At 54.1% G+C, this 57,671-nt stretch carries 55 protein-coding genes and 2 tRNA genes (2 of these 57 cut by a window edge); 25 read left to right on the top strand and 32 right to left on the bottom strand.

The genetic code is table 11. The features are described 5' to 3' along the window. A protein-coding gene (locus WH298_RS16615) for an MBL fold metallo-hydrolase (protein ID WP_049851026.1) crosses the window boundary here: on the top strand, positions 1–75 show its 3' portion. 558 nt of this gene lie to the left of the window's left edge; only the last 75 of its 633 coding nucleotides appear in the window; its start codon lies off the left edge, out of view; the stop codon is at positions 73–75. Between the two features lie 144 nt (positions 76–219). On the opposite strand, the gene WH298_RS16620 is transcribed toward WH298_RS16615, so the two are convergent. The 4 genes from WH298_RS16620 to pncB all read right to left on the bottom strand — a co-directional run bounded on the left by WH298_RS16620 (position 220) and on the right by pncB (position 5,777). Next, positions 220–1,410 carry an amino acid aminotransferase gene (locus tag WH298_RS16620; protein ID WP_180823362.1) on the bottom strand — a complete coding sequence of 397 codons (1,191 nt, stop codon included), beginning with the start codon at positions 1,408–1,410 and terminating at the stop codon, positions 220–222. 199 nt (positions 1,411–1,609) lie between these two features. After that, positions 1,610–2,722 carry a porin OmpC gene (ompC, locus tag WH298_RS16625; protein ID WP_049851028.1) on the bottom strand — a complete coding sequence of 371 codons (1,113 nt, stop codon included), beginning with the start codon at positions 2,720–2,722 and terminating at the stop codon, positions 1,610–1,612. Positions 2,723–3,021: 299 nt separating this feature from the next. After that, positions 3,022–4,422: an asparagine--tRNA ligase gene (asnS, locus tag WH298_RS16630; protein ID WP_180823363.1), complete on the bottom strand. Its 1,401-nt coding sequence runs from the start codon at positions 4,420–4,422 to the stop codon at positions 3,022–3,024. Positions 4,423–4,571: 149 nt separating this feature from the next. Next, a complete protein-coding gene (gene pncB, locus WH298_RS16635; protein ID WP_180823734.1) occupies positions 4,572–5,777 on the bottom strand; it encodes a nicotinate phosphoribosyltransferase in 1,206 nt (401 codons plus the stop codon). Between the two features lie 253 nt (positions 5,778–6,030). Between pncB and pepN the strand changes: the two genes are divergently transcribed. Next, on the top strand, positions 6,031–8,646 hold the full coding sequence (gene pepN, locus WH298_RS16640; protein WP_180823364.1) for an aminopeptidase N: 2,616 nt from the start codon (positions 6,031–6,033) through the stop codon (positions 8,644–8,646). Positions 8,647–8,725: 79 nt separating this feature from the next. Here the strand turns inward: pepN and ssuB are convergent, their stop codons facing one another. Genes ssuB through ssuE form a run of 5 tightly spaced genes read right to left on the bottom strand, consistent with a single transcriptional unit; the run spans position 8,726 to position 12,992 of the window. Beyond that, the gene (gene ssuB, locus WH298_RS16645) at positions 8,726–9,517 is read right to left on the bottom strand and encodes an aliphatic sulfonates ABC transporter ATP-binding protein (RefSeq protein WP_049851031.1); all 792 of its coding nucleotides are present in this window, start codon (positions 9,515–9,517) and stop codon (positions 8,726–8,728) included. Further along, positions 9,514–10,302 (bottom strand): aliphatic sulfonate ABC transporter permease SsuC, encoded by a 789-nt coding sequence (ssuC, locus tag WH298_RS16650; RefSeq protein ID WP_180823365.1) that lies wholly within the window; start codon positions 10,300–10,302, stop codon positions 9,514–9,516. Before ssuC ends, ssuB begins: the two co-directional genes overlap by 4 nt. Positions 10,303–10,313: 11 nt before the next feature. Further along, a complete protein-coding gene (gene ssuD, locus WH298_RS16655) occupies positions 10,314–11,459 on the bottom strand; it encodes an FMNH2-dependent alkanesulfonate monooxygenase (protein WP_180823366.1) in 1,146 nt (381 codons plus the stop codon). A gap of 2 nt (positions 11,460–11,461) precedes the next feature. Beyond that, positions 11,462–12,430 carry a sulfonate ABC transporter substrate-binding protein gene (locus WH298_RS16660; RefSeq protein ID WP_007887376.1) on the bottom strand — a complete coding sequence of 323 codons (969 nt, stop codon included), beginning with the start codon at positions 12,428–12,430 and terminating at the stop codon, positions 11,462–11,464. Positions 12,431–12,440: 10 nt separating this feature from the next. Beyond that, positions 12,441–12,992, bottom strand: a complete 552-nt coding sequence (gene ssuE, locus WH298_RS16665) for an NADPH-dependent FMN reductase (RefSeq protein ID WP_007887375.1) — start codon at positions 12,990–12,992, stop codon at positions 12,441–12,443. A 754-nt stretch (positions 12,993–13,746) separates the two neighbouring features. Between ssuE and WH298_RS16670 the strand changes: the two genes are divergently transcribed. The 5 genes from WH298_RS16670 (at position 13,747) to WH298_RS16690 (ending at position 19,014) form a co-directional block, all read left to right on the top strand. Beyond that, positions 13,747–14,574 carry a hypothetical protein gene (locus WH298_RS16670; RefSeq protein ID WP_180823367.1) on the top strand — a complete coding sequence of 276 codons (828 nt, stop codon included), beginning with the start codon at positions 13,747–13,749 and terminating at the stop codon, positions 14,572–14,574. 98 nt (positions 14,575–14,672) lie between these two features. Further along, positions 14,673–16,190, top strand: a complete 1,518-nt coding sequence (locus tag WH298_RS16675; protein WP_180823368.1) for a lipopolysaccharide biosynthesis protein — start codon at positions 14,673–14,675, stop codon at positions 16,188–16,190. 5 nt (positions 16,191–16,195) lie between these two features. After that, positions 16,196–17,194, top strand: coding sequence for a glycosyltransferase family 2 protein (locus WH298_RS16680; RefSeq protein WP_238344440.1), 999 nt, complete (start codon positions 16,196–16,198; stop codon positions 17,192–17,194). A gap of 119 nt (positions 17,195–17,313) precedes the next feature. Continuing rightward, on the top strand, positions 17,314–18,324 hold the full coding sequence (gene pyrD / locus WH298_RS16685) for a quinone-dependent dihydroorotate dehydrogenase (RefSeq protein WP_180823370.1): 1,011 nt from the start codon (positions 17,314–17,316) through the stop codon (positions 18,322–18,324). 147 nt (positions 18,325–18,471) lie between these two features. Further along, positions 18,472–19,014: a cell division protein ZapC gene (locus WH298_RS16690; RefSeq protein WP_007887369.1), complete on the top strand. Its 543-nt coding sequence runs from the start codon at positions 18,472–18,474 to the stop codon at positions 19,012–19,014. Positions 19,015–19,019: 5 nt separating this feature from the next. Here the strand turns inward: WH298_RS16690 and WH298_RS16695 are convergent, their stop codons facing one another. Beyond that, the gene (locus WH298_RS16695; protein ID WP_049851036.1) at positions 19,020–20,129 is read right to left on the bottom strand and encodes a YcbX family protein; all 1,110 of its coding nucleotides are present in this window, start codon (positions 20,127–20,129) and stop codon (positions 19,020–19,022) included. Positions 20,130–20,234: 105 nt separating this feature from the next. Between WH298_RS16695 and rlmKL the strand changes: the two genes are divergently transcribed. From rlmKL to rmf, 6 genes are all read left to right on the top strand, one after another. Beyond that, on the top strand, positions 20,235–22,352 hold the full coding sequence (rlmKL, locus tag WH298_RS16700) for a bifunctional 23S rRNA (guanine(2069)-N(7))-methyltransferase RlmK/23S rRNA (guanine(2445)-N(2))-methyltransferase RlmL (RefSeq protein ID WP_180823371.1): 2,118 nt from the start codon (positions 20,235–20,237) through the stop codon (positions 22,350–22,352). Between the two features lie 5 nt (positions 22,353–22,357). Further along, positions 22,358–24,268, top strand: coding sequence for an ABC transporter ATP-binding protein (locus WH298_RS16705; RefSeq protein WP_180823372.1), 1,911 nt, complete (start codon positions 22,358–22,360; stop codon positions 24,266–24,268). A 15-nt stretch (positions 24,269–24,283) separates the two neighbouring features. Further along, positions 24,284–25,567, top strand: a complete 1,284-nt coding sequence (pqiA, locus tag WH298_RS16710) for a membrane integrity-associated transporter subunit PqiA (protein WP_180823373.1) — start codon at positions 24,284–24,286, stop codon at positions 25,565–25,567. Then, a complete protein-coding gene (gene pqiB / locus WH298_RS16715) occupies positions 25,539–27,182 on the top strand; it encodes an intermembrane transport protein PqiB (protein ID WP_049851040.1) in 1,644 nt (547 codons plus the stop codon). The genes pqiA and pqiB overlap by 29 nt, the downstream gene beginning before the upstream one ends. Next, entirely contained in the window at positions 27,179–27,745 is a 567-nt protein-coding gene (pqiC, locus tag WH298_RS16720; RefSeq protein ID WP_180823374.1) for a membrane integrity-associated transporter subunit PqiC, read from the top strand. The genes pqiB and pqiC overlap by 4 nt, the downstream gene beginning before the upstream one ends. 269 nt (positions 27,746–28,014) lie before the next feature. After that, positions 28,015–28,182, top strand: coding sequence for a ribosome modulation factor (gene rmf, locus WH298_RS16725; RefSeq protein ID WP_007887362.1), 168 nt, complete (start codon positions 28,015–28,017; stop codon positions 28,180–28,182). A gap of 66 nt (positions 28,183–28,248) precedes the next feature. Here the strand turns inward: rmf and fabA are convergent, their stop codons facing one another. Both fabA and WH298_RS16735 read right to left on the bottom strand, forming a co-directional pair. After that, complete coding sequence (gene fabA, locus WH298_RS16730; RefSeq protein WP_007887361.1) at positions 28,249–28,767, bottom strand: bifunctional 3-hydroxydecanoyl-ACP dehydratase/trans-2-decenoyl-ACP isomerase; 519 nt, start codon at positions 28,765–28,767, stop codon at positions 28,249–28,251. A 67-nt stretch (positions 28,768–28,834) separates the two neighbouring features. Continuing rightward, positions 28,835–30,697, bottom strand: coding sequence for an AAA family ATPase (locus WH298_RS16735; RefSeq protein WP_180823375.1), 1,863 nt, complete (start codon positions 30,695–30,697; stop codon positions 28,835–28,837). Between the two features lie 53 nt (positions 30,698–30,750). Here WH298_RS16735 and matP point away from each other — a divergent pair, with 53 nt between their 5' ends. Further along, the gene (gene matP, locus WH298_RS16740; RefSeq protein WP_180823376.1) at positions 30,751–31,218 is read left to right on the top strand and encodes a macrodomain Ter protein MatP; all 468 of its coding nucleotides are present in this window, start codon (positions 30,751–30,753) and stop codon (positions 31,216–31,218) included. A gap of 72 nt (positions 31,219–31,290) precedes the next feature. On the opposite strand, the gene ompA is transcribed toward matP, so the two are convergent. Together ompA and sulA are read right to left on the bottom strand one after the other, a co-directional pair. Next, positions 31,291–32,364 (bottom strand): porin OmpA, encoded by a 1,074-nt coding sequence (gene ompA / locus WH298_RS16745; protein WP_180823377.1) that lies wholly within the window; start codon positions 32,362–32,364, stop codon positions 31,291–31,293. 350 nt (positions 32,365–32,714) lie between these two features. Further along, the gene (gene sulA, locus WH298_RS16750) at positions 32,715–33,206 is read right to left on the bottom strand and encodes an SOS-induced cell division inhibitor SulA (RefSeq protein ID WP_180823378.1); all 492 of its coding nucleotides are present in this window, start codon (positions 33,204–33,206) and stop codon (positions 32,715–32,717) included. Between the two features lie 222 nt (positions 33,207–33,428). Between sulA and WH298_RS16755 the strand changes: the two genes are divergently transcribed. After that, positions 33,429–34,058 (top strand): TfoX/Sxy family DNA transformation protein, encoded by a 630-nt coding sequence (locus tag WH298_RS16755; RefSeq protein WP_049851044.1) that lies wholly within the window; start codon positions 33,429–33,431, stop codon positions 34,056–34,058. Here WH298_RS16755 and yccS read toward each other — a convergent pair. Both yccS and WH298_RS16765 read right to left on the bottom strand, forming a co-directional pair. Beyond that, positions 34,055–36,193: a YccS family putative transporter gene (yccS, locus tag WH298_RS16760; protein ID WP_180823379.1), complete on the bottom strand. Its 2,139-nt coding sequence runs from the start codon at positions 36,191–36,193 to the stop codon at positions 34,055–34,057. The genes WH298_RS16755 and yccS overlap by 4 nt on opposite strands. A 9-nt stretch (positions 36,194–36,202) precedes the next feature. Further along, a complete protein-coding gene (locus tag WH298_RS16765; RefSeq protein WP_180823380.1) occupies positions 36,203–36,646 on the bottom strand; it encodes a YccF domain-containing protein in 444 nt (147 codons plus the stop codon). Between the two features lie 123 nt (positions 36,647–36,769). On the opposite strand from WH298_RS16765, the gene helD reads away from it, so the two are divergent. Continuing rightward, positions 36,770–38,824, top strand: coding sequence for a DNA helicase IV (helD, locus tag WH298_RS16770; protein ID WP_180823381.1), 2,055 nt, complete (start codon positions 36,770–36,772; stop codon positions 38,822–38,824). 3 nt (positions 38,825–38,827) lie between these two features. On the opposite strand, the gene WH298_RS16775 is transcribed toward helD, so the two are convergent. Continuing rightward, entirely contained in the window at positions 38,828–39,289 is a 462-nt protein-coding gene (locus WH298_RS16775) for a methylglyoxal synthase (RefSeq protein WP_007887351.1), read from the bottom strand. A gap of 68 nt (positions 39,290–39,357) precedes the next feature. Then, positions 39,358–39,984: a YccT family protein gene (locus WH298_RS16780; RefSeq protein WP_007887350.1), complete on the bottom strand. Its 627-nt coding sequence runs from the start codon at positions 39,982–39,984 to the stop codon at positions 39,358–39,360. Between the two features lie 177 nt (positions 39,985–40,161). On the opposite strand from WH298_RS16780, the gene WH298_RS16785 reads away from it, so the two are divergent. Beyond that, positions 40,162–40,575, top strand: coding sequence for a CoA-binding protein (locus tag WH298_RS16785; protein WP_007887349.1), 414 nt, complete (start codon positions 40,162–40,164; stop codon positions 40,573–40,575). A 30-nt stretch (positions 40,576–40,605) separates the two neighbouring features. On the opposite strand, the gene hspQ is transcribed toward WH298_RS16785, so the two are convergent. Continuing rightward, positions 40,606–40,923 (bottom strand): heat shock protein HspQ, encoded by a 318-nt coding sequence (gene hspQ / locus WH298_RS16790; RefSeq protein WP_007887348.1) that lies wholly within the window; start codon positions 40,921–40,923, stop codon positions 40,606–40,608. Positions 40,924–40,982: 59 nt separating this feature from the next. Beyond that, entirely contained in the window at positions 40,983–42,173 is a 1,191-nt protein-coding gene (gene rlmI, locus WH298_RS16795; protein WP_180823382.1) for a 23S rRNA (cytosine(1962)-C(5))-methyltransferase RlmI, read from the bottom strand. A gap of 85 nt (positions 42,174–42,258) precedes the next feature. On the opposite strand from rlmI, the gene yccX reads away from it, so the two are divergent. After that, positions 42,259–42,537, top strand: a complete 279-nt coding sequence (yccX, locus tag WH298_RS16800; RefSeq protein WP_007887346.1) for an acylphosphatase — start codon at positions 42,259–42,261, stop codon at positions 42,535–42,537. On the opposite strand, the gene tusE is transcribed toward yccX, so the two are convergent. Together tusE and yccA are read right to left on the bottom strand one after the other, a co-directional pair. Next, entirely contained in the window at positions 42,538–42,864 is a 327-nt protein-coding gene (gene tusE / locus WH298_RS16805; protein WP_049851047.1) for a sulfurtransferase TusE, read from the bottom strand. Positions 42,865–42,964: 100 nt separating this feature from the next. Next, on the bottom strand, positions 42,965–43,618 hold the full coding sequence (gene yccA / locus WH298_RS16810; protein WP_007887332.1) for an FtsH protease modulator YccA: 654 nt from the start codon (positions 43,616–43,618) through the stop codon (positions 42,965–42,967). A 222-nt stretch (positions 43,619–43,840) separates the two neighbouring features. On the opposite strand from yccA, the gene WH298_RS16815 reads away from it, so the two are divergent. From WH298_RS16815 to agp, 3 genes are all read left to right on the top strand, one after another. Then, a tRNA-Ser gene (locus tag WH298_RS16815) sits at positions 43,841–43,928 on the top strand. 35 nt (positions 43,929–43,963) lie between these two features. After that, a tRNA-Ser gene (locus tag WH298_RS16820) sits at positions 43,964–44,051 on the top strand. 256 nt (positions 44,052–44,307) lie between these two features. Further along, positions 44,308–45,915, top strand: a complete 1,608-nt coding sequence (gene agp / locus WH298_RS16825) for a bifunctional glucose-1-phosphatase/inositol phosphatase (protein ID WP_180823383.1) — start codon at positions 44,308–44,310, stop codon at positions 45,913–45,915. Positions 45,916–45,971: 56 nt separating this feature from the next. On the opposite strand, the gene WH298_RS16830 is transcribed toward agp, so the two are convergent. From WH298_RS16830 to wrbA, 3 genes are read right to left on the bottom strand one after another with little or no spacing between them, the layout of a single operon-like run. Next, entirely contained in the window at positions 45,972–47,345 is a 1,374-nt protein-coding gene (locus WH298_RS16830; RefSeq protein ID WP_049851049.1) for an NAD-dependent succinate-semialdehyde dehydrogenase, read from the bottom strand. 57 nt (positions 47,346–47,402) lie between these two features. Next, a complete protein-coding gene (locus tag WH298_RS16835) occupies positions 47,403–47,633 on the bottom strand; it encodes a YccJ family protein (RefSeq protein ID WP_007887329.1) in 231 nt (76 codons plus the stop codon). 21 nt (positions 47,634–47,654) lie between these two features. After that, positions 47,655–48,254 carry an NAD(P)H:quinone oxidoreductase gene (wrbA, locus tag WH298_RS16840; RefSeq protein ID WP_007887328.1) on the bottom strand — a complete coding sequence of 200 codons (600 nt, stop codon included), beginning with the start codon at positions 48,252–48,254 and terminating at the stop codon, positions 47,655–47,657. Positions 48,255–48,551: 297 nt separating this feature from the next. Here wrbA and WH298_RS16845 point away from each other — a divergent pair, with 297 nt between their 5' ends. Beyond that, complete coding sequence (locus tag WH298_RS16845) at positions 48,552–48,716, top strand: con-10 family general stress protein (protein ID WP_007887327.1); 165 nt, start codon at positions 48,552–48,554, stop codon at positions 48,714–48,716. A 109-nt stretch (positions 48,717–48,825) separates the two neighbouring features. After that, positions 48,826–49,740: a DMT family transporter gene (locus WH298_RS16850; protein WP_180823384.1), complete on the top strand. Its 915-nt coding sequence runs from the start codon at positions 48,826–48,828 to the stop codon at positions 49,738–49,740. On the opposite strand, the gene rutG is transcribed toward WH298_RS16850, so the two are convergent. The 6 genes from rutG to rutA are packed head-to-tail and all read right to left on the bottom strand — an operon-like array spanning position 49,737 to position 54,687. Continuing rightward, positions 49,737–51,062 (bottom strand): pyrimidine utilization transport protein G, encoded by a 1,326-nt coding sequence (rutG, locus tag WH298_RS16855; RefSeq protein ID WP_049851052.1) that lies wholly within the window; start codon positions 51,060–51,062, stop codon positions 49,737–49,739. The two genes, WH298_RS16850 and rutG, sit on opposite strands and share 4 nt — an antisense overlap. A 45-nt stretch (positions 51,063–51,107) precedes the next feature. Then, a complete protein-coding gene (rutF, locus tag WH298_RS16860; protein ID WP_007887323.1) occupies positions 51,108–51,629 on the bottom strand; it encodes an NADH-dependent FMN reductase RutF in 522 nt (173 codons plus the stop codon). A gap of 15 nt (positions 51,630–51,644) precedes the next feature. Then, positions 51,645–52,448: a pyrimidine utilization protein D gene (rutD, locus tag WH298_RS16865; RefSeq protein WP_180823385.1), complete on the bottom strand. Its 804-nt coding sequence runs from the start codon at positions 52,446–52,448 to the stop codon at positions 51,645–51,647. Continuing rightward, complete coding sequence (gene rutC, locus WH298_RS16870; protein ID WP_007887321.1) at positions 52,448–52,843, bottom strand: pyrimidine utilization protein C; 396 nt, start codon at positions 52,841–52,843, stop codon at positions 52,448–52,450. The genes rutD and rutC overlap by 1 nt, the downstream gene beginning before the upstream one ends. A 42-nt stretch (positions 52,844–52,885) precedes the next feature. Further along, entirely contained in the window at positions 52,886–53,596 is a 711-nt protein-coding gene (gene rutB / locus WH298_RS16875; RefSeq protein ID WP_007887320.1) for a pyrimidine utilization protein B, read from the bottom strand. Then, a complete protein-coding gene (gene rutA, locus WH298_RS16880; RefSeq protein ID WP_180823386.1) occupies positions 53,596–54,687 on the bottom strand; it encodes a pyrimidine utilization protein A in 1,092 nt (363 codons plus the stop codon). Before rutA ends, rutB begins: the two co-directional genes overlap by 1 nt. Positions 54,688–54,993: 306 nt before the next feature. Between rutA and rutR the strand changes: the two genes are divergently transcribed. Both rutR and WH298_RS16890 read left to right on the top strand, forming a co-directional pair. Further along, the gene (rutR, locus tag WH298_RS16885; protein ID WP_180823387.1) at positions 54,994–55,629 is read left to right on the top strand and encodes an HTH-type transcriptional regulator RutR; all 636 of its coding nucleotides are present in this window, start codon (positions 54,994–54,996) and stop codon (positions 55,627–55,629) included. A 23-nt stretch (positions 55,630–55,652) separates the two neighbouring features. Continuing rightward, positions 55,653–56,627: a metal-dependent hydrolase gene (locus tag WH298_RS16890; RefSeq protein WP_180823388.1), complete on the top strand. Its 975-nt coding sequence runs from the start codon at positions 55,653–55,655 to the stop codon at positions 56,625–56,627. A gap of 43 nt (positions 56,628–56,670) precedes the next feature. On the opposite strand, the gene cycA is transcribed toward WH298_RS16890, so the two are convergent. Continuing rightward, on the bottom strand, positions 56,671–57,671 hold the 3' portion of the coding sequence (gene cycA / locus WH298_RS16895; RefSeq protein ID WP_007887316.1) for a D-serine/D-alanine/glycine transporter. It continues 391 nt past the right edge of the window; only the last 1,001 of its 1,392 coding nucleotides appear in the window; its start codon lies off the right edge, out of view; it ends in the stop codon at positions 56,671–56,673.

A 57,671-nucleotide genomic window follows, 5' to 3' on the forward strand; every position in this document is an offset into this window, starting at 1 on the left:
ACTTTCGTGCCGGGTCATGGACCTGTCTCCACGCTGGGGCGCGAGCGCGTTAGCAATCCTTTCCTGCAAGAATAGAAAATGGGCCATTCTGGCCCATTTTTTTACCCGTTTCATGTTGCAGGCGCGTTAGCTGCTCTCGTTCGCCCAATCGCTTACTAATGTAAGCTCATCGGGAGTCTCTCGTTTGCCGCCTGCCTGCATCATGATTTATTTAACGGATTATAAAACCGCAACAATTGCCTCGCACAGCGCCGACATATTGTCTGGCGTCATACCAGCCACGTTAACGCGACCAGAATTCACCGCATATACACCGAACTCCTCACGCAGACGCACCACCTGATCTTTAGTCAGCCCGCTGAATGAGAACATGCCGTTCTGCTTAATGATAAAGCTAAAGTCTTGGTTAGCCCCTTTCTCCGCCAGGGTATTCACAAACAGCTGACGCATGCGCTGGATGCGCTGACGCATATCGGTCAGTTCCTGAATCCAGATAGTACGCAGCGCATCATTGCTGAGAATGGTGGCGACTACCGCAGCACCGTGTGATGGCGGATTCGAATAGTTGGCGCGAATGGTGTATTTAACCTGACTGAACGCGGTTTTCGCCACGTCGCTACTCGCTGCAACCAGCGTCAGGGCGCCGACGCGCTCGTTATACAAGCCGAAGTTCTTAGAGTAAGAGCTGGCAACAATCAGTTCCTGATGTGACGCTGCAAAAATACGCAGGCCTTCAGCGTCTTCATCCAGACCGCGAGCAAAGCCCTGGTAAGCGAAATCGAACAGTGGCAGCCACCCTTTTTCTTGCGACAGTTTCGCCAGTTGTTGCCACTGATCGGCTGTTGGATCGACGCCGGTTGGATTATGGCAGCAGCCATGGAATAACACTACATCGCCCGCTTTGGCTTCCTGCAGTGACGCCACCATGCCGTCAAAATCGAGGCTGTGACTTGCTGCGTCATAATAGTGGTAATCACACACTTCGAGGCCCGCGGCGTTGAACACATTATTATGGTTCGGCCAGGTTGGATTACTCACCCAAACGCGCTTCACGTCAGTTTGATTTGCCAGGAAATCTGCCGCTACGCGCAGGGCGCCGGTGCCGCCGGGCGTCTGTGCTGTGCAGGCGCGGCCCGCTGAGATCAATGGGCTCTCTTTTCCGAATAGCAAGTCCTGCGTACAACGCGCGAAATCCGCCAGACCATCAATGCTCAGATAGTTTTTGGTGGTTTCGTTTTCCAGCAGATACTGCTCAGCTTTTTTAACACTGGTGAGTACCGGCGTTTTACCGGTTTCATCTTTATACACACCAATGCCAAGATTGATTTTAGTCGGGCGGTCATCGGCGCGAAAAAGGTCAGCCAGTCCCAGAATAGGATCGGCGGGTGCGGCAGAGATCGATTCAAACATGAGTCAGTTCCGTTTGGGTGAACTTTAGCGAAATGAGCTATCAGGTTAGCGTTAGACGGCACGCTTGCCAACCGTTGATATAAAAAAGAAATAGGGCGGGTGCTGAAAGTAGAAAAGCTAATTGCGAAGCCGATCACTGAAATGCAAAACGGAGCCCGAAGGCTCCGTTTTTAGGTATTACGCAACTCTAATCGGATGATTAGAACTGGTAAACCAGGCCAACGCCAACTACGTCGTCGGTGCTTACGCCCTGAGCACGGGTGTAATCGTTGTCATCCAGCAGGTTGATTTTGTAGTCAACATACGCAGACATGTTTTTGTTGAAGTAGTAGTAGGTGCCCACTTCGATGTATTTAACCAGGTCAGCATCGCCACCAGCGAAGGTCGCACCATTGTCGGTGTTAGTGTTGCCATTCAGCTGCTTGCCTTTAGACTGCAGGTAAGCGATGGATGGGCGCAGACCGAAATCGAACTGATACTGTGCAACCACTTCGAAGTTCTGAGTTTTGTTAGCAGTCTGACGAGCGAAGCTACCGTAAGCAGTGGTGTTACGTGATTCACCGTAGAATGCTGCCAGGTATACGTTGTTCGCGTCATATTTCAGACCGAAACCGTATGCGTCAGCTTTGTCGCCGTTGCCATCTGCAACTTGATCGTTAGTACGGTCAGAAGAGAAGTAAGAACCGACAGCGCTGATGCCCATACCGGTGTCATACGCTACAGAAGTACCCCAGCCGTCGCCGTTCTGTGCCAGTGGGTCACGAGAACCTTCGTTTTTGCCCTGGTACTGTGCTGCGAAGCTCAGGCCTTCAACCAGACCGAAGAAGTTGCTGTTACGGTAAGTAGCCAGACCGCTTGAACGACCAATCATGAAGTTGTCGTTGTCTTGATACAGGGTATCATCACCGAACACTGGCAGTTGGTCAGTGTAAGACATTGCGTCATAGATAACGCCGTAGTTACGACCGTAGTCGAATGAACCTGCATCACCAAATTTCAGACCGGCGAAGCCCAGACGGGTTTTGTTGCCGTCTTGCGCATCAGCGCCTTCAGTGTTGTTAGCCTGAACGTTGTATTCCCACTGGCCATAACCGGTCAGCTGGTCGGTAATCTGAGTTTCACCCTTGAAGCCGAAGCGAACATACGTTGCATCGCCATCATTACCAGCGTCATCAGAGAAAGTGTGACGTGCATCAACTTTACCGTACAGGTCCAGTTTGTTGCCGTCTTTGTTATAAATTTCTGCTGCGTTTGCTGCGCCTGCAGCTAACAGAGCTGGGATAACCACTGCAAGAATGTTGCGCTTCATCATTTTTTATTACCCTCATTGGAGTTATTTGGACATCTGCCACTGCTGCCAAGAAATCTTTACAGAACCTTGAAAGAAGTTTGATGTCTCCTGTGTCTGCACGCATCTTTCCATCACGGGGTTGCTAATTCTAGCCCGAAGATGATTCAAATCTCGCAATTGAGTATCAAAAGGAAAAATTGTATTACAATTTGTAAAATATCGGGAACTTTGTGAGAGAACTCTAAATTTACAAAAATAAAAAAAGGCCGGCTAGGCCGACCTCTTTATATATATGAATTACTTATAATTAATCGCTAATTTTAGAAATTCGCATTGCGTGGGGTACGTGGGAAGGGGATAACATCCCTTACATTTTGTACGCCGGTGACATAGGCGATTAATCGTTCGAAACCTAATCCGAAGCCTGCATGTGGGACGGTGCCGTAACGACGCAGGTCACGATACCACCAATAATCTTCTTTATTCAGGCCCATTTCTGCCAGACGCGCATCCAGTACATCCAGACGCTCTTCACGCTGCGAACCACCGATGATTTCGCCGATACCCGGCGCGAGGACATCCATCGCTGCCACGGTTTTGCCATCGTCGTTCATACGCATATAGAAAGCTTTGATGTCTTTCGGATAGTTTTTCACTACCACCGGTGCTTTAAAGTGCTGCTCGGCAAGGTAACGCTCGTGTTCAGATGAGAGATCCACGCCCCAAGACACGGGGTTCTCGAAGGTTTGGCCGCTTTTCAGCAGGATCTCTACCGCATCGGTGTAATCCACCTGTGCAAAATCGGTCTGAACAAAACGTTCCAAACGGGCAACCGCATCTTTGTCCACACGTTCCGCAAAGAAGGCCATGTCATCCGCGCGCTCATTCAACACCGCCTGGAACACGTATTTCAGCATGGCTTCAGCCAGGGCTGCGGCATCATCCAGCGTTGCGAAAGCCACTTCTGGCTCAATCATCCAGAATTCCGCCAGATGGCGGCTGGTGTTAGAGTTTTCAGCACGGAAGGTTGGGCCAAAGGTATACACCTTAGAGAGCGCACAGGCATAGGTTTCGGCATTGAGCTGACCAGATACGGTCAGGAACGCTTCTTTGCCGAAGAAATCTTTATCGAAATCGATTTTGCCCTGCGGATCGCGCGGCAGGTTTTCCATGTCGAGCGTCGAAACGCGGAACATCTCGCCAGCACCTTCCGTATCCGAAGCGGTGATCAGCGGAGTGGAGACCCAGAAATACCCGTTTTCGTGGAAGAAGCGATGCAGCGCCTGCGCCAGCGTATGACGTACGCGTGCCACGGCGCCAACCAGGTTGGTACGCGGACGCAAATGCGCCACTTCGCGCAGGTATTCGATGCTGTGACGTTTTGCCGCCATGGGATAGGTATCTGGATCGTCAACCCAGCCGGTGACTTCAACCTGGGTCGCCTGCAGCTCAAATGCCTGGCCTTCGCCCGGTGATTCCACCACTTTGCCGGTAATGATCACGGAACAGCCGGTGGTCAGACGCAGCACTTCATCCTGATAATTATTCAGAGAATTATTGACGACGGCCTGAACGGGATTAAAGCAGGAACCGTCGTAAACGGCGATAAAGGAAAGACCAGCTTTGGAATCTCTTCGGGTACGCACCCAACCACGTACGGTGACTTCACTGTCAACCGCGACACGGCCATGCAGTACATCCGCTACAGGCACAACGCTCATAAAGTTCTCTCTATATATATATAGTGGATAAAAGCCCTTTTTCGGGGTTTTGCTATGTTACTTGCGAGCCAACAGGAAACAAGCAAAATTGGCAGGTGAAAGGGAGATTTGTTGACGAGAAGCAGGGTGCAAGCACCCTGTAATAGGAATCAGCTGGCTCTTTTGACCAGCGGCAGATCGAAGGCTTTGCGCAAGGCACGCACGAAGGCTTTATCCTGGCATATGGTTTTGCCAGGGCTATCGGAGAGTTTTGCCACCGGTTTGCCATTGCAGCTCACCAGTTTGATCACGATATTCAGTGGCGTAACGCCGGGAATATCGCAGGACAAACGTGTACCGATGCCGAATACCACGTTGGCGCGTTGACCAAAATGACGATAGAGCGCCAGCGCTTTGTCCAGATTGAGGTTATCTGAGAACACCAGCGTTTTGCTTTTCGGGTCGATATCCAGACGCTGATAGTGCGCAATGGCTTTCTCGCCCCATTCCACCGGATCGCCGGAATCGTGACGCAAACCTTGATAACGATGGGCGAAGCCTGGCCCAAAGTCGCGCAGGAAGGCGTCCATCGTGATGCAGTCAGTGAGTGCGATGCCCAATTGATCATCATACTCATCCAGCCACGATTGCAGCGCGGCGCGTTGGCTATTCGCCAGCACCGGGCTAATCTGCTGATGCGCCTGGAACCATTCATGCGCCTGAGTACCCACCGGATTAAGTTGCAGACGGCGCGCCAAATCGTAGTTACTGGTGCCAACCAACCACGGGAATTCGGCTTTTAGCGCACTGACAATCGCTTCCTGCACCGCTTTGGAGTAGCGGCGACGCGTGCCGAAATCCATCAGTTGGAAGCGCGACATATCCAAATCACCCACCTGCTGACGGAACGTCACCAGCTTGTCATGCAAGTGCGCTACCGCCTGGTCCACACCCATCTGCGGCGTGCGATGACGATGCACGACTTCACTGATCAACGCCAGCAACGGCACTTCCCACAGAATCACTTCACGCCACGGACCATGAATCTGAATCGTCAGATGGCCATTGTCGTTGCGGACATTTACCTGTGAAGGATCGAGGCGGAACTGGCGCAGCCAGTTGAGGTAATCGGTTTGAAAGAAGGGGAGCCCGCTAAGGTAGTGATACTCATCGTCGCTAAGGGCAAGCGTTTGCAGGGTTTCAATTTGTGCGCGGATCTCGTCCGCATAAATACCCAGCAGTTCATCGCCACGGCAGCGAAATTCCGCCGTAACCGGGACATCATAATAGCGATGATAGACGGCCTGCTGCATATGAAGCTTGTACGCATCGGTATCAAGCAGCGTGGTCAAAATCGGGGAAGCATGTCCAGTCATGGTGCGTTTCAGCATCCTCTTCCGCGGAGCAGAGCCCGGTGTTCAACAAAGTCATAAAGACGCAGGAGTATAAAACAGTAATGACCGCGATCACACCATAATTGCGGGTGGCAGGTCGAGGGTCATTTGTGCCATTGTTAATGAATTGTAGCCTTTTCAACGAAGGCACGCATTGTGCGTGGCAACGAAGGCACAACCCGCTTAGACTTTGACGGGTCAACATATTAACGATTAAAAGATGCGAGAAGGACTTATGACGCAACAGCCGCAAATTAAATATCGCCACGATTACCGTGCGCCGGATTACACCATTACCGACATCGACCTGACGTTTGATCTGGATGCCGCCTCGACGCGCGTTACGGCGGTCAGTCAGGTTAAGCGACTGGGTGCTGCGGATGCGGAGCTGCGCCTTGATGGTGAAGACCTCACGCTGGTGTCGCTGGCGGTGGATGGCAATCCATGGTCGCATTATCGCGAAGAAGAGGGCGCGTTGTTCATTAGCCAGCTGCCGGACAACTTTACCCTGACCATCATTAATGACATCCATCCGGATAAAAACACCGCGCTGGAAGGGTTATATCAATCTGGCGAAGCGCTTTGTACCCAATGTGAAGCCGAAGGTTTCCGCCACATCACCTGGTATCTCGACCGCCCGGATGTGCTGGCGCGCTTTACCACCACCATTATTGCCGATGCCGCACGCTATCCTTATTTACTCTCGAACGGCAACAAGCTGGAGAGCGGGCGCCATGAAGATGGCCGTCATTGGGTGAAGTGGCAAGATCCCTTCCCGAAACCCTGTTACCTGTTTGCGCTGGTAGCCGGTGATTTCGACGTGCTACGTGACAGTTTCACCACCCGCTCAGGCCGCGATGTGGCGCTGGAGATCTTTGTCGACCGCGGCAATCTGGATCGCGCCGATTGGGCGATGACCTCGCTGAAAGCCAGCATGAAGTGGGATGAAGAGCGCTTCAACCTCGAGTATGACCTCGACATTTTTATGATCGTTGCGGTGGACTTCTTCAATATGGGCGCGATGGAGAACAAAGGTCTCAACGTCTTCAACTCCAAATATGTGCTGGCGAAAGCCGAAACGGCCACCGACAAAGATTATCTCGGCATTGAAGCGGTTATTGGACATGAGTATTTCCACAACTGGACGGGTAACCGCGTCACCTGCCGCGACTGGTTCCAGCTTAGCCTGAAAGAGGGCCTGACGGTGTTCCGCGATCAGGAGTTCAGTTCAGACCTCGGTTCACGTGCGGTCAACCGCATTGATAATGTGCGCGTGATGCGTGGTGCGCAGTTTGCCGAAGACGCCAGCCCCATGGCGCATCCGATCCGTCCGGATCAGGTGATCGAGATGAACAACTTCTACACCTTGACGGTATACGAGAAAGGTTCGGAAGTGATCCGCATGATGCACACCTTGCTCGGCGAAGAGAATTTCCAGAAGGGCATGCAGCTCTATTTCGAGCGCCACGATGGCAGCGCCGCCACCTGTGATGATTTTGTGCAGGCGATGGAAGATGCCTCCAACGTTGATCTTTCTCAGTTCCGCCGCTGGTACAGCCAGGCGGGCACGCCAATCCTGACGGTGCGCGATGACTACAATCCTGAGCTTGAGCAGTACACGCTGCATATCACCCAGCGTACGCCGGCCACCGCCGAGCAGAAAGAGAAACTGCCGCTACACATTCCGCTGGATATCGAACTGTACGATAACGAAGGCAACGTGATCCCGCTGCAGCACAACGGACATCCGGTGCATCACGTGCTGAACGTCACCGAAGAGTTCCAGACTTTTATTTTCGACAAAGTCTATTTCCAGCCGGTGCCCTCACTGCTGCGTGAATTCTCCGCGCCGGTGAAGCTCGACTATAAATGGAGCGATGCGCAGCTCACCTTCCTGATGCGTCACGCGCGCAACGATTTCGCCCGCTGGGATGCGGCTCAGAGTCTGCTGGCCACTTACATTCGTCTGAATGTGGCCCGCCATCAGCAGGGGCAGCCGCTGTCGCTGCCGCTGCATGTCGCCGATGCATTCCGCGCGGTGCTGCTGGATGAGCAGGGCGATCCGGCGCTGAAAGCGTTGATTCTGTCGCTGCCCTCTGAGAATGAAATTGCGGAACTGTTTGATGTCATCGATCCGCTGGCGATCTCGGCGGTGCGCGATGCGCTGGTACGTACGCTGGCTAAAGAGTTGAGTGATGAATTCTTTGCCCTCTATCTGGCCAACCAAAGCAACGAATACAAAATTGAGCATGCAGAAATTGGCAAGCGCACGCTGAAAAACGTCTGCCTTGGCTATCTGGCGTTTGCCGAGGAGGCACAAGCAGACAAGCTGGTGCAGGCGCAATATCAGCAGGCGAACAACATGACCGACGCGTTAGCGGCGCTGGCTGCGGCCGTAGCGGCGAATCTGCCGTGCCGCGATACCTTGTTAGCCGCATACGACGAGCGCTGGCATCAGGATGGTTTGGTGATGGATAAATGGTTTGTGCTGCAAGCCACCAGCCCGGCGGCGGATGTGCTGAGCAAGGTGCGCGAACTGCTGCATCACCGATCATTCACCATGGGCAACCCGAACCGTATTCGTTCGCTGATTGGGGCATTTGCTTCTGCTAATCCGGCGGCATTCCACGCCAAAGATGGCAGCGGCTATCAGTTCCTGGTGGAGATGTTGACCGATCTCAATACGCGTAACCCGCAGGTGGCCGCGCGGATGATCGAGCCGTTGATTCGTCTGAAACGTTACGATGCCGAGCGCCAGGCGTTGATGCGCAAGGCGCTGGAGACGTTGAAAGGGTTGGATAAGCTGTCTGGCGATCTGTACGAGAAGATCACTAAAGCATTGAACGCTTAAGAAAACAATGCGCAATAAATTGCGCCGCTACGGGATTTTGCACGTATTTGTAGCGGCGCGATTTATCGCGCGTCTTTGATCAACTCTGCTGTGCAAACTTCAGCGGCTGCTCCGATGAACCTCGCTTCATCACGCGATCCAGCACTTCGGCCTCCAGTTCCGCCAGACGCGCAGATCCGCGACGGCGCGGACGCGGCAAATCGACCAGCAAATCCAGCCCAATCTGTCCCTCCTCAATCAGCAGCACGCGATCGGCGATCGCCACCGCTTCGCTAACATCGTGCGTCACCAGCAGGACGGTGAAGTTATGCTGCTGCCATAGCGACTCAATCAATCCCTGCATTTCAATACGCGTTAATGCATCCAGCGCACCCAGCGGTTCGTCGAGCAGCAGCAAACCGGGACGGTGAATCAGCGCACGCGCCAGCGCCACGCGCTGTTTCTGCCCGCCGGACAAGGCTGCGGGCCACTCATTGGCGCGGTCGGCCAAACCAACGGCATCCAGCGCTTCCAGTGCGGCAGCTCGCCATTCGCGGCCTTTCAGTCCCAGTCCAACGTTATCAATCACCTTTTTCCACGGCAGCAGGCGTGAATCCTGGAACATCAGCCGCGTGTCTTCACGTGCTTGCGATAACGGCGCATTTCCGGCCAGTAAGGCACCGCGCGTGGTGGATTCCAGTCCAGCTAACAGGCGCAACAGGGTACTTTTGCCACAGCCGCTGCGGCCAACAACTGCAACAAACTGTCCGGACGGAATGTGCAGATCAATATTGTTCAGGATGGTGCGATCGCCATATTGCTTGCTGACGCCCTTTACGCCAACCGGTGTACCGCGATTAAGGCGCGCCGGATTTAGGGTTGCGTTGCTCATGCGTTCTCCTTCAATTGATAGGCCGGATGCCAGCGCAGCCAGACGCGCTCCAGCAGTTGTGCCGTGACGTCAGCCAGTTTGCCGAGCAGGGCATAGAGAATGATGGCCACCACCACCACATCGGTTTGCAGGAATTCACGGGCGTTCATTGCCAGATAACCAATGCCGGAGTTAGCGGAAATGGTCTCGGCGACAATCAAGGTCAGCCACATCAGGCCGAGAGCAAAACGCACGCCGACCATAATGGAGGGCAGCGCACCCGGCAAAATCACCTGGATGAATAAGCTCCAGCCGGACAAACCATAGCTGCGCGCCATCTCCACCAGGCCACGATCAATGTTGCGAATACCGTGATAAGTGTTGAGATAAATCGGGAACAGAGTACCCAGCGCCACGAGGAAAATCTTGGCGGATTCGTCAATACCGAACCACAAAATCACCAGCGGAATCAGCGCCAGATGCGGTACGTTACGCAGCATCTGCACCGAGGTATCCAGCAAGCGTTCACCCACGCGTGAAGTGCCGGTAATCAAACCCAGAATCAAACCAATCGAACCGCCAATGGAGAAGCCGATAGCGGCGCGCCAGCTGCTGATCGCCAGGTTCTGCCACAGTTCACCGCTTACCGTCAGCTTCCAGAAGGTGATGAGGATATTTTCCGGCGACGGCAGAATGCGCGTCGACAACCAGCCCACCTGCGATGCCAGTTGCCACACCGCAATCAGCACCACCGGCAAAACCCAGGGCAGTACCGCATTCGTCAACCTGGTTTTAACGTTCGCCATCATCTGCTCCTTTAGCTCTGCGACACTTTTTGTGGCGTGAAATCATTGGCTACCGCTTCCCCATGCGCTTGCACCACGCGTGGTTGCGGTACGTCCGGAATGGCCAGATCGAGGTGCGGGAACAGCAGCTCACCCACGCGATACGCCTCTTCCAGATGCGGATAACCGGAGAGAATAAAGGTCTCGATGCCGAGATCGCTGTACTCCTGCATGCGCGCCGCCACGGTTGGACCATCGCCCACCAGTGCGGTGCCGGCGCCACCACGTACTAAACCTACGCCAGCCCACAGATTCGGGCTGATCTCCAGCTTGTCGCGGCGGCCACCGTGCAGCGCGGCCATACGTTGCTGACCGACCGAATCAGTGCGTGCAAACGCCGCCTGCGCTTTGGCAATGGTGGCATCATCGAGATGGGCAATCAGGCGATCTGCTGACTGCCACGCTTCTTCATTGGTTTCACGCACAATAACGTGCAGACGAATACCGAAGCGAACGGTGCGGCCTTGTGCCGCCGCTTTGGCCCGCACCTGCTCAATCTTCTCTTTTACTAAGGCTGGCGGTTCGCCCCAGGTGAGATAAACATCGACCTGCTCGGCGGCCAGATCCTGGGCCGCATCCGACGATCCCCCAAACCACAGCGGTGGACGCGGCTGCTGCACCGGTTTAAACATCAGGCGCGCACCGCGCACCTTCACGTGCTTGCCATCGTAATCGACGGTTTCGCCTTCGGTGACCCGACGCCAGACGCGGGTAAACTCAGCGGACTCTTCATAGCGTTCACGGTGATCAAGGAACACGCCATCGCCGGCGAGCTCTTCCGGATCGCCGCCCGTAACCAGATTAAACAGCGCACGACCATTCGACAGACGATCGAGCGTGGCCGCCTGACGCGCAGCCTGAGTTGGCGATATCACGCCCGGACGCAGCGCGACCAGGAAGCGCAGGCGCTGCGTGACCGGAATTAAAGATGCCGCTACCAGCCAGGCATCTTCACAGGAGCGACCAGTGGGAATCAGCACGCCGCCGAAACCGAGGCGATCCGCCGCCTGCGCAATCTGTTGCAGGTAGCCGTGATCAACCGGGCGCGAGCCTTCCGCCGTGCCGAGATAGTGACCATCGCCGTGAGTCGGGAGAAACCAGAATACGGATACGCTCATGATTAATTTCCTTTAGGCTGGGCGGATTGCGGCTGCCAGATGCGATCGGCGATATTCACTTTTACCGGCATCAGATGATTGGCATAAAACAGATCGGCCGTTTGCTGTTGGGCCTGCGCGGTATGGGCGCTGACCGGCGTAATGGTGGTCGGTGGACGATGGTCGAGATAGCTGGCAATCACCGGCTTCGGTAAGCCCATCGCCTGCGCCAGCAGATCGATACTCTGGTCGCGCTGGCTGTGGGTTAATGCATCGGCATCGCTGAAGGTGTTTAGCACCTGCTGCACGAATGCGCCGTTAGCCTCGGTGTATTTGCGCGTGGCTAGATAGAAGGAACCGGTTTGATTGAGCTTGCTGCCATCGACCAGCACACGCACGTTGCCCTGCAGCAGGGCGGCAGAGTAGTAAGGATCCCAAATCGCCCAGGCATCCACGTCACCTTGCTGGAAAGCCGCGCGCGCATCGGCGGGGGTTAAATAGGTGGGTTGAATGTCTTTAAAACTCAGTCCGGCTTGTTCCAGGGCGCGCAGCAGAAGATTGTGCGAGCTGGAGCCTTTCTGGAACGCCACCTTATGGCCTTTCAGATCGGCTACGCTGTGAATCGGGCTCTCTTTCGGCACCAGAATCACTTCCGCCTGCGGTTTTGGTGGTTCAGATCCGACATACAACAGATCGGCGCCAGCAGCCTGGGCAAACAGTGGCGGGATATCGCCGGTGCTACCCAAATCAATACTGTCGACGTTGAGCGCTTCCAGCATTTGCGGCCCAGCCGGGAATTCCACCCACTTTATCTGCGTGTGAGGAAAGCGCTGCTCCAGCAGCTTATGGCTTTTCGCCAACACCATGCTGACCGAACCCTTTTGATAACCAATGCGTAGCTGTTCCGGTGCATCAGCGGCCTGGGCTGTAACGCTTAAAGCCAGTAGTCCCGCTACAGCGGGGAGCAGCAAGCCCGTCAATATCCGTTTCATCATGCTTCCTTTATACCGCTTGTGCGTAGGGTTGATGGCGACGATGCAGCGCGTGCCAGAAGGTATCCAGCGCCTCATCAATGCGTTGCGACAGCAGCGGATCTAACAGCGGCTGGCGATCGTAATCGGTAATCTGGCCGTCAGTGGCGAATACGCCGTGCAATACTTCCTGCGCTTTCAGCGCGTTGAGCACCGGCTTCAGCGCATAATCGACCGCCAGCAGGTGTGATGAACTTCCGCCGCTCGCCAGTGGCAGGACCACTTTGTGTTCCAGTGCGCGCTCGGGCAGCAGATCAAGCAAGGTTTTCAACGCACCGGAAAACGAGGCTTTATAGATAGGGGTGGCGACGATTAATCCATCTGCCAGCGCCAAATCAGCTTTCAGAGCGGCTAACGCGGGGGAATCGAAGCGTGCATACAGCAGATCTTCCGGCTGGAAGTTGTGAATATTCCATGGAATGACGTCAACACCGCGTGCCTCCAGCGCGTGCTGGCACAGGCTGAGCAGTGCAGTAGAGCGTGAAGGGAAGCGAGGGCTGCCCGCCAGCGTAATAACCCGCATAGTCACTCCTTATAACTGAAAGTTATTGATTATCTAATATTCAGAACCGATGTGTTCAATACTGTCAGAGCGGGGGGCGAGGCTTAAATGATTTATCTGGTAATCCTAAGTCGTAAAATGGGATAGCCAGAGACATATAAAGGAAGACGAAAACAGGCCGGTTAGCATGCGTAGGGTTAATCCGAAAAGCCGGGGAAAAAGGGCGTAGTTATATTAATCAGCACAGCGTGTTTATCACGATTAATGGTTAAACACATTGATGAAAGGGTTTAATAGAGGCGTTAACGCGGATACAGATTTGCACAGATGGCAACATGATACCGCGCTAGCGGACACTGGCATTGAATCACAAGAAGAAAAATGCCGATTCAATCTTATTCTACCCATCTGGAATCGGAATTAGCTTAGGAGGAGCCCACTATTTCCTATTAATGAATGGTTTTTATTTAAGCGGGTGGTTGCGAAAAAGCCTACAAAGGTTAATTACAGGACAAGTCTTGTCGTTAGTTGCAAAAATTATTGTTACTTTTTGTCCGAGGATTTACTTATTACTCAAGTAATATTGAACAATTATAAGTTTCATGAACTCAGCTTAATGGGTCAACGATGGAATTAAATCTCTCAGCCTGTTTATAATCGGTTGAGCTAATTTCCGCTAGAACTCAATAACGATACTGCGCTTATTTAATTAACAGCCACCTTTTGTGGCGTGTAATGCCGTCACGGCAAGCCAATTTTCCCCAGGGGGATGAATATGGAAAAAGCATCACGTGCTCAGGAATTTACTGAGCAGCAGGCTGCGCCTGTCACGTTTAATCGCCTCACGCCATCCAGTAAAATTGCAGAGGAGTTGGTGTGTTATTGGCTACAGGCTGATGCTGCGTCAGCCCATTTTACCTCCTCGCTGTTGCCCACCTTTCCGCACAGTACGCCGTCCGACGATGATTTTCTGCTGTTCAGTGCAGAGCGCGGTGCCTTGCCCGCCAGCCTGCTACAGGATGTCGCGAAACTCAGCGATCAACGGCCTGAGCTAAACTGTTTCATTGTCTCTCTGGCAAAGCGCGAGCTGGCTGCCGGCTTGCACTCGTCTACCCAGCTGTTTCAGCAACTCCATGAGCAGCGCTGGTGGCAACAAGGCGCCTTTGCTGTGCTCTTGCGCGCGGGCCTGGCCCGGAGCGGTGCGCCACTTAACCGGATTCAGGATGTGATGCTGGCGGGATTACTCCATACCCAAACCGCATGGGTGCTCGACTACGCCAGTGAAACGGCGCTTGCAGCGAACGTAAATGCCTCTCAGCCCTTCACTTATCAGCAATTTATTACTGATTATGAAAAACTCACACGTTTGTCACACTTTATTCCGGAGCGAAACCGCTACCGTGAAAGTTATTTACGCAGCGGCTTATTACAATTAGTCCAGCAGGAGTTGAGTAGCGCAGATAAATTCTCAGATAATATCCGTCATGCGTTGACTTACTTTGCAGATAATTTTCCAGTGCAGGGTGCAATGGAAAAACTTATGTTGAAACAACCTGACATCTATTTCTCTATTATGAAAATGAGAAAAAGGCTGGGCGCTTAGCGCCGACTTTAATTTTAAGAATAACTCCGGTGTGCGCGTGAATGCTTTTATGTCACGCTTAAGGCCACTGAGATAAATCCCCAGATGCCAAAACACCTATGTCTATAAAACGTAACGCGATTGCCAACTACGTTGGCCAGATCTATCTGACGCTGTCAGGTATTTTGGTTGTACCCCTTTATATTCAACACTTAGGAATGGAAGCCTATGGATTAGTAGGCTTCTTTTCGATCTTATTAACCTGGCTGCAATTACTGGATGCCGGTGTTTCCACGACCTTAATGCGCGAAGCGGCGCGCTACCGGGCTAACCAGGCGGAATTTGTCTGGTTTCCTGCGCTGTTTGCCACCCTCACCAAATTCTTCCTGTACTCGACCATCGTGCTGGTGGTGTTGGGCTGGCTGGCAACGCCATGGATAGCGACCCACTGGCTGGATGCAAAGCATCTTCCGTCAGGTGATGTGGTGATTGCGGTGGCAATCATGGTGATCACTGCTGCAATCCGCTGGCGCACCAGTCCTTATCGCAGTGTGATTGTCGGCTTTGAGCATCAGGTATGGCTGAACGGCGTTAACCTGATCATCACCACGTTGCGTACCTTCGGTGCGGTGCTGGTCATTCAGTTCTTCTCTAATCCGGTATTGGCCTTCTTTGTCTGGCAACTGCTGGTGTCGATTGCCGAGGCGGCCTGCTGCATTTATAAATCCTGCCAGCTGATCCCCCGAGCGGCGCGCAAAGAGAAGCGCGGCGATCTCAAAGAGGTGCTAAAACCCTTCATTCGTTTTGCCCTCAGCGCGGCATTTTCCAGCGCGGTGTGGACCTTTATTTCGCAAATCGACCGTTTGGTCCTGTCCAAGACGCTGCCGTTGAGTGAATACGGTTCATTCACCGTGGTAGCAACCGCGGCTACCGGGATCCTGCTGCTGAGTAGTCCGATTATGCAGGCCATTGTGCCGCGCATGACCGGCATGAAAACGCGTAAAGAGGGCGATGCGGAGTCGCTGAAGCTCTATCGCTACACCACGCAAGCGGTAGCGATCTTCATGGCGCCGCTCAGCATTACCATTGCCTGCTATGCCGGGCCGCTACTGTGGGCGTGGACGCAGAAGAGCCAGATTGTTGATGAGATGTCGTTTGTCCTCAGCCTCTACGCGTTGGGGAGCGGTATTCAGGCAATCTGTGGCTTGCTCTATCACCTGCAGTACATCAACGGCAATCTCAAGCTGCATATGAAAGGGTTCACCTGCTTTGCCGTGCTGCTGGTGCCGCTCAATATCTGGTGCGCTATTCACTATGGCGCGTTGGGCACCGGTTGGCTGTGGCTGGGCCAGAACATTTTCTATTTGGTGGGTTGGGCGTGGCTGGTGCATCGCCGCTTCGCACCAGGCATTCATTTCACCTGGTTAACCCGCGACGTGATGCTGATTTGGGCGGTTTCTGCGGCAATTGCCTGGCTGAGTACCTTGTTGCCTATCGAGTGGAATCAAAATCGCTGGATCAACCTGCTGTGGCTGGCGGTGATTGGTGCCTTCAATCTCGGCGTGTGCTGCTTACTGCATAGCGTGGTGTTGAAGCGCCTCAGAATTCCGTTGTTTAACGTTGAGGAAAGAGGATGAGCATGATGTCATCTCACCGTATCCCTACGGTTTCGGTCATCATTCCGAACTGGAATTGCGCGCCCTGGCTGCCAGAGGCGATGAGTTCACTGCTGCGTCAGTCATCGCCGCCGGAACAGATCATTGTTATCGACGATGGCTCCAGTGATAACAGCGTTGCCTGGTTAACGGAATTTGCTGAGCAGCACCCGCAGGTGGTACTGCTCAGCGGCGAACGCGGTGGCGTCAGTGCGGCACGCATGAAAGGGCTGTCTGTCGCCACCGGCGATTTCGTTTACTTTATGGATGCGGACGATTTTGTCTCCACCGATCTGTTCGCCGATTTCCGCCGCGTACAGGCGCGCCATGACGATATCGATCTGTTCTGTTTCGGCGCGAAGATGTTCTTTGATCTGCCTGCGCCACAGCGGCACTATCAAACCATTCATCAGCGTCATGTTAGCGGGCTGTTGCCCGGCGGCAGCACCAGCTTGCGTACCTTGATGCAGCATCAATCGGCACATCGCGTGGTGTGGAGCAGCATCATTTCCCGCCGGTTAATTGATCAGTTGGCGCTGCAGTTTCTGCCGATCCAAAACCATGAAGATGCACCATACATGTTTGCGCTCTATCTGCAGGCGCGCAACATCTACTGCACCAGCCAAAGCTACTACTACAAACGCTTTATGCTGACATCGCTGTCGCAGAGCACCCGCGATTTTTCCTATGTGAAAAACTACTTTATTGCGCGCGCCAGTAGCGAGCAGTTCTTACGCGATCATCAACTGCCGCTCGATGCAACGCTGCTGGATAGCTATTACCAAACGGTGATGCAAAGCTGTTTAGCGCAAATTCGCAAAAATCATATGGTGATTCCCACAGATTGGCAGCCGCAGGTGAATCAGCTGGTGCGCAATGTGTTGCAGCACAGCACGCGTCTAAAACTGATGTGGTACTGCCCAACGATTTACAGTGGGCTGCAGGTGTGTCGCGAGCAGCTTGGACGCTATTCTGCCCGGCGCTGATACCGATCAATTTGTGATGCAGTAGAACAATTTACTTTTGCGCCAGAGCACCTTACCATTCTGGCGCACAAATTCCCGTGCACCCCGACTTCCCTGATATCCGTCTTTGAGGAGAGTGCATGTTATATCCTATCGTCCGGCCGGCGCTGTTTAAGCTTGATCCTGAGCGTGCGCACGAACTCACCTTTCAACAACTGCGTTTTATCAGCGGTACGCCGCTGGAAGGGCTGATTCGCCAGTCGCCGCCTTCACGTCCGGTTACCTGTATGGGATTGACGTTCCCGAACGCACTCGGTTTAGCCGCCGGTCTCGATAAAAATGCGGAGTGCATTGACGCCTTCGGCGCAATGGGCTTTGGTTTTGTTGAAGTCGGAACCGTGACGCCACTGGCCCAGCCGGGCAACGACAAACCGCGCATGTTCCGTCTGGTGGCGGCGGAAGGGATTATTAACCGCATGGGCTTTAATAATCACGGTGTTGATCACCTGATTGCGAACGTTAAAAAGTCGCGCTTTAAAGGTATTCTCGGTATCAATATTGGTAAAAATAAAGATACGCCGGTCGAAAAAGGCAAAGACGATTATCTCATCTGCATGGAAAAGGTGTATGCCCACGCCGGTTATATTGCCATCAATATCTCCTCGCCGAACACGCCAGGATTACGCACGCTGCAATATGGCGAAGCGCTGGACGATCTTCTTTCCGCCATCAAATTAAAGCAAAAAGAGCTGCAAGAACGGCACCTTAAATATGTGCCAGTGGCGGTCAAGATCGCACCGGATCTTTCAGAAGAAGAATTGATTCAGGTGGCGAACAGTTTGGTGCGCCATGAAATTGACGGAGTGATTGCGACGAATACCACGCTCGATCGTTCGCTGGTAACCGGCCTTAAATATGCCGACGAGGCGGGCGGATTAAGTGGCCGTCCGGTGCAGTCGCGCAGCACCGAAGTGATTCGCCGCCTGGCGCAAGAGCTTCAGGGACGCTTACCTATTATTGGCGTAGGTGGCATTGATTCGCTGGTATCTGCGCGTGAAAAAATCGCCGCGGGTGCAACATTAGTGCAGATATACTCCGGATTTATTTATAAAGGCCCGGGTTTAATTAAAGATATCGTGACTCACCTCTAAGACATTTCCCACTTTACTGCGCCGAGGGGTTTATTTATCCCTTCGGCTCGTTTATATTTTGTCCTGCTGGTGCATTTTCAGCCTTTTCTCAGATTTATTTTTTTAATTAAGCGCCATTTAGCGCAGCGATAAACCACAGGGCAGATCATGAAAATCAAACCTGATGACAACTGGCGTTGGTATTTCGACGCCGAGCATGACCGCATGATGCTGGATTTAGCGGATGGTATGTTATTTCGCTCGCGCTTCTCGCGTAAAATGCTCACGCCCGATGCCTTTAATGTCAGCGGTTTTTGCGTTGATGACGCCGCGCTCTATTTTACTTTTGAGGAGCGCTGCCGCCAAAGTGGATTAAAGGGCGATCAGCGCGCTGAATTAGTTTTAAACGCCTTAGTCGCGAGCCGTTTTCTAAAACCGTTAATGCCTAAGAGCTGGCATTTCACCAATCATGCGCACAGCTGGCAGCCAGCCGCGGGTGAGATGGTTGCCGTGACGCTGGCCGATAGCGGTGAACAAGCACAGCTGTTTGTGGTTGAAAGCGGAGAGAATGCGGCGCTGTGCTTAGTCGCGCAAAACGCGTTAACCGTGGCAGGTAAAGGTATGCAGTTGGGTGATGCGATTAAGATCATGAATGATCGTTTACGTCCGCAGCAGCAGGAGCAAACCGCCCACTTTGCGCGGGCGGTATAATCGGCTTAGGCCAGTTCGATATCGCCTGCGGGAATACAGCTGCAGCTCAGGATAGTGCCATCTGCGCGCACCGCGCTTTTCTTTAATGCCTTCACTTCGCCCGCAACCAGCTTTACTTTGCAACTGCCGCAAATGCCGGCACGACACGAGTAGGGAATGCGAAATCCCTGCATCTCCAATTGCTCCAGCAACACTTGCTGATTGTCGCCGCTAAAGGCGGTGCCCTGATAATCAATGGTCACTTCGCTGTGGCTGCTGGTGGTCGGTGCGAGGGTTTCAACGACCGCACCGGCACCATACGCGCGCGGCGTTTGCTTCTCAATAATGGTCACCGCATCGCCGACGCGAATAATACCGCTATTCAGCGCGATCAAATTCAGGCCGAAATCGATATCACCGCTGCCATCCTGCGCACTGCGAAAACGCTGTAAGGTGGTGAGCGGCTCGCCCTCAGGATGTTTACGGCCGCTTTCGGTGCCCACGGTAGTAAACACGCAGCGACTGCACGGCTTCGGCATCTCAAAAACGATTTCGCCAATCTGCAGACGTTTCCAGCTGTCCTCTTCCCACGCGGCTGCGCCGCTCACCACCAGATTGGGGCGAAACTGCTCGACGCGCACGCTGGCCGGGCAACGCTGCTGCAGATCCTGCAACGAGGCCATATTCACCAGCAGGAACGGAAAACCATCGGCAAAACTCAGCGGCACGTGATCAAAGCGCTTTACGCGACGCGTGGGTTCCACGCCGGTCCAGCGCAGTTGTACCGGACGCGGGAAAAATGCGCTCAGCCAGCTGTTGATCTCTTCGGGAGCGATACGCGCGGTAAAATGGTTGCCCCATACTTCGGTTGGCGCCTGCTCAGTAGTGAAGTCGGCAAAGCGGATCAGCGCTTGTGTTCCATCGGGCGCCTGCAAAAACAGGCCGTCCGGCAACAGCGCCGGCGTAAAGCGCACCATCTCCGGATACTGACGCGCCGTAATAAAGGTGCCGTCCAGCTCGGTCACCATAAAGATGCGATCAAAACCCAGACCGCTCTCCAGCACCTGCGCATGCGACAGCTGCAGGCCGCGCATCGATTTAACGGGATGGATAAAAAGGCGAGATAACGTGATCATGGCGTTCCCGATAAAGGTATTTGTCAAAAAGAAGCTAACTTTATGACATAGCACGCTGATTCGCTATAATGCGCAGCAATTTAAGCAAGAGTAAAAAGTGACGATATGAATTCTCTGTTTGCCAGTACGGCGCGTGGGCTCGAAGAGCTGTTGAAAAGTGAGCTAGACGCGCTGGGTGCGCAGGATTTGCAGGTGGTGCAGGGCGGCGTCCACTTTCAGGCCGACGACCATGTAATGTACCAAAGCCTGCTGTGGAGCCGTCTGGCTTCACGCATTTTGCTGCCGCTGGGAGAATTTGGCGTCTGGAGCGATCTCGATCTTTACGTGGGCGCGCAAAGCATTCCCTGGACCGAGATGTTCGATAGCAACACCAGTTTTGCCATCCACTTTAGCGGCACTAACGAAGTGATCCGCAACAGCCAGTTCGGTGCATTGCGTATTAAAGACGCCATCGTCGACAGCTTCACCCGCCAGAACCTGGAGCGTCCGAACGTCGATCGTGAGCAGCCGGGCATCCGTATCAATGCGTGGCTAAATAAAGATCGCGTCAGCATCGCCCTGGATCTGAGCGGTGATTCTCTGCATCAGCGCGGCTATCGCCAGCAAACCGGCGCCGCGCCGCTAAAAGAGACCTTGGCCGCGGCGATTGTGATGCGTTCCGGCTGGCAGAGCAGCACGCCACTGGTCGATCCAATGTGTGGTTCCGGTACGCTGCTGCTGGAAGCGGCGTTGATCGCCTGCGATCGCGCACCTGGCCTGCTGCGAACCCATTGGGGCTTTAATCGCTGGAAGAAACACAACCAGGCGGTTTGGCAGGAAGTACACGCGCAAGCGAAGGAGCGCGCACGCGTTGGTACCGCCGCGGCGACCGCCCGTTTCTTTGGCTATGATAACGACAGCCGCGTGCTGGAATCTGCGCGCGCGAACGCCCGTCGTGCAGGCGTGTTCGAGCTGTTCACCTTTGCGCAGCAGGATGTCATTAAGCTGAAAAATCCGCTGGCTGGGCAAGAGATTACCGGCACGGTATTGAGCAACCCGCCGTACGGTGAGCGTCTGGAAAGTGAGCCGGCACTGATTGCGCTGCACAGCCAGCTCGGTCGTATCATGAAGCAGAATTTTGGCGGCTGGAATCTGTCACTGTTCAGCGCATCGCCAGAGCTATTAAGCTGTCTGCAACTGCGTGCCGAGCGCCAGTTTAAAGCCAAAAACGGGCCGCTGGAGTGCGTGCAGAAAAACTACCAGCTGGCCGCGACCAGCGCCGAAGGCGGCGCGCAGATTGCCGAAGATTTTGCTAACCGTCTGCGTAAGAATCTTAAGAAGCTGGATAAGTGGGCGCGTCAGTCAAATATCGACTGCTATCGTCTGTACGATGCCGACCTACCTGAATACAACGTGGCGGTTGATCGCTACGCTGATTGGGTGGTGATCCAGGAATACGCGCCCCCGAAAACCGTGGACGCCAACAAAGCGCGTCAGCGTCTGTTTGATGTGATCAGCGCCACGCTGAGCGTGCTGGAGATCCCGGCAAACCGTCTGGTGATGAAAACGCGTGAACGTCAGAAAGGCAAAAGTCAGTATCAAAAGCTGGGCGAGAAGGGCGATTTCTTTGAAGTGCAGGAATTTGATGCCCGCCTACTGGTGAATCTCACCGATTATCTGGATACTGGCCTGTTCCTCGATCACCGTATTGCGCGTCAAATGCTCGGCAAAATGAGCGCAGGTAAAGATTTCCTTAATCTGTTTGCTTACACCGGCACCGCCAGCGTGCACGCCGGTCTGGGCGGAGCGAAAACCACCACCACCGTGGATATGTCGCGTACCTATCTGGAGTGGGCTGAGCGCAACCTGCGTCTGAACGGGTTGACCGGACGTCAGCACCGCCTGATGCACGCGGACTGTTTGAGCTGGCTGCGCGAGAGTGACGAACAGTTCGATTTGATCTTTATCGATCCGCCGACGTTCTCTAACTCTAAGCGTATGGAAGACGATTTCGACGTGCAGCGCGATCACATGATGCTAATGCAGAACCTAAAACGTCTGCTGCGTCGCGGTGGCACCATTATGTTCTCCAACAATAAGCGCGGCTTCAAAATGGATCTCGACGGTTTAGCTCGTCTTGGTCTGCAGGCGCAGGAAATTACCCAAAAAACGCTGTCGCAGGATTTCGCGCGCAACCGTCAAATTCACAACTGCTGGCTGGTTAGCCACGCCGGTAAGGAATAAGTTTTATGTCACTGATCAGTATCCATGGCGCTTACCTCTCATTCAGCGATGCGCCGCTGTTGGATAACACCGAACTGCATATCGAAGAGGGCGAACGCGTCTGTCTGGTTGGCCGTAACGGCGCCGGTAAATCGACGCTGATGAAAATCATCAACGGTGAACAACCGCTGGATGACGGCCGCATCATTTATGAGCAGGATTTGGTGGTAGCGCGTCTGCAACAGGATCCGCCACGCAACATCACCGGTTCTGTCTACGACTTCGTTGCCGAAGGCGTAGCCGAGCAGGCTGAACATCTCAAGGCTTATCACGCTATTTCCCATCTGGTGATGGAAGATCCGAGCGAGAAGAACCTGAACGAGATGGGCCGCCTGCAGACCATTCTGGATCACCAGAACCTGTGGCAGCTGGATAGCCGCATCAATGATGTGCTGCTGCAGATTGGCCTCGATGCCGATACCGAGTTGTCTTCACTCTCCGGCGGCTGGCTGCGTAAAGCGGCATTGGGACGCGCGTTGGTGAGCAACCCGCGTGTGCTGATGCTTGACGAACCGACTAACCACCTCGATATCGAAACCATCGACTGGCTGGAAACTTTTCTCAAGACCTTTAGCGGCAGCATTGTCTTCATTTCGCATGACCGTTCGTTTATCCGCAACATGGCGACGCGCATTGTCGATCTCGACCGCGGCAAGCTGGTTTCCTGGCCGGGCAATTACGATCTGTTCCTGACCGGCAAAGAAGAAGCGTTGCGCGTGGAAGAGATGCAGAACGCAGAATTCGACCGCAAGCTGGCACAGGAAGAAGTGTGGATTCGTCAGGGCATCAAAGCGCGCCGTACGCGTAACGAAGGCCGCGTACGTGCTCTGAAAGCGCTGCGTAACGAACGTTCTGCGCGTCGCGAAGTGATGGGTAAGGCCAATATGCAGGTCGGCGAAGCGGCACGCTCGGGCAAAATTGTGTTTGAGATGGAAGATGTCAATTACAGCGTGGGTGGCAAAACCCTGGTGAAAGACTTCTCAACTCAGGTGCAGCGCGGCGACAAAATCGCCCTGATTGGCCCGAACGGTTGCGGTAAAACGACCTTGCTGCGTTTGATGCTGGACCAGCTAAAAGCCGACAGCGGCCGCGTACATTGTGGCACTAAGCTGGAAATTGCTTACTTCGATCAGCATCGCGCTGAGTTGGATCCGGATCGTACCGTGATGGATAACCTCGCCGAAGGTAAGCAGGAAGTGATGGTAAACGGTAAGCCGCGCCACGTGCTCGGCTATCTGCAGGACTTCCTGTTCCACCCGAAACGTGCCATGACGCCGGTGCGTGCGCTGTCCGGCGGTGAGCGTAATCGCCTGCTGCTGGCGCGTCTGTTCCTTAAGCCAAGCAATCTGCTGATCCTCGATGAACCGACCAACGACCTCGACGTCGAAACGTTGGAGCTGCTGGAAGAGCTGGTGGATGGTTATCAGGGTACCGTGATGCTGGTGAGCCACGATCGTCAATTCGTTGACAACACCGTGACGGAGTGCTGGATTTTTGAAGGCAACGGCGAGATCGGCACCTTTGTCGGCGGCTATCACGATGCACAGCAGCAGCGTGCGGCTTATAAACAAGGTAAAGCCTCTCAGGCGAAATCCGCTGCACCGGCGAAAACCGCAGAGAAAAGTGAAGCCACCAAACGTCCCGCCAGCAAGCTAAGCTATAACCTGGCACGTGAACTGGAACAGCTGCCGCAAAAGCTGGAACAACTGGAAACACGTATCGGTGAATTACAGGCCAAAATGAGCCATCCGGACTTCTTCAGTCAGCCACATGATGAAACCCAGCCGGTATTGGATGCGTTAGCGCACACCGAACAGGAGCTGGAAGTGGCGTTTGAACGTTGGGAAGAGCTGGAAGCGCTGAAAAACGGCGCGTAATCGGAAGGAGTCAGCATGTGTGCAGCGGATCAGGCGCATAAGTGGAGTCTTTGTCCACAGTGTGATTTAACAGTAAAGCTGCCCGCTGTCCCGGTCGGCAGCCGTGCGCGTTGCCCGCGTTGTCACACCACGCTGCTGGCCAACTGGCAGGAGCCGCGTCGACGTCCGACCGGCTACGCCATTTCGGCGTTATTTATGCTGGTGCTGGCCAATCTGTTTCCTTTCATCAATATGCACGTCGCGGGTTTGAGCAGCCAGATATCGCTGCTCGAAATCCCGCAAGTGATGGATCGCGAAGACTATCGTAGCCTCGCGACCCTGTTTCTGCTGTTTGTGCAAGGCATCCCCGCCTTCTGCATGATCACCATTATCCTGCTGGTCAACAATGTCCGCATGCCGCATAACCTGCGGTTGGGTTTAGCGCGCATTCTATTTCAGCTGCGTAGTTGGGGCATGGCCGAAATCTTTATGGCGGGCGTGCTGGTCAGTTTCGTGAAGTTGATGGCTTACGGTGAGATTGGTCTCGGCAGCAGTTTCTGGCCGTGGTGTCTGTTTTGCGTGCTGCATTTGCGCGCGTTTCAGTGTGTCGATCGTCGCTGGGTATGGCAGCGCATTGATCCGATGCCGCCGTTGCCTAAGGTTCCGCAGGCTGGAATCAGCGGCCTTAAGCAAGGTTTGCGCAGCTGTCCTTGCTGTACTGCCATTCTGCCGGCTGCCCAACTTGCTTGCCCACGTTGTGGGGTAAAAGCGCATGCACGCCGCAAGCACAGTTTGCAATGGACGCTGGCGCTGTTGATCACCTCGGTGATGCTCTACATTCCCTCCAATATCATGCCGATCATGGTGACCGAAACGCTCGGTTCGCAATATCCTTCGAACATTATGGCCGGGGTGATTTTGCTGTGGAGCGACGGATCATGGCCGGTGGCTTTGGTGATTTTCATCGCCAGTATTATGGTGCCATCGCTGAAAATGCTGGCGATTGCCTGGCTGTGCTGGCACGGCAGCGGACGCGGTGGGCGCGATGATGAAAAGATGCACGTGGTTTATGAGGTGGTTGAATTCGTTGGCCGCTGGTCAATGATTGATGTGTTTGTAATCGCCGTTCTCTCCGCATTGGTGCGGATGGGAAGGTTGATGAGTGTGTATCCTGCGCCGGGCGCGTTACTGTTTGCCATGGTGGTGATTCTTACCATGTTTGCAGCAATGACCTTTGATCCGCGCCTGCTGTGGGATCGACAACGGGAAACTGAACGTAAGGAGCCGCGTCTTGACGGACAACCATCACGAGACTGCTAAGGTCGACCAGATTAAACGCTGGTCACCGGTGTGGATTGTACCCATCGTTACGCTGTTAATCGGCGGATGGATTCTTTTTTATCACTTTAGCCATCAAGGCCCGGAAGTGACGCTGATTACTGAAAATGCCGAAGGCATTGAAGCCGGTAAAACGACCATCAAAAGCCGCAGCGTAGACGTTGGGGTGGTGGAGAGTGCGGTGCTTACCGATGATCTTCACCATGTCGAAATTACGGCACGCCTGAACTCCGGCATGGAGAAGTTGTTGCAGGGAGACAGCGCTTTCTGGGTGGTAAAACCGCAGATTGGACGCGAGGGCGTTACCGGTCTTGGTACGCTACTTTCGGGCGCCTACATTGAGCTGCAGCCAGGCTCTAAAGGCGTTAAACCAGAGCGTTACCAACTGCTGGATGCTCCGCCGCTGGCACCCCCTGATGCAAAAGGTATTCGCGTCACGCTCGACAGTAAAAAAGCCGGTCAGCTTAATGCGGGCGATCCGGTGCTGTTCCGCGGTTATCGCGTCGGTACGGTAGAAGCCAGCAACTTTGATACCGATAAACGCATGATGACCTATCAACTGTTTGTCGCCGCGCCTTACGATCGCCTAATTACCACTAACGTACGTTTTTGGAAAGACAGCGGTATTGCCGTGGATATGTCGGCTTCCGGTATGCGGGTGGAAATGGGATCGCTCACCACGCTGTTTAGCGGAGGCGTCAGCTTCGATGTGCCGGACGGCGCTGAACTGGGTCGAGCTGCGGAGAACAAAGCGGAATATCATCTGTTCGACGATCAACGCAGCATCCAGGATTCGCTGTATACCAATCACACCGATTTCCTGCTGTTCTTCACCGATTCGATTCGTGGCCTGCAAGTTGGCGCGCCGGTTGAGTTCCGCGGCATTCGTCTGGGTACCGTCTCGCAAGTTCCGTATATGATTCCTGGCGTCAATCAGGCGCTTAATAACGACTATCGCGTGCCGGTGTTAATTCGCATTGAACCCGACCGCTTTGTTAATCGTCTGGGTGGAGATTTCAATCTTGAGCAGCATCTGCAGGAAGGTAAAAAACGCGGTCTGCGTGCCACGCTGAAGACTGGTAGCCTGTTGTCGGGCGCGCTGTTTATCGATCTCGATTTCTACGATAACGCGCCGGCTTATAAAGGTCCGAACGAAGTTGCCGGATTGGAAGTGATTCCAACCGTCAGCGGTGGCCTGGCGCAGATTCAGCAGAAACTGATGGCGGCACTGGATAAGATCAACGGCCTGCCACTCAATCCTGTGCTGAATGAAGCGACCGGAACCTTGAAAGAGAGCCAGCGTACCCTGCAGCAACTGCAGAAAACATTGGATAACCTCAATCAAGTCACGGCGAATCCAGCAATGAAAACCTTGCCTTCAGACATGCAGCAAACCCTGCGCGAACTGAATCGCAGCATGAAAGGGCTTCAACCGGGATCGCCGGCTTACAGCAAGCTGGTGGGCGATATGCAGCGGCTGGATCAGGTGCTACGTGAATTGCAGCCGGTGCTGAAAACGCTGAATAGCAAAAGTAATGCGCTGGTGTTTGAAGCCAAACCGGGCCAGGATCCACAGCCAAAGAGGGCGAAACAGTGAAAAAAGGGCTTATTATCGGTGCGTTGCTGCTGTTAACAGGGTGCAGCAGCACCATTGAAAACACCTATTATCAGCTGCCTGCGGGCAGCAATGTGGCGCGCGTTGAGAGTGCTGGAGGAACTGGCCAACCCATGATTTGGGTCGAGCAGGTAACGGTGCCGGATTATATGGCGGGTAACGGTTTGGTTTATCAGACCAGCGATGTGAAATACGTGATTGCTACCAATAACCTCTGGGCCAGTCCGCTCGACCAACAGCTGCAGCAAACGCTGATCAGTAATCTCAGCAAAGCGCTGCCCGGCCGACTGGTCGCCGGTTCGCCGCTTGGCGAAACTCACGACACGCTTTCAGTCAACGTTACTGGTTTCCAGGGACGTTATGATGGACAAGTGGTGGTGAGTGGCGAGTGGTTGTTGCAGCATCAAGGGCGCCTAATCAAACATGGCTTTAATCTGACACTGCCGCAAACTGAAGATGGCTATGATGCGTTGGTGCGCACTTTGGCTCTCGGTTGGCAGCAAGCAGCGCAACAAATTGCGAATAGTGTCGTTTCGCTAAATTAAGATTTGTTCGAAGCTTATGCTAAGTCCTTGATTTGCTGTAGTGTGATCGCAGTCAAATCAGGGGCTTTTTTTATTGGCTAATCAGCCAGATATACAATCAACTGACAATTCCAGATGTCGAATTGACGTCAAATTCATGACATTGGCGTGAATTTTGCGCATTGACCTTTCTTCTGCGTCGGGTTAGAACATTACTGTGGTTGAACATTATATAGCCACTCTTTCTTTCCACCCAGATTCCACCAGACCTGAAATGAGGGAAACGAGGCATGAAGAGACAGAAGAGAGACCGCCTGGAACGAGCACATTCACGAGGCTATCAAGCCGGTATTACGGGCCGCTCGAAAGAGATATGCCCTTATCAAATGATCGATGCGCGGTCTTACTGGTTGGGAGGTTGGCGTCAAGCCATGGAGGACAGGTCGGCGGTGGCCTAGCATTGCCGGATGTCTATCATTAAGGAAGAAACCTCCGCTGCGTGCGGAGGTTTTCGTTTGGAAGGATTAGAAAGCTGACGTGTCTTTGAACAGACCCACTTTCAAATCAGTCGCGGAGTAAATCAGGTTGCCGTCGACGAACACTTCACCATCTGCCACGCCCATTACTAGCTTGCGGTTAATGACACGCTTGAAGTGAATTTTGTAGGTCACTTTTTTAGCGGTCGGCAGAACTTGTCCAGTGAACTTCACTTCGCCCACGCCCAATGCACGTCCTTTGCCTTCAGCACCTAGCCAGCCGAGGTAGAAACCAACCAGTTGCCACATGGCATCGAGGCCGAGGCAGCCAGGCATTACCGGGTCGCCAATGAAGTGGCAGTCAAAGAACCACAGGTCAGGGCGGATATCCAGTTCGGCTTCTACGAAACCTTTGTCGAATTTACCGCCGTCTTCGGTCATCTTGACCACGCGGTCCATCATCAACATGTTGTTGGATGGAAGCGGCGGTCCATTTTCGCCAAACAGTTCGCCGCGACCCGAGGCAACCAGGTCTTCTTTACTATAGGATTCGCGTTTATCTACCATGTTCTCAATATGCCTTCTTTTAGTGAAGCCCGAATATTAGCGAACAGTTGTACGCTGAGCAATGTTATCAGCTGTGGTTGAACCAGTTGAGCCAACGCAGTGGCCACGGACGCAGGCGTGCTTCCTGCTGATTCAACTGCGTAATACGTTCCTGAATGGTGCTAAGCAGTGATTCGCCGCTTTCACTTTGCCAGGCAATCCCGGTCAGTAGCGGCAGCGCTTCATCTACACTCTCAATGGCCCAGAGATGGAATTGTCCGGCCTTCACCGCTTCCACCACTTCCTGATTCAGACTGAGATGGCGCGCATTACTGGCAGGGAAAATCACACCTTGCTTGCCGGTCAACTCACGGGAATTACAGATGTGGAAGAAACCTTCAATTTTTTCATTCAGGCCACCGACCGGCTGCACGTTACCAAACTGATCGACTGAACCGGTTACCGCAATCTGTTGGTTAACCGGCTGGTTAGCCAACGCACTGATTAGCGCGCACAGTTCAGCCAGCGAGGCGCTGTCGCCATCCACTTCTGAATAGGATTGCTCAAACACCAGCGAGGCGGAGAAGGGCAGCTGCTGCTCCAGTTCCAGTTCAGCAATCAGGTAGGCCTGCATAATCATCATGCCTTTCGCATGAATATTGCCACCCAGTTCGGCTTTACGCTCCACGTCAGTGAACTCGCCATCGCCTGGATGGACCACACAGGTAATACGCGACGGTTCGCCCCACGGACGTGGATGGCCCGGAAACTCAACCACGGAGAGGCCATTGATTTGCCCAACCACTTCGCCTTCCGTTTCAATCATGATCTGATTGAGCAGGATTTCATCACGCATGCGGTCGGCAAGGAAACCTTCACGCCACTGGCGCGCTTCCAGCGCTTCTTTTAACGCTTCACCATTCAGGCTATCGCCATGCAGGGCGGTTTCCTGCAACTGGCGGCGCAGCCAGCGAGGGCACAGTGGCAAGGTGTCCTGATCGCCCGTCATACGCGCCGCTTCCGTAATCAGTACTGGCCAGAAATCCGCTTCTGGCTGTGCTAAACCAGCCTGCTCGGCTTGAGTCAGCGTCCACTGGCACCATGACGTCATGTCATCTTCGTCCAGCACCTGCAGACTCTCTTCGAATTCGCTATACAGTGCCATCTCGTGGACTTCAACATCCAGTTCCTGGAAGGCGGCCAGTGCATCACGATCGCCGCATAACACCAGGCGCAACTGCAGCGGAAGCGGTGGAATAGCCACCGGTAGCGGTTGACGTTCATCCTGCGAATACCAGTCGAAGCGACCTTGTTCGATACACTTGCGCAGGCGCAACCAAAGCAGCGGTTGTGCCAGAAGGGTGTTCACAGCGAGGATCAGCGTGCCGCCATTGGCGCGATGCAGCAAACCAGGTTCAGGTTGCACGCGATCTTTATATTGGCGGACACAACCAAAAAGTTGTTCATACTCAATCCAGTCGGCAAAATGTACACCGCCCTGGCTGGTGAACGGGCGATTGCTATCGCTCGGTGGCAGCAAACTTACGGTATCGCCCATTACATGGTAGTCACCGCCGTATAGCGAAATCTCGTCTGGCTGGAAGCGTTGCGCAGCCTCGGCGATGCAGGCAAGGTAATCGCTGTTTTCCTGACTGCGCAGTAACAGCAGGGGAAAACCTAACGTTTGGTGATGTAAATGCGCCAGCGCATTCAGCAGACGCGGCTGAACCGCGGCAAGGCTATCGCAATCTTCCAGTGAGACATTTGAGAAAATGGATTGGTAGCGGTCGCTATCCGGCTGCAGGGCTTGCCACGTAATTTGAGTGCTGGTCAAAATATTCGCATTAGTCTGTTTTAGGAAAAGCGCGATTATACAGGATTCGACCCGGTTAATCACGGCGGAGTTCTGGCCCGAATTGTGACACCAGCAACATGTTTTTCCTTGCTGCATCCAGGAAAAAAGCTGTTATTCTTAGTTTGTTACGTGATCACGATGAGATTCCGATGAAATACCAGCAACTCGAAAATCTTGAAAGTGGATGGAAGTGGAAATACCTGGTGAAAAAGCATCGGGAGGGTGAACAGATCACTCGTCATCTTGAGCTCAGTGCGGCGCACGCTGCGGTGGATGCGCTATTGTCGATGGAGAATAGTCCGGTTGATGTTAACGAGTGGATCGCGCAGCATATTCATCCCGATCTTGAGAATCGCCTAAAGCAGACGATACGTGCCCGCCGTAAACGACACTTTAATGCTGAGCATCAGCACACGCGCAAGAAATCGATCGATCTGGAATATTTGGTTTGGCAACGTCTGGCGGGATTAGCACAGCGTCGCAGCAGTACGTTGTCAGAAACCATTGTGCAGTTAATTGAAGATGCAGAACGTAAAGAGAAGTACGCCAGCCAGATGTCCACTTTGAAGCAAGATCTGCAGGCAATTCTGGGAAAAGGCAGCTCGGACGGCGAGTAAAACTTCTCGCTGCCACTGATTTTCAGCCATAAAAAAACCCCGCCGAAGCGGGGTTTTTTATTGCGTGATAACTTAAGCCTGTGGCTGAGTTACAACGTCTTTGATACCTTTCACGTCGATTTCAACGCGACGGTCTGGCGCCAGGCAGTCGATCAGGGCATTACGGCCTTTCACGCTGTCACAGGTGTTGCCAGTAACTGGGTTAGATTTGCCCATACCGCGTGCAGAGATCTTGTTGGACGGGATACCTTTAGATACGAGGTAATCGACAACAGACTGAGCGCGTTTCTCAGACAGTTTCTGGTTGTACTGCTCTGAACCGATGCGATCGGTGAAGCCCAGTACTACAACAGAACCGTCTTTCGGATCCATTGAGCTCAGCTGGCTGTACAGCTGATCCAGAGCCTGCTGACCTTCTGGCTTCAGAGTTGCCTTGTTGAAGGTGAACAGAACGTCAGACTTCAGGGTGAAACGCTTGGTTTCAACAACTGGAGCTGGAGCTGGAGCCGGAGCTACAACTGGTGCTGCATCTTCATCCTGACCGAAGCGGTAAGAAACGCCTACGCTCAGCATGCTGTTGTCTGGACGTGCACCAACGGTACCTGCGTCACCGATGTTGTTAACCCACTGATAGTCCAGGCGAGTCGCCCAGTTTTTGGTCAGTGCGTATTCAACACCAACAGCAGCCAGCGGAGAAACGCCGGTGTCGTGGTCGCTGATACGGTTGCCAGTACGGCTGTCGAACTGAGTAGAATCAGCACGCCATACCATACCACCCAGACGGGTGTAGACGTCGAGGTCGTCAGCAATTGGGTAGCTCAGTTTAGCGGCCAGCTGAACGCCTTGTGCTTTGAATGCGCCGTTTACTACGTCGCCTTTGTTAGGCATACGGCCTAACCAGTCATAACCCAGCTCGAAGCCCAGGTACGGGTTAGCCTGATAACCCATGAACGCACCAGCACCCAGCTGAGATTCGTGAGTTGGACCGTCGTTGTTCACGTAATTGTTACCGTAGTAACCAGTATCGTGATACTGAGACCAGCCCAGTTTAGCACCGGTATACCAGGTGTTATCTTTAGGTGCGGCCTGCGCTACGGTAGCGAAGCCAGCCAGTGCCACTGCAATTGCGATAGCTGTCTTTTTCATTTTTGCGCCTCGTTATCATCCAAATAGGCAATGAGCAAAAAGGTTGCTCTTTGTGTTAATCCTTCGCCGGGTCTAAACGCTCGCTTTTGACTCTACCGAAAAAACGGAGGTTATTGAGCACCCTGGCGAGCTAAAGTCTACAACGAGATTGGAAACTTACAAGTATGATGTGACGCCGTGCAGCAAAAAAACAGGGATTTATACACACATTTTAACAAATCGCATGGCAAAATCTTCGCCATCAGAAAAGAAAAAAGCGGCTAAACCATTGTCATAGCTGGCGGGAAAAGAATCAGTGGCTTAGCGGCAACTTATGCAAAAAAAATGCTGAGAAAATTCCTGGAATTTACTTAATGAAACAAATCTGACGGAATTTTTGCGGCTTTGGGTTGTCTGGAGAGGGCATATTGGTGTCCCTGAGGACGCAAAATCAGACCAAGCGCTTCACCTTCGGCCGCTGCTTGTTCCAATTCCAGGCGCTCTTCATCACTCAATTCGTACGGAATCCAGGCTAGAACCACGCTATAATTACCCGTGCGCAATGCTTTCACCATACTTTCTACCGTATTAAAGCGCTCAGATTCAGTGATGTGCATACTCTTTTCTAACGGCAATCCCGACTGCTGCATCCAGCTACGGTTCAGTTTATGAGCTGGCGTTAGCCATAACTGCCAGCGTGATTGTTCGCTCAGCTGTTTTAACACCGGCAGCAGCATAAGTTGCATCATTCCAGGCTGTTCGCTGGAACGCAGTTCAGTGATTCCACCCAGCGAAGGCTTCGCTAAACTTGATGAAGCGTAACGATGAGAACGATCAGCAGGGCCAAAGAAATGAGTACGCATAATTTAATCACTCAGTAATGAACTGTATGAATATACAGTAATGGCTTCCTGGATAAAGATCAACCTCAATTTCTGAAAACGCCTCGCAATTTCTGCACAAGATTCCTTTCACACGCTTTTATTCATTGAACAGCTAAATCGTTTTTCATATCTTCTAAGCAGATGAATCAAAGAGCTTTTATAGGAAATTTCCCGTCCATGGAATGAAATTAAGGGAGAGTTATGAAAAGAAATAACCCGGTAGTTGAACAATCAAAAGCGCAGTTAGCTGCATTAGGAAAAATCGAATCACGAACCCAGTTCGGTGGTTATGCATTGACTGTTGAGAAGGTGATCTTTGCCTACATCAATGAGGATGCGCTCTATTTACGAGCCAGCGAGGCGCTTCACGTCTACAACGCACAGCGTTCACTCGAACCCCTGGTATACCGAAAACGTGGCATGCCGGTGACCTTAAGCTACTTCAAAGTTGATAAGCAATTGTGGCAAGACTCTGAGCGATTACTGCAGTTATCGGCCAGCTCTCTTCGGGCTGCTCAGGATGAAGCCGCGACAAGACTTGTCTCGCTGCGGTTGAAAGATCTGCCCAATCTTAGCCTGCGACTGGAGCTCATGCTGCATAAGGTGGGGATCTGCTCAGTGCGGCTACTTTGTGAAACGGGATCGCGGCAAAGCTGGCTGAAACTGCGAGCGTTGAATAAGCATATTGGGTTGAAAACGCTGCTGGCGCTGGAAGGCGCGATATCAGGACATCACGAAGCAGCACTGCCCAGTGAAATTAGAGAGGAACTCTACGCCTGGTATTTAAAAACGCTCCGCCAGCATGCGGCGGCGGAGCATTTACAGCGTTAGTGATTAACAAGGGTACGGCGCAGCCGGGCAATCTCAGGCATTAATGCGACCAACAATCCCAATTGTTGAATGACAAGGGGTGCGCGTGTATCTGGGCTGGTTTTCATCTCGCTCAGGCGCATCATTAATTTGTGCTGCATATCTGTGGCTTGAGCATCTGTGACACGTTCGATCTGCAGCACATCTTCAATGAAGCAGACCGCATCATCTAGCAAAGTAAGCAGCTTATTATCCGCCAGACGCTCGCGATGCGCTCCTAGCGCAGAGATATAGCTGAGGAAGGAGTGATTCAGGCATAACAGCCGAAACGCATTTTCACGTAGTGGTTGTTGAAGCTTGAGCTCACCACTAATGTTGGACACCACGGAGGCGAGCTCAGCATCGGCATTGTGCGCATCGCGACGCGCCACACGATAATCGAGGCGATTATCTTTACCTTGATGGTATTGCAGCATGATCGCATCCAGATAGCGGCAATTGGCGTCAAGTGTCCGATCGGCCACGGCGGTAATTTTACGAAAGCGCCAATCTGGCCAGACAAACGCAACAGCCAGCCATGCCAGTCCGCAGCCTAGCAAGGTATCGACTACGCGCGGTAACGCTACTTCAAACCCTTCACCCAGTAGGTTAAAGCACAGCAATACCAGCAGGGTGATAAACAAGGTAGCTTGAGCATACTGAATCTGGCGAAAGGCGAAGAACAACACGCCGCTCAACACAATCAGCACCAGTTGGCCTTCGATGGACGGCACCAGCCATAGCACCGGTAAGCCAATAGCGATACCGGCGAGTGTACCGCCGATACGCAATGCCAGGCGCCGTCGGGTCGCGTTGTAGTTAGGTTGGCAGACAAACAGGCTGGTGAGCAATATCCAGTAGCCGCGATCAACACCGGTGATTTGAATAAAGGCATAGCCGACACAAAGCACCAGTGACATGCGCACCGCATGGCGAAACAGCGCGGAATGCGGACTGAGATGACGACTTAGTCGCAAGCGGATATCGGCCCAGCCGCTGAGTCCTTCACGTGAAAGATGGTTATCACTTTGCGGTGAAGGCTCCGCCAGCATCTGCTCCGACTCAATGGATGCCAGTTGCGCATCAATAGCCCGCAGATTACGCAGCAGCCAAAACAGCGCGTGGATGTGCGGATCCTGTGGCTCATTTTGCTGCAGCCGTTGCAGCGCGGTTTCCAGTCGTTCGAAGGTGCGTTCAAAATGGCTGTCGTGATGCCATGGCTGACGCAGCAGAATGGTTTCTGCCAGTTGACGACAGGCCCGCGCCTGCATATTCATTAAACGCTGGAAACGGAATAGCACTTCATTGTAACGCCAGTTATCGCGCAGCAGATGGTATTGCAGATGCGAGGAGCTGGCACGTTCATGAATATCCTGCGCGACAAAATAGTAGTGCAGGCTGCGGCGGGTGCTGCGTGAACCACGGTCGCCGCGTAGCCGACTCTGAATGGTGCTTTTGGTGAGGTTAAGCTGTGCCACCAATTGGCTATTGACCATCGCGGTGGCGACTAAAGTGGCATCATCATGCTCACCGCCATCGGGATCGAACAGGTTAGCTTTAGCTTCCAGATAACGCGCCAGCTGTGAAAAGCTACCCGCCAGTTGTTCCTGTACCGGACGTACTGGGAACATTAAATGGCCGATGAAGGTTAACAGGTTGTACCAAAGGGCCCCAATCAATAGCAGCGACGGTTGCATCCACCATTGCGGGAATAAGCCAATTCCCAACATGGTGTAAACCGCAATTAACAGAGCGCCGAAGGCGATGGTGGCATAACGCTGCCCCAGCGCACCGAGCAAAATGAAGCCCCAGCTGGAGAGTGCTAAACCCAAACCGAACGCCCAGGGATGCGGAAACAGCAACTCCACCGAAACGGAGGCGATGCAGAAACACACTAATGTGATGACAAGATTGCGTACGCGCCCAACCCAGCGATCGTCGAGGTCGGCCAGCGCCGCAGCAACCACGCCAAGGGTCAGCGGGATCGTCCACTCGATTTGGTGTAGCCACCACGGCACTGCCGCGCATCCTGTCAAAGCAAAGAAGATGCGCAGCAAATAGCGCAAGCTGCTGTTAAACAGATAACGTCGCCAGCCTGGCAAAGCGTCATGCATCATTGAACGGCCTCAGTAACGGCGACGCGCATTGGCTTCACGCGCGGCCTGAGCTTCTTCAACGGATACCACGCGACGGCCTACTGGCCACAGCGCAATGGCAGCGATTTTGAAGTTAGCGATGCCAACCGGAATGCCGATGATGGTCAGACATTGCACAATACCTGCTGAGATGTGGGCCAGACACAGCCACCAGCCAAACAGCAGCAGCCAAAAGATATTCAGGAAAGTGCCGCCGGTATTCATCACGTGGCTTTTGTTGTCTGGACGCAGCACATCAACATGTACCGCTTCATTGCCGAACGGCAGCAGCGATAATTTGGTGATTTCCCAGCAGGAGCGCGTCAGCGGCAGCGTAAAAATCAGCACAATGCTGACTAATGTGGCAAACAGCCAGCTCAGCGTGGTGAAAAAACCACCGAGAATGAAATTCAGAATATTTAAAACGGTACGCATAACGCGATTTTCCTTTTGCAATCCGCAATATGTGGCGCCAAGTTTAGCCTGTTTTAAGGCTGGAGCGCCAAGAGTCTGACAGGTAAACTGCGCGATAATCGAATTCCTCATGACGGTGCGGACATGGAACTGAAAGCAACATCAATGGGTAAACGTCTGGCACAGCATCCCTATAACCGGGTTCGCCTGTTGGCGGCTGGCGTAGAAGTCAGCGGCGATCGCCATGAATATCTCATCCCGTTCAATCAGCTGCTCAACATTGCCTGCAAACGCGGCATGGTGTGGGGCGAGCTGGAATTTTTGCTGCCAGAAGAAAAAGTCGTGCGCCTGCATGGAACTGAATGGCAGGAAACTCAGCGTTTTTTCCACTACTTACAACATGCCTGGCAGCAGTGGAGCCAGGAGATGAGCGAGGTAAGCGCTGAGGTGCTGGTGGCGTTGGAACAGGAAATCCTCGCCTTTACGGAGCAGGACCGCTGGCTAAAACGCAGTGAGCTCAGCGCGGTGAAAGAGAGCATTAGCCGTCAGTTCTCCGCCTTACCATTACCTCTCGAACGGATTGCCGAGTTCGATAACTGCCGTGAACGTTGGGCGTTCTGCCAACAATGGCTGGAGCAAGGTGAAACGGCCATCCGCCAACGCAATCGCGCATGGACCAGCAAGATCCTCAAGGATTATCAGGAATTTTTCTCCACGATCGAAACCACGCCGCTCAATCCATCGCAATGTGAAGCGGTGGTCAACGGCGAAGATGCGCTGCTGGTGCTGGCGGGGGCGGGCAGCGGCAAAACCTCGGTGCTGGTGGCACGTGCAGGCTGGCTGCTGAAGCGCAAGCTGGGACAACCGGATCAAATTCTGCTGCTGGCGTTTGGACGTCAGGCGGCGGAAGAGATGAATGAACGCATTCAAACTCGCCTTGGCGAAAGCGCCATTCAGGCGCGTACTTTCCATGCGCTGGCGCTGCACATCATCCGCGAAGGCAGCAATAAACAACCGGTGATCAGTAAACTGGAGAGCGACAGCAAAGCGCGTCGACAGTTGCTGATTGAGACCTGGCGTGAGCAGTGCAATAGCAAGAAGGCGCAGGCCAGCGGCTGGCGCCAGTGGTTGCAGGACGAGTTGGAGTGGGAAATCCCCGAAGGCCCATTCTGGCAAGATGACAAACTGGCGCAGCGTATCGCCTCGCGTATGGAGCGTTGGCTCGGATTAATGCGCATGCACGGCGGCGCGCAGGCGGCAATGATCGCGGATGTGGCGGAAGAGCAGCGCGACAATTTCAGCAAGCGCGTCAAGCTGATGGCACCGCTGCTAAAAGCGTGGAAAAGCGCGCTGAAAGAGGAGGGCGCGGTCGATTTTTCCGGGCTGATTCATCAGGCGATTGCCATTCTGGATAAAGGGCGTTTTATCAGCCCGTGGAAACATATTCTGGTCGATGAATTCCAGGATATCTCACCGCAGCGCGCCGCACTGCTGACGGCACTGCGTCAGCAAAATAAGCGTACCAGCCTCTACGCAGTAGGCGATGACTGGCAGGCGATCTATCGCTTTAGCGGGGCCGAGATGAGTCTGACCACCGCGTTCCATCACTATTTTGGCGATGGCGACCGTTGTGTGCTGGATACCACTTATCGCTTTAACGATCGCATTGGTGAGATTGCCAATCGTTTTGTGCAACAAAACCCGCATCAACTGCGCAAACCGCTTAATAGTCTGAGCAAAGGTAATAAGAAATCGGTGACGTTGCTGCCGCACGAGCAGCTGGAGCCGCTATTGGATAAATTAAGTGGCTATGCCAAATCAGATGAGCGTGTGCTACTGCTGGCGCGCTATCACCATTTGCGTCCCACTGTGCTGGATAAAGCCAAAACGCGCTGGCCGAAACTGCAACTGGATTTCATGACCATTCACGCCAGTAAAGGTCAGCAGGCAGATTTTGTCATTGTGCTGGGCCTGCATCAGGGACGCGACGGCTTCCCAGCAGAAGCGCGTGAATCGATCATGGAACAGGGTTTGTTGCCGCAGCCGGAAGATTTCCCGGATGCGGAGGAGCGACGTTTGGCGTATGTAGCAATGACGCGTGCACGCCAACAGGTGTGGCTGATGTTCGATAAAGATCGGCCTTCGGTTTTTGTCGAACACTTCCGCGAGCTGGGTGTACCGCAAAGCCGCAAGGCCTGATGATTACGATTTCAGGCGATCGGCGAGGTAACGCTGATAGTCTGGAATCTGGATCTCAATCTGCTCGGCAAACTTCGGTGACTGGATAATAAAATCTGCGGTGGTGCGATTATTGGCCACCGGGATGTTCCACACCGTTGCCAGGCGCAGCAACGCTTTCACATCCGGATCGTGCGGCACAGCGTTCAACGGATCCCAGAAGAAAATCAACACATCAATTTTGCCTTCCGAAATCAACGCACCAACCTGCTGATCGCCACCCATCGGCCCGCTCAGCATGGCGTTAACATCCAAACCGGTATGACGATTTATCAGGTTACCGGTCGTACCGGTGGCGTACAGCACATGAGTTTGCAAGGTACTTTGGTTAATTTGCACCCACTCCAGCAGCGAGGCTTTACAGTGGTCATGTGCAACGAGGGCGATATGTTTTTGAACCTGAAGGGTACGAACGGTCTGCTCCATAGGGCTTCCTGTTTCTTCTCATGCATTATTTGTTAATGCAGGAGTTTACCCCTGGCGTTTCATTACTATCAACTTGCGCGTAAGGTTTTCATCCAGCTAATAAAACGCAAACGGGTTGCAGCATCAAAACGCTTGAACCAGCCTTGCAAAGCGGGTAGATCGCTGACGTCTTGCCAGGCGTAATCGAGATTCAGCTGTGCCTCATTAGCACTGAGCGAATGGAGGGCAAAGCGTGGCACCGAAGCCGCGTGCGCATCGCGATTGTAATTCACCATCGCTTTTTCAAAATCGTTATCACTTGCCCGCGGCAGGTGGTCGCGCAAGCTAGTAATTTCGATGCCTCGCTCATCAATTAGTTGAAAGTTCAAGGTTTTATCAAAAGCGTTGCGCTCACGACGGTTATTTAAGGCAGGTAAGCGGATAGCAACAGAATGGGCGTTGGCATTAAAAGTGACAATCATGGGCACCGACTGAAAATGCGTGGCATCGGCAGCCGGTTTTTCTACACGGAAGAGAAACTGATGCTGTCCACGTTCCAGCTCAAGACTTCCAGCGCCTTTCAATAACGAGCCGGAAATTTTGCGACCGTCTAACACCAACAATTCGATCTCGGGATCGAGCTTAAGCGTAATGGCATGACAGGATGCTGATACGAGCAACATGAGTAAACCCGTAGCAGTAAAGGACAGCTTCATTGCAACTCCCGGCAAAAGGGGGGTAATCGAATATGTGTAGCAAAGTATTACATTATGGCAGTAAATTTACATTTTTACATATTTATTCGTGCGGCTGCGCAAACTTCTGGTGCGCAGCATTAGCAGCGTAAAGTGCAATGCCAACTACACTTAGGCGAATGAACCAGGAGAAAAAAGATGAATGATCAAACAATTCGCGATGTGCTCACCAAAACTAAACGTATCGCATTAGTAGGCGCCAGCGATCGCCCCGACCGACCAAGCTATGGCGTAATGAAATATTTGCTCGATCAGGGCTACGAGGTGATTCCGGTCAGTCCGAAACTGGCTGGTCAGCAGCTTCTGGGCCAAACGGCTTATGCCACGCTGGCAGATGTTCCGGGAAAAGTGGATATGGTAGATGTGTTTCGCAATGCCGAAGCGGCATGGGGCGTGGCGCAGGAAGCGATCGCCATTGGTGCGGATACCTTGTGGCTACAGCTGGGTGTGATTAATGAGCAGGCTGCAGTGTTAGCGCAGGACGCGGGTATGACGGTGATCATGGATCGTTGTCCGAAAATTGAAATTCCGCGCTTGGGAATAACGCACTAAAAGTAACGGCGACCTGAGTCGCCGTTTTGATTAATGGCGCAGGCTGGGTGCCTGCAGCTGCTGCCGAATTGAAGCGGCCAGCTCATCCATGGAAGGTTGTTCAGGATGTTCGAACGAGGTTTCACCTGCCAGCTGAACCTCAGCCACGTAAGTGTGCACCTGATCGCCTTCTTCATCTTCCATCACCACGTGATACCAAGGCGCGGCGCGTAATGTTTCGCTAGAGGCGACATCATCCACCTCTGGCTCATCTAGCGAAAACTCCGGATCAACATCCACAATAACGCCGAGCACCCCGGAGAGACGGTGTCGGACCTGCTGTCCAATTCCAAATTTAGTCGTAATCATTGTGACCTCCCAAAAGACTGCCCTATCACCAATATGGAGGCAGGGACAGCGTTTTCAAGTCACAGCACGCGGCAGGCAAAACCTTTCAGATAAAGCCCTTCAGGATAGCTGGCAATCACTGGATGGTCGGCTGCCTGACGGAACTGCTCTATAAATTGTACATCACGACCGGCATCAACGGCGGCGTCAGCGATGATTTTCTGGAACAAATCGGTTGGCATCAAGCCGGAACAAGAGAAGGTGAGCAAGACGCCGCCGGGATTCAACAGCTGGATCGCCAGCATGTTGATATCTTTATAACCGCGGCACGCACCCATCAGTTGGTTCTTATTCTCGACGAATTTCGGCGGGTCCATCACGATCACGTCGAACTTCTCACCGCTGTCGCGATAGCGGCGCAGCAGTTTAAATACATCGTCGCGTACAAACTGCGCGCGCGACACATCGAGGCCATTCAGCTCAACGTTTTGTTTTGCCACATCGAGCGCATCCTGCGAGGTGTCGACGCTGATCACTTCACGGCAGCCGCCCATCAATGCTGAAACCGCAAAACCACCGGTATAAGAGAAGCAATTCAGTACGCGGGCGTTCTCTGCGTAGCGACGTGTCGCCAGGCGGCTGTCACGCTGATCAAGGTAATAACCGGTTTTATGACCGCCCTGAATATCCACCAACAGCTTCATGCCGTGCTCAGTGATAGGCAGCAGCGGCGGCGGCAGTTCACCTGAAACCGGACCTTGCGCCAGTTCCAGTCCCTCTTTTTTACGCACCGCGACGTCTGAACGATCGTAAATAGCGCAGTCAGGGAAGCACTGTTGTAAAGCCGAGACGATGGCTGGACGCTGATACTCTGCGCCCGCTGACAACAGTTGCAGCACGAGGAAGTCACCGAAGCGATCGATGGTGACGCCCGGCATGCCATCGGACTCACCGGCGATCAGACGATAGCTATCCAACCCATCGCGTTTTGCCAGCCAGTCGCGCCATAGCTGTGCTTGCTCAAAGCGGCGAACGAAGAAGGTGATGTCGATTGACTCATCCTGCTGCCAGCTCCAGACGCGTGCGCGAATTTGTGATTGCGGAGAGTACGCGGCACGAGCCAGCCATTTGCCATTGCTGTCGCAGACATCAATGGTCTCACCAGACTGGGCTTTACCTTCCATACGTGCAACGGCACCTGAGAACACCCACGGATGGCGGCGGAGCAGGGATTTTTCACGTCCCTTTGCGAGAATCAATCGAACGGTCATAGTTTGCTATGCTTACCTGAAAAAATGAGGCGCCATTTTCCGGCGGATGGCCGCAAATTGCAACGCACAGTGATGGGAGAACGTAATGGCAACCACTTGCTGCAAAATCTGGGTGCACGGCATGGTGCAGGGCGTGGGATTCCGTTATCACACGCAAACTCAGGCCAGAGCATTGAATATCAACGGCTATGCGCACAATTTAGCGGATGGCAGCGTTGAAGTGCTGGCGTCCGGTGATGCGCAACAGGTCGATGAATTAATCAGCTGGTTAAAAGCGGGTGGACCGCGCAGCGCGCGCGTCGACAAAGTGCTGGTGGAACCGCATCAGCCGGCGGAGCTTCCCACCCGGTTTACCACAGGCTGATTACAGGCATTTAGCCGGTTTTGGCAAACCCGCAATTTTAGTCGCCTGTTTTGCTGGACCTTCAGGAAACAGGCGGAATAGGTAGCGGCTGTTGCCTTTCTCCTCGCCATATTTTTGCGCCATGGCTTTTACCAGCATGCGTACCGCCGGTGAGGTATTAAATTCCTGATAAAACGCCCGGACAAAGTGCACCACTTCCCAGTGAGCTTCACTCATTACGATCGCTTCCTGCTCCGCGATGGCGACAGCCAGCGGCTCGCTCCAGTCCGCGCTATTTTTTAAATAGCCTTCCGCATCGGTGGCAATCTCTTTACCGGCAAAAATCACAGTTCTTCCTCATCACGTTAATCGGCACATTGTAAATTCGCCCGGCCATAAAAAGCAAAAACCCTGCCGAAGCAGGGTTTGAAAGACTATTGCGAACAACTTAATCGCGGTTAGCGAAGCCCAGCAGGCTGAGCAGGCTAACAAAGATGTTATACAGCGAAACATACAGGCTTACGGTGGCGCGAATGTAGTTAGTTTCGCCGCCGTGAATGATGTTGCTGGTTTCCCACAGGATGGCACCGGCAGAGAACAGGATAAACAGAGCGCTGATCGCCAGATGCAGCGCAGGCAGTTGCAGGAAGATGTTAGCAACAACCGCTACCAGCAACACCACGAAGCCCGCCATCATCATGCCGCTCAGGAATGACATATCGCGACGCGTGGTCAGCACATATGCCGAGCAACCAAAGAACACCAACGCGGTACCGCCCAGCGCCATGGCAATCACATCACCCATGCCTGCGGTCAGGAACGAGCTGAGGATTGGGCCAAGGCAATAACCGAGGAAACCGGTAAAGGCGAAGGCAGCCAGAATACCTGCCGGGCTGTTAGCCAGTTTATGCGTCAGGAACATCAAACCATAAAAGCCAACCAGCATCAGAATCAGGCCCGGCGAAGGCAAGGCAAACACGGTGCTGAGTGTGGCGGTGACCGCCGAGAAGGCTAGCGTAAAGCCAAGTAACAGATAAGTATTGCGCAGCACCTTGTGGGTGCTGACTAACGATTGCTGCGACGAGCTAAAAATTCTTTCCATCATGCGCTCCTTAAAGAGAGAAACACCAAATATGGCACGAGGATACGCAGCGTCTGAAAGACAGAAAAGGCGTTTTACCCATCTTTACGCGATAAATTGCTGTTTCGCTGAGCAGAATGGCGAATTTGACGCCGAAAAAATAAAATTTGGCTGTTTTTCAGCCGAACGATTCAATGCAGGCTTTACATCGTTCGGGGGGATGTTTATAGTGCGCCTCATTGCGGAGGGGTGGCCGAGTGGCTTAAGGCAACGGTCTTGAAAACCGTCGATGGGAAACCATCCGAGAGTTCGAATCTCTCCTCCTCCGCCATTCACTCTTGCAGAGTGACGCAACACAAAATCCCCGGAGGGATGGCCGAGTGGCTTAAGGCAACGGTCTTGAAAACCGTCGATGGGAAACCATCCCAGAGTTCGAATCTCTGTTCCTCCGCCATATTAAAGAAGCCCGCAGCAATGCGGGCTTTTTGCTTTCCAGCATTCACAGATTCCGAAAAACATCGCGTTGCTTTTCAATCTGCTGCCGTTACCCGACGGCACGCGCGTTTACTGCTATATTCCATTCACGGTTTTTGCAAACATCTGGCGATTTTCCGATGCAAGCTGGGTTACACTGTGCGGTAATCCGCTCTTTGGCGTGCTAATCGCTTGAAAGCCAGAGTGTTTCACTGATGAATTATGGAATAGGCACAATGATCAAGAAACTGAGTCTTTGCGCGTTGTCAGTCATCGCTGCGCTCCCGATGGGCATGTCCGCGTACGCGGCGGATGGAGATATGCAACTCCAGCAGGTGCTAATGTTAAGTCGGCATAACCTGCGTGCGCCGTTAGCCAATAATGGTAGCGTGCTGGAGCAATCCACCAAAAAAAGCTGGCCGCAGTGGGATGTCGCGGGTGGCGAGCTGACCACCAAAGGTGGCGTGCTGGAAGTCTACATGGGTAACTACACCCGTCAGTGGCTGGCACAGCAGGGGCTGGTGCAAAACGGCACCTGCCCGGACAGCAGCAATATCTTCGTTTATGCCAACAGCCTGCAGCGCACCGTCGCTACCGCGCAGTACTTTATCACTGGCGCCTTCCCGGGCTGCGATATCGCGGTAACCCATCAGGATGCGATGGGTACCATGGATCCTATCTTTAATCCGGTTGTTACCGACGGCAGCGATGAGTTCAACAAAAAAGCGCTGGCTGCCATGACCGCTGCCAATGAAAAACTGGCGTTAAAGCCGGCCTTCCAGCATCTGGAAAAAATTGTTGATTACAAATCTGCTCCTGCCTGTAACGGCAAAAAACAGTGTGATCTGAGCAGCGGCGACAACACGTTCAGCGCAGATAACGGCAAAGAGCCGAACGTCAGCGGCCCGCTGAAGATTGGCAACTCGCTGGTGGATGCGTTCACGCTGCAATATTACGAAGGTTTCCCGGCCGATCAGGTGGCGTGGGGCCAGATCAAAACGCCTGAGCAGTGGAAAGAGTTGGCGTCGATCAAAAATGGTTATCAGGATGCGTTGTTCGCCTCGCCTGAAGTGGCGCGCGAAGTGGCCGCACCGCTGGTGGATTATATCCGCAGCCAGTTAGTCGATCAGGATAAAGCCAACGCGCCGAAAGTGACGTTGATGGTCGGTCATGACTCCAATATCGCCTCCTTGCTCAGTGCGCTGCAGGTGAAGCCTTATGAGCTGCCAGGCAATGATGAGAAAACGCCCATTGGCGGCCAGGTAGTATTTGAACGCTGGCACGATGTGAAGAACAACAAAGATCTGCTGAAAATTGAGTACGTTTATCAAACCGCCGATCAGCTGCGCGATGCCGATGTGCTGAGCCTGAAAAATCCGCCGAAACGCGTCACGCTGCAGCTGGCGGGTTGTGAAACAGATGCCAACGGCTACTGCAGCTGGGATCAGTTCACTGGCGCGTTGAATGGCGCTCTGCAAGGTACGCCATTGCAGCCTGCAGCTGCAGCTGCACCGGCTCCGACAGAACAGCCAGCCGCTGCAGCACCTGCTGCCGATGATGCTAAGCAGAAAGCCGATCAGGCCGCTGCAGACAAAGCGGTTGCAGACAAAGTCGCAGCGGATAAAGCCGCAGCGCAGAAAGCGTCTGATGCGAAAGCCGCCGAAGAGAAAGTGAAAGCGGATAAAGCGGCAGCGCAGAAAGCCGCTGACGAGAAAGCCAAAGCGGAGAAAACCACTGCTCAGAAAGCAGCGGATGACAAAGCCAAGGCCGATGCGGCAGCCGCGCAGAAAGCGCAAGCGGATGCGACGCCAGCAGAACCGGCTAAACCGGCGACCAGCAATTAAGATTGACGCCAAAAGAAAAACCCCGCCGCGGCGGGGTTTTTTGTATCTGGTTACCGTTAACCGGCGACCACCACCAGTTTTTGGTTGGCAAACTCTTTAATACCCAAATCCGACAGTTCACGTCCGTAACCGGATCGCTTCACGCCACCAAACGGCAGCTCTGCGGAGGTATCGCTCTGCGAATTGATGAATACCATGCCAGTTTCAATTTGCGATGCCATCTTACGACCACGTGCAATATCTTTGGTCCAGACTGAACCGCCAAGGCCATAGTTCGAGTCATTCGCCAGCGCGACGGCTGCACGATCGTCGGCCACCACATACACTTGCGCCACCGGACCAAAGAACTCTTGATAGTAAGCCGGGTTATCCGGCGTCAGACCGGTGAGCACCGTTGGCTGGTAATAGCAGCCGACGCCTTCAATCGCACGACCGCCAAACTCCAGGCGTGCGCCGTGCTTAACCGCATCATCAACCTGCTTCACTAAACGATCGCGTGCATCTTTAGAAGATAGCGGACCCAGCGTGGTTTTCTCATCCAGCGGATCGCCCGGCGTGGCCGATTGCAGTGCCGCGCTGAATTTCGCCATAAAGGTATCGGCGATTTTTTCATGCAGAATAAAGCGTTTGGCCGCAGTACAGACCTGGCCGCAGTTGCTGAGGCGGCCCTGAGCGCCCTGGCGAACCGCTTCATCAATATCGGCATCGTCCAGCACCACGAATACATCATTACCGCCCAATTCCAGCGTTGATTTCTTCAGATGTTTGCCAGCTTGCTCTGCTACCGCGCTACCGGCACGTTCGGAACCGGTCAGCGCCACGCCCTGCACCCGTGAGTCGGCAATCAAATCCGCAACCTGATCGGTGGAGATAAACAGATTGGTCCACGCACCTTTTGGCGCGCCAGCTTCTGCCACCAATTTTTCAAACACGTCTGCACAGTGCGGCACGATATTGGCATGTTTCGCCAGTACCGGATTGCCAAGCGCCAGGTTTGGCGCCAATACGCGCATCAGCTGGTAGTAGGGGAAGTTCCACGGTTCAACCGCGACGATCACACCAATCGGATGATACTCAAGCCAGGCGTCGCCCACTTCGCTGGCATAAGGTTGCGGCTGCAAAAAGGTGGCAGCATGTTCAGCGTAATAGCGGGCAATCTGCGAACAAATTTTCACTTCACCACGGCTTTGCCCAATCAGCTTGCCCATCTCTTTACTGGCGATAGTTGCCAGCTCTTCGGCACGTTGGTCGATCAAATCGGCTAAACGATGCAACACCTGTAGACGTGGCTGAATATCGCCTTTGCTCCAGCTGGAGTGATAAAGCTCATCCGCGGTTTTCAGCGCCTGTTGCGCATAAGCGTCATCGTGTTCGTCCCACGCTTTGAGCAGTTGGTTGTTGGCCGGATTGATACTTTGATAGGTTGACATATAAGGCTCCCTGAAAATCTAAAAGATAGCGAAGGCGGGACACGGCCCGCCTGCAATTCAAACGTTTTTGCGCTCAACGGTTTTGTCGTCCCAGGTCAGAACGTCCTGGTCGGTCTTTTTGAAAGCGCGAATCAGCACTTCATCACTGCCTTGCTGACTCCAAATCTGCTCTGCTAGACGTTCGTCGTAGTTGGCTACCTCAAAAATGGCTTCAGCAATTTCGCGCGATGTATGGCGCAGTGAAGCCCATTCGCCCACGTGATGCTCTTTCGACTGTTCTGTTGTCATAAAGGTCTCCTGTTGTGGATTTTATCCTTGCAGCTTTACCGCCAGTCCGGCGACGTGTTGGCCCTGATAACGGGCTATATCCAGTTCTTCCGCCGAGGGTTGACGCGATCCATCTCCGCCAGCCAGCGTGGTTGCGCCATAAGGCGTGCCGCCGCGCACATGCGAGATGTCGAAAAGTTCTTTGGTGCCGTAGCCGATGGGAACAATTACCATGCCGTGGTGGGCGAGAGTGGTCCAGACAGAGGTGATGGTTTGTTCCTGACCGCCGCCGGTACCGGTTGAAGCAAAAACGCTGGCGATTTTGCCGTACAGCGCGCCCGAGGCCCACAGTCCGCCGGTGCGATCCCAGAAGTTACGCATCTGGCCGGCCATATTGCCAAAACGGGTCGGGGTGCCGACGATAATGGCATCGTACTGCGGCAAATCCTCCGGTTTAGCCTCAGGCGCCGCCTGATTCACTTTGCCGCCAACCTGGGCGAAACGCTCCGCATCCATGCTTTCCGGCACGCGCAAAATGGTGACTTCTGCGCCACTTACGCTCTTTGCACCTTCGGCCACGGCCTGCGCCATGGTTTCAATATGTCCGTACATCGAATAGTAGAGCACCAAAATCTTTGCCATAGTTTTCATCCTGCTGGAGGTGATGAGTAATCAGAAGTATAGAAGAGCCTGCGCAGGCTGCTGTACAGAGCTTGAGCAGGTGCTAATAATTGGCGGATAACTCGTTGTAACGCGGCGGTAAATTTGGGTTTTTGCAGCTAAATGAGTGAATTATCTGTTTCAAAATATGAACAGCAGGCGGGGTTATCGGTGGGTTGTCTATTCTTTAAGCAGGTGAGCGGAACATCCGCCACCCTGCTTTTCACAGTTGCAACGTGATGAGTCCTCAAACTGGACGCTCAATCTCTGGAGGAAATGATGGCACAACATCGTGGAGGTTCCGGCAATTTCGCAGAAGACCGTGAAAGAGCTGCAGAAGCGGGCCGCAAAGGCGGTAAAAACAGCGGCGGTAATTTCAGAAACGACCCACAGCGCGCTTCTGAAGCCGGTGAAAAAGGGGGACGCAGCCGCGCTAAAAAATAGTGCTCCTGCCCATTCATCCCCGGCCGCCGGGTTCGCCCGGCGGTAACAAGCATTGCAATTTCCCTTATCTCTGCGCAAACTGACCGCCAATTGACTATTTTGGTGCGTTATGTCCGCTTCATCTTCCCGTCTCAGCCTGCGAATTTCACGTCAGGAACTGGTACTCATTTTCATTACCATGGTCTGGGGTGGCACCTTTTTGGTGGTGCATCGGGCGATGGCCCATTCCGGCCCGTTTTTCTTCGTTGGGCTGCGTTTTGCTACGGCTTCACTACTGCTGGCGTTTTTCTTTCGTCGCTATCTTAAACAGGTAACCTGGCTGGAAATCAAAGCTGGCGCGCTGATTGGTTTGTCGATCGCTGGCGGCTACGGCTTGCAGACCTGGGGCATGCAGACCATTTCCAGCAGTCAGTCGGCGTTTCTCACCGCGCTGTATGTGCCGGTGGTGCCGTTATTGCAATGGGTGTTCCTGCGGCGTCCGCCGGGATTAATGGCGTGGCTGGGTATTCTGCTGGCATTTACCGGCTTAGTGCTGGTGGCGGGTCCACAGGATGGCAGTTTGACGCTGAATGCCGGCGAAATCGCCACCTTACTCAGTACGCTGGCGATTGCGGCGGAGATCATCCTGATTAGCCGCTATGCCGGGCAAGTCGATGTGCGCCGTGTGACGCTGATTCAGCTGATGGTCGCATCCGCCTGTGCCTTTGTCTTGATGGTCCCGAATGGCGAATCGATTCCTGCCATGTCCACGCCACTGCTGCTCAGCGCGCTGGGTTTAGGTGCGGCCAGTGCATTAATCCAGGTGACGATGAACTGGGCGCAACGTAGCGTATCGCCAACGCGTGCCACGGTAATCTATGCCGGTGAACCGGTTTGGGCGGGCGTAGTAGGGCGTATCGCGGGGGAACGTTTGCCTGCCGCTGCGCTGTTGGGCGCGGCACTGATTGTGTGCGGGGTCATCGTTAGCGAGCTGCGTATTCGCCGTAAGAAAGCGGTGCCCGATGAGGCACCGCTCGAACCTTAAGGATGTTGCCGTGCCGCCTGGTTCACCCGTGCGGCACCGCGTCGTTGCAGAATGGCGTTGAGGATGATGGCACCAAAGGTCGCGGTGCCAATACCGCCAATTGTGAAGCTACCAATCTTCAGCGCAAAATCACCGGCACCGAGCACCAGCGTGGTCGCCACCATGATCAGATTACCGTTCTGATTGAAGTCCACATGGTTCTGCACCCAAATACGTGCCCCTGCCACCGCAATCAAACCAAACACCACAATCGATGCACCGCCAATCACCGGGCCGGGAATGGTGTGGATCAGCGCGCCAAATTTTGGTGAGAAGCCGAGCACCAGTGCAATGACCGCCGCCGCGACGAATGCTAAGGTCGAATAGACTTTCGTCACCGCCATCACGCCGATATTTTCTGCATAGGTGGTTACACCGCTGCCGCCCATCGAGCCGGATAGCATGGTTGCTAATCCATCGCCGACGAATGCGCGGCCCATCCACGGATCGAGGTTGCGTCCGGTCATACCCGCCACCGCTTTAATATGACCGAGGTTTTCCGCCACCAGAATGATCGCCACCGGTGCAATCATCACGATGGCCTGCATATCAAAGATCGGCGCGGTGGTGTGCGGCAGACCAAACCACGGCGCATTGGCAAGACCGCTGAAATCCACCGGCTTGCCAAAGCCCATCACGTTGGTCAGCAAGGCGTAGATTGCCCATGCCACAATCAGCCCGACCAGGATCAGCAGCCGCTGAATCATCCCGCGGGTAAATACTGCCACCAGGCCGATGCACAACACCGTCATCACCGCCATCCAGCTGTCGAACATCGAGCCGGAGACGCCGTGCACGGCTATCGGGGCCAGGTTCAGACCAATCGCCATCACCACCGCACCCGTCACCACTGGCGGCATCAGGCGCTCGATCCAGCCGGTGCCGACTTTCATCACCACCAGACCAATCAGCGTATAGAGCGCACCGCAGGCGATCACGCCGCCGAGCGCCAGCGCCAGATTAGGATTAAGTCCCTGGCCGTTAAAGCCGGTTACCGCAATAATCACGCCCACAAACGCCGCGCTGGAGCCGAGATAGCTGGGCACGCGTCCGCCGGTGACGACAAAAAACAGCAGCGTACCGATGCCGGAAACCAGAATCGCCAGATTGGGGTCCAGTCCCATCAGCAACGGCATCAATACCGTTGCGCCAAACATTGCCACAGCATGCTGCAGGCCAAGGACGACCGTCTGCGCAAACGGCAGCGTTTCATCCGGCGCAATCAGCCCATCATCGGTCAAGGCTGACTTTTTCTGCCAGCGGGGGAACCAGGAACTCGCCATCGTCATCTCCAGGGTGTCAGTGAAAGCGGGCCGCACAGCGCGGCGTTAGCGGGCATCCTGCCGTAAAAGGTGATGATATCCACGGTCAAACCATGCCAGGCCGTGCGTTTCATCATTGCGCACCAGCGCCAGCACTTCGCAAAACAGGATGTCGTGTGTCCCGACGCTGACCACCTGCGACACTTTGCAATCAAACGACACCAGCGCGCCGTCTAACAGGGGTGCACCGCTGGCAAGCGTCTGCCAACCGGCGGCGGCGAAGCGTTGATCCATCGGCGTTTTGCCACCAAACAGCGTCGAAAGTTCTTCATGCCCGGCGGCCAGCGTGTTGACGCACAGATAGCCGTTATCGCGAAAAATCGGCCATACCGACGCTGAGCGGTTAAGGCAGACCAGCAACGTCGGCGGCGTATCCGTCACGCTGCACACCGCTGAAGCGGTAAAACCGGCGCGTCCGGCGGGGCCATCGGTGGTGATGATATTCACTGCTGCGCCTAGGCACGCCATGGCGTTACGAAACGCATCGCGCTCCACGAGGGGTAAAACCGGCAGTTCGTGCACGCTCATCAGCGGCTCCTGTGATTAGCTGGCCGCACGTTGGGCAGGCGCAGCCGTATCGGCCAGCCAGCGCAACAGCAGCGCGTTAAAGTTGTCGGCATCCGTCACGCTCATGGCGTGTCCACCCCAGCGCATCTCAATCAGGCTGCCATTAGGCAATGCCTGCGCCAGCTGTGGCGAGCAGCTCCACGGCACCAGCAGGTCGTCCTGACTGCAAATCGCTAATACCGGCTGCGTGATACGCGCTATCTGCGCACGGAAGTCGGCGCTTTTCAGCGCGTGCAGACGACGCAGCAGATTTTCCATACCCTGAAAATGGGCCACATGGTGCGCATCTTCCGCCGTAATGCGCGCCTGATTACGTGCCAGCCATTCGGCGGGATAGAGGAACAGCGGCTGAGCGCGTACAAAGGCTTCAACGCCAACGTTCATCAGCAGATCCTGACGCACCTGGAAGCAGCGTTGCGTATGCGCATCCAGCGACAGCCAGCCGTTGATCACGACCACGCGGCCAACGCGTGCGGGGAAATCCAGCGCCAACTGCAGGCCAATCAAACCGCCCAGCGCATGACCGATAACGTCGTAATGTTCAATGCCCCGTTGTTCCAGCGCAGCGGCCAGTTCCGCCGCCATCATCGCCATGCTGTAGCCTTCCGGCAGCGTATCGGCACTGCGACCAGTACCGCGCTGATCGTAAGTCACCACGCGAAAGTGTGGCGTCAGCGCCGCCAGCTGCGGCTGCCAGAATCCGGCAACGCCGCCTAAACCTGAAGCCAGCACCAGCGTCGGCGCATCTGCGGCGGTTAACCCCTGAATATCCAGATGCATCACGCCTCCTGCTTGCCGATATGGGCAACGGTGGCGATTTCAATCAGCGCATCCGGTTTCACCAGCCCACACTGAATGCAGAAGCGCGCCGGTTTATCGCCGGGGAAATATTCGGCATAAATCTGGTTAATCGCCGCGTAGTTGCTCCAGTCGGTGAGAAAGATCGAGTTGAACGTGACGTCATCCATGGTGCCGCCTGCGGTTTCAATCACCTTTTTGATGGTGTCCAGCACGTGGCGTGTTTGCGCTGCCGCATCACCGACATGCACTACATTGTTGTTAGCATCAAAGGGCAAGGTGCCGGAGACGTACACCACGCCATCGGCTAAGGTGCCGGGCACGAATGGGGCGATGGGTGTTCCAGTGCCGGGCGGAATAATCACACTTTTAGGCATGGCGAAATCCTCTTCTTATCAGTTTGCAGATGAAGCGGTACGTTAGCTTTTTAGCGCTTCACAGAACGTGTCGGTATTGCTGACCCAGCCAAAGAACGTCTCGATATTAAAAATGGCCGCCTGCTGGGCAAACGCAGGTCCTGCCTGATAAGTAGCGTCTTCCAAAACCACGCCAAAATACTCAAGGAAGAAGCCGTCACGCAGCGTTGATTCGACGCAGACATTGGTGGCAATACCGGTAAACACCAGATGGCGAATACCTCGGCTGCGCAGCATGCTGTCGAGCGGGGTATTGAAAAAGCCGCTGTAGCGCGGTTTCGGCAGCACAATATCGCCAGCCTGCGGCACCAGTTCATCCACCAGCGCATAATCCCAGCCGCCTTTCGACAGCAGCGTGCCCTGCAGCTCCGGGCGTTTGCGCATAGTTTTCAGCGCATTGGATTTGTGGAAATTGGGTGAACCGGCATCCCCGGCTTCAACGTATTGATCGTCCCAGCCATTCTGGAACCAGATAATCTGCATACCTGCTGCTCGCGCAGCGGTCACCGCCTGATGAATTTTGGCAATTACCGGTTTAGTGGCAGAGACATCAAAGCCCGCCAGGTCGAGATATCCGCCTTCGGTGGCGTAAGCATTCTGCATATCCACCACAATCAGCGCACTTTGCGCGGCGGGCAGCGCGATAGCTTCCGGACGCGCGGGCAAGGTGATGTTCGGTAAACTTTCGCTATGGGCGCAAACAACGGTACTCATCAGGCAACCTCCTGCTGTGATGCAATTAAATCGTGACGGCACTGCATTAATGGCTGAATACGCTCACCGAAATCTTCAATGCCTTGCAGGAAGTCATCAAAGGTCAGCAAGACGCCTTGGGTGCCGTCGACTAATGCAACTTCATCCAACATTCGTGCCACATTGGCGTAAGAGCCAACCAGCGTGCCCATATTGATGTTGACCGCTGAGGTCGGATCGGCCATCTGGCGCACGTTGGTGTCGCTGCCGGACTTGGTGTCCTGCTGACTTTGCGTGGTGAGCCAGGCGAGCGCCTCTTCATCGGCACCGGCTTTGTAGTGCTCCCATTTGACGCGTGCGGCTTCGTCGCTTTCGGCGGCGATAATCATAAACAGCACATAGGAACCGACATCACGACCGGCTTTATCGGCGGCCTGTTTCATGCGCGTGGCGGTCGGGGCGAAGGCGGTTGGCGTGTTGACGCCTTTGCCGAAGCAGAAGTTGTAATCGGCGTGCTGCGCCGAGAACGCCATGCCGGCATCGCTCTGACCGGCGCAAATCACCTTCATCGGTTTCTGCGGCTGCGGGCTGACGCGGCAATCGTTCATGGTGAAGAATTCGCCTTTGAAATCGCTCTGGCCGGTGCCCCACAAATCGCGCAGCACGGTGACGTATTCGGTCAGATATTGGTAGCGGCTGGAGAAGTAGGCATCGCCTGGCCACAGGCCCATTTGTTCATACTCGGGTTTCTGCCAGCCGGTAACCAGATTGACGCCAAAGCGGCCATTGGAGATGGAATCAATGGTGGATGCCATGCGCGCGACAATCGCGGGCGGTAAGGTCAGCGTGGCGGCGGTAGCGTAGATCTCAATGCGTGAGGTCACTGCCGCGAGGCCCGCCATCAAGGTGAAGGATTCGAGGTTGTGATCCCAAAACTCGGTTTTCCCGCCGAAGCCGCGCAGCTTGATCATCGAAAGCGCAAAGTCGAAATGATAATGCTCCGCTTTCAGCACGATCTCTTTGTTCAGTTCAAAGGTGGGCTTGTACTGCGGCGCATGGGTGGAGATCAGCCAGCCGTTATTACCAATCGGGATAAAGACGCCAATTTTCATGTGAAACCTCTCTGCATTAGACGGGGATTGCTTCACGCGCTGCGCTGCTTCCTGCACGCATCCTGCGGGCGGCGCTCCATCACAAATCTGCAAAGCCTGTGCCACATTTTTAAAGGGCTTATATAACAATGCGTTAAAATTTACATGGGGTGTAAACTGGAGTAATTGGTCCAAATCAGACCGTTTGGTCAAAACGGCTGCACGTTTTTCATGCGCGGCGTGGTCAAAAAAGGTGCAGGCGGCGAATTAGGCAGGAAAGGAGGCCTTTGTTATGATGCGGTTAAGCAGGACGGATGAGGTAACAGTGTGAAAAGCGATGAAAAAAAACCGGGACGCCGTTCGCGTGCGGTCGCCGCTAAGCGGGCAGCCATTCTTGAAGCGGCTTTAGCCTTCTTCTCGCAATACGGCATTCACGGCACCAGCCTGGATAAAGTGGCCGAACGTGCCGATGTCTCCAAAACCAATCTGCTCTATTACTTTCCGTCAAAAGAAGTGCTGTATGTGGCGGTTCTGAAAGAGATTCTTGATGTGTGGCTGGCGCCGCTGCGTGCGCTGCAGCACGATCACGATCCGCTGACGGCCATTCGCCAATACATTCGTCTGAAACTGGAGGTCTCGCGCGACCATCCGCAAGCCTCGCGCTTATTCTGCCTCGAGATGTTGCAGGGCGCGCCGCTGTTAAAAGGCGAACTGGCCGGTGATTTAAAGGCGCTGGTGGATGAAAAGGCAGCGATTATCGAACAGTGGATCGCCGAAGGTCGACTGGCGGGCGTGCAGCCACAGCACCTGTTTTTCCTGCTGTGGGCCACCACCCAGCACTATGCGGATTTCGCCTCGCAGGTTGAAGCGATTACCGGCCAAACGTTGAACGATGCGGCGTTCTTTGAACAGACGCTGGAAAACGTGCAGCGCATGATTATTGAAGGGATCCGCGTGCGCTGATCCCGCTTTTTCAAGGAGAGTGCATGGATTCATTATCGCAACTGACGTTAGGCGCGGCGGTAACCGTCGCCGTGATGGGCAAACGCGTGCCGGTGTGGCAGGCGGCGCTGGTGGGCGCGGTCGCCGGCACCTTGCCGGACCTCGATGTGTTCATCGATCACGGCGATGCCATCCGCAATATGACGCTGCATCGCACCGAAAGTCATGCGCTGATATTTCTCACCTTGATTGCGCCGCTGCTCGGCTGGCTGGTGGCGGGCGCGATGCGCAGTCGAACTCACTGGCGCGGCTGGACGCTGGCAATCTGGCTGGCGCTGGTGACGCATCCGCTGCTGGACCTCACCACGGTGTATGGCACGCAGCTGGGTCTGCCGCTCACCGATTTCCCTTATGCCATTGGCAGCATGTACATCATCGATCCGCTGTATACCTTGCCCCTGCTGATTGCACTGCTGGTCGCCTTATGGCGGCGCGATGCCCGAGGCTTACGCTGGAATCAGGCGGGGCTATTGGTGAGTACGCTGTATCTCGCCTGGAGCGTGGTGATTCAAAGCATGGCGACGCAGCATATTGAGCAACAGTTGACGCAGCAATCGGTGCAACCTGAGCAGCTGTTGGTGACGCCGACCGCGTTCAATACGCTGGTATGGCGCACGGTGATCATCACGCCAGATCGCTATGGCGAAGCCTATTGGTCGCTGCTGTCGTCGCAGCGTCCGCTGCAGATTAGCTGGCACGATCGCAAACCTGAGTTGTTTGCCCCGTTTAAAGGCCAATGGCATGCCGAACGCGTGGCGTGGTTTAGCCATGGTTTCTACGCGATGCAGCAGCAGGGCGATGATACGTTGATTAGCGACTTGCGCATGGGCGAAGAGCCGAATTACACCTTCACCTTTAATCTGGGATCGCCGCAGTCGCCTGAGGTGGCGCCACAACGTGAACCTTCGCTGCGTCCCGCGTTAGGTGAAGCGTGGCGAAAATTGCTGGAGAGGTTATAACGAGAAAGGCCCGGTGAAATCACCGGGCCTTTGGCTGTGCAAATCAGGCCTTACGACGACGCAACAACCATCCCATCGTCAGAATCACAAACCATAATGGTGTGATCATCAGCGCCTGGCGGGTATCTTCCTGTAGCGTCAGCAGTACCAGCACAAAGGCGAAAAACGCCATGCACACCCAGCACATAAACTTGCCCAGCGGCATCTTGAATTTCGATTCCGCATGACGCTGTGGATGCTGCTTACGGTAAGCCAGATAGCTGCACAGGATGATCGTCCAGACGAACATAAACAGAATCGCCGATACGGTGGTGACCATGGTAAATACGGTCATCACATCCGGAATCAGGTAAATCAGCGCCACGCCAGCCAGCAGGCACAGGCAGGAGAAGAACAGTCCGGTCGTTGGCACCGCACGCGCCGAGAGGCGACCAAAGGATTTATGCGCCACGCCCTGTTCTGCCAGGCCATACAGCATGCGGCTGGTAGAGAAGATACCGCTATTGGCAGACGAGGCCGCCGACGTCAGCACCACAAAGTTAACAATGCTGGCGGCTGCAGGCAGGCCAATCAGCACAAACATTTCTACGAACGGGCTGCGATTCGGCAGCACCTGATTCCACGGCGTCACCGCCATGATCACCATCAGCGCCAGCACGTAAAACATAATGATACGCAGCGGAATGGCATTAATCGCACGCGGTAAAACTTTGTGCGGATCTTTAGTTTCTGCCGCGGCGGTGCCGACCAGCTCAATGCCGACAAAGGCGAACACGGCAATCTGGAAGCCGGCAAAGAAGCCACTCAACCCTTTCGGGAACATGCCACCGTGATCCCAGATATTACTCAATGCTGCGCTGCCGCCGTTCGGAGACGGATAATGCATGCTCACCAGCACAATACCGGTGATGATTAGGGCGACAATGGCGACGATTTTGATAATCGCAAACCAGAATTCCATCTCGCCGAACAACTTCACCGTGGCAATATTCAGCGCCAGGAAGACGAAGACGCACAGCAGGGCGCTCATCCAGATGGAGAAGT

It is taken from the genome of Pantoea nemavictus, assembly GCF_037479095.1.
GTDB classification, from domain to species: Bacteria; Pseudomonadota; Gammaproteobacteria; order Enterobacterales; family Enterobacteriaceae; genus Pantoea; species Pantoea nemavictus.

Coding starts and splice junctions, on each gene's coding strand:
- matP (WP_180823376.1), top strand. CDS start 30,751: ATGAAATACCAGCAACTCGAAAATCTTGAAAGTGGATGGAAGTGGAAA.
- WH298_RS16680 (WP_238344440.1), top strand. CDS start 16,196: ATGTCATCTCACCGTATCCCTACGGTTTCGGTCATCATTCCGAACTGG.
- yccX (WP_007887346.1), top strand. CDS start 42,259: ATGGCAACCACTTGCTGCAAAATCTGGGTGCACGGCATGGTGCAGGGC.
- WH298_RS16835 (WP_007887329.1), bottom strand. CDS start 47,633: ATGACAACAGAACAGTCGAAAGAGCATCACGTGGGCGAATGGGCTTCA.
- rutF (WP_007887323.1), bottom strand. CDS start 51,629: ATGAGCGTGCACGAACTGCCGGTTTTACCCCTCGTGGAGCGCGATGCG.
- pepN (WP_180823364.1), top strand. CDS start 6,031: ATGACGCAACAGCCGCAAATTAAATATCGCCACGATTACCGTGCGCCG.
- fabA (WP_007887361.1), bottom strand. CDS start 28,767: ATGGTAGATAAACGCGAATCCTATAGTAAAGAAGACCTGGTTGCCTCG.
- WH298_RS16785 (WP_007887349.1), top strand. CDS start 40,162: ATGAATGATCAAACAATTCGCGATGTGCTCACCAAAACTAAACGTATC.
- ompC (WP_049851028.1), bottom strand. CDS start 2,722: ATGATGAAGCGCAACATTCTTGCAGTGGTTATCCCAGCTCTGTTAGCT.
- WH298_RS16890 (WP_180823388.1), top strand. CDS start 55,653: ATGGATTCATTATCGCAACTGACGTTAGGCGCGGCGGTAACCGTCGCC.
- asnS (WP_180823363.1), bottom strand. CDS start 4,422: ATGAGCGTTGTGCCTGTAGCGGATGTACTGCATGGCCGTGTCGCGGTT.
- WH298_RS16690 (WP_007887369.1), top strand. CDS start 18,472: ATGAAAATCAAACCTGATGACAACTGGCGTTGGTATTTCGACGCCGAG.
- pyrD (WP_180823370.1), top strand. CDS start 17,314: ATGTTATATCCTATCGTCCGGCCGGCGCTGTTTAAGCTTGATCCTGAG.
- WH298_RS16850 (WP_180823384.1), top strand. CDS start 48,826: ATGTCCGCTTCATCTTCCCGTCTCAGCCTGCGAATTTCACGTCAGGAA.
- WH298_RS16675 (WP_180823368.1), top strand. CDS start 14,673: ATGTCTATAAAACGTAACGCGATTGCCAACTACGTTGGCCAGATCTAT.
- rmf (WP_007887362.1), top strand. CDS start 28,015: ATGAAGAGACAGAAGAGAGACCGCCTGGAACGAGCACATTCACGAGGC.
- WH298_RS16780 (WP_007887350.1), bottom strand. CDS start 39,984: ATGAAGCTGTCCTTTACTGCTACGGGTTTACTCATGTTGCTCGTATCA.
- WH298_RS16695 (WP_049851036.1), bottom strand. CDS start 20,129: ATGATCACGTTATCTCGCCTTTTTATCCATCCCGTTAAATCGATGCGC.
- WH298_RS16775 (WP_007887351.1), bottom strand. CDS start 39,289: ATGGAGCAGACCGTTCGTACCCTTCAGGTTCAAAAACATATCGCCCTC.
- rutA (WP_180823386.1), bottom strand. CDS start 54,687: ATGAAAATTGGCGTCTTTATCCCGATTGGTAATAACGGCTGGCTGATC.
- sulA (WP_180823378.1), bottom strand. CDS start 33,206: ATGCGTACTCATTTCTTTGGCCCTGCTGATCGTTCTCATCGTTACGCT.
- helD (WP_180823381.1), top strand. CDS start 36,770: ATGGAACTGAAAGCAACATCAATGGGTAAACGTCTGGCACAGCATCCC.
- WH298_RS16660 (WP_007887376.1), bottom strand. CDS start 12,430: ATGAAACGGATATTGACGGGCTTGCTGCTCCCCGCTGTAGCGGGACTA.
- WH298_RS16620 (WP_180823362.1), bottom strand. CDS start 1,410: ATGTTTGAATCGATCTCTGCCGCACCCGCCGATCCTATTCTGGGACTG.
- ssuD (WP_180823366.1), bottom strand. CDS start 11,459: ATGAGCGTATCCGTATTCTGGTTTCTCCCGACTCACGGCGATGGTCAC.
- ompA (WP_180823377.1), bottom strand. CDS start 32,364: ATGAAAAAGACAGCTATCGCAATTGCAGTGGCACTGGCTGGCTTCGCT.
- WH298_RS16735 (WP_180823375.1), bottom strand. CDS start 30,697: ATGCAGCAAGGAAAAACATGTTGCTGGTGTCACAATTCGGGCCAGAAC.
- rutB (WP_007887320.1), bottom strand. CDS start 53,596: ATGAGTACCGTTGTTTGCGCCCATAGCGAAAGTTTACCGAACATCACC.
- hspQ (WP_007887348.1), bottom strand. CDS start 40,923: ATGATTACGACTAAATTTGGAATTGGACAGCAGGTCCGACACCGTCTC.
- yccA (WP_007887332.1), bottom strand. CDS start 43,618: ATGGAAAGAATTTTTAGCTCGTCGCAGCAATCGTTAGTCAGCACCCAC.
- ssuC (WP_180823365.1), bottom strand. CDS start 10,302: ATGGCGAACGTTAAAACCAGGTTGACGAATGCGGTACTGCCCTGGGTT.
- yccS (WP_180823379.1), bottom strand. CDS start 36,193: ATGATGCATGACGCTTTGCCAGGCTGGCGACGTTATCTGTTTAACAGC.
- WH298_RS16765 (WP_180823380.1), bottom strand. CDS start 36,646: ATGCGTACCGTTTTAAATATTCTGAATTTCATTCTCGGTGGTTTTTTC.
- rlmKL (WP_180823371.1), top strand. CDS start 20,235: ATGAATTCTCTGTTTGCCAGTACGGCGCGTGGGCTCGAAGAGCTGTTG.
- rlmI (WP_180823382.1), bottom strand. CDS start 42,173: ATGACCGTTCGATTGATTCTCGCAAAGGGACGTGAAAAATCCCTGCTC.
- agp (WP_180823383.1), top strand. CDS start 44,308: ATGATCAAGAAACTGAGTCTTTGCGCGTTGTCAGTCATCGCTGCGCTC.
- pncB (WP_180823734.1), bottom strand. CDS start 5,777: ATGACTGGACATGCTTCCCCGATTTTGACCACGCTGCTTGATACCGAT.
- WH298_RS16845 (WP_007887327.1), top strand. CDS start 48,552: ATGGCACAACATCGTGGAGGTTCCGGCAATTTCGCAGAAGACCGTGAA.
- WH298_RS16670 (WP_180823367.1), top strand. CDS start 13,747: ATGGAAAAAGCATCACGTGCTCAGGAATTTACTGAGCAGCAGGCTGCG.
- wrbA (WP_007887328.1), bottom strand. CDS start 48,254: ATGGCAAAGATTTTGGTGCTCTACTATTCGATGTACGGACATATTGAA.
- WH298_RS16755 (WP_049851044.1), top strand. CDS start 33,429: ATGAAAAGAAATAACCCGGTAGTTGAACAATCAAAAGCGCAGTTAGCT.
- ssuB (WP_049851031.1), bottom strand. CDS start 9,517: ATGAGCAACGCAACCCTAAATCCGGCGCGCCTTAATCGCGGTACACCG.
- pqiA (WP_180823373.1), top strand. CDS start 24,284: ATGTGTGCAGCGGATCAGGCGCATAAGTGGAGTCTTTGTCCACAGTGT.
- rutC (WP_007887321.1), bottom strand. CDS start 52,843: ATGCCTAAAAGTGTGATTATTCCGCCCGGCACTGGAACACCCATCGCC.
- rutD (WP_180823385.1), bottom strand. CDS start 52,448: ATGCATCTGGATATTCAGGGGTTAACCGCCGCAGATGCGCCGACGCTG.
- rutG (WP_049851052.1), bottom strand. CDS start 51,062: ATGGCGAGTTCCTGGTTCCCCCGCTGGCAGAAAAAGTCAGCCTTGACC.
- WH298_RS16830 (WP_049851049.1), bottom strand. CDS start 47,345: ATGTCAACCTATCAAAGTATCAATCCGGCCAACAACCAACTGCTCAAA.
- WH298_RS16705 (WP_180823372.1), top strand. CDS start 22,358: ATGTCACTGATCAGTATCCATGGCGCTTACCTCTCATTCAGCGATGCG.
- ssuE (WP_007887375.1), bottom strand. CDS start 12,992: ATGCGGGTTATTACGCTGGCGGGCAGCCCTCGCTTCCCTTCACGCTCT.